General features: G+C 72.5%; 52 protein-coding genes and 1 pseudogene (1 of these 53 only partly in view). 34 read left to right on the top strand and 19 right to left on the bottom strand.

Features of this window, described 5'->3' with window-relative positions; genetic code table 11:
- Together ACWC94_RS38555 and ACWC94_RS38550 are read left to right on the top strand one after the other, a co-directional pair.
- On the top strand, positions 1-1639 hold part of the coding region annotated (locus ACWC94_RS38555) for an RHS repeat-associated core domain-containing protein (RefSeq protein ID WP_450801967.1) (this coding region is incomplete at its 5' end). Its footprint begins 1552 nt before the window's first position; 1639 of 3191 annotated nt are visible.
- A 22-nt stretch (positions 1640-1661) separates the two neighbouring features.
- The gene (locus ACWC94_RS38550) at positions 1662-2093 is read left to right on the top strand and encodes a hypothetical protein (RefSeq protein WP_450801966.1); all 432 of its coding nucleotides are present in this window, start codon (positions 1662-1664) and stop codon (positions 2091-2093) included.
- An 85-nt stretch (positions 2094-2178) separates the two neighbouring features.
- Here the strand turns inward: ACWC94_RS38550 and ACWC94_RS38545 are convergent, their stop codons facing one another.
- Entirely contained in the window at positions 2179-2673 is a 495-nt protein-coding gene (locus ACWC94_RS38545; protein WP_450801964.1) for an NUDIX domain-containing protein, read from the bottom strand.
- Between the two features lie 28 nt (positions 2674-2701).
- Positions 2702-3778: an ADP-ribosylglycohydrolase family protein gene (locus tag ACWC94_RS38540; protein ID WP_450801963.1), complete on the bottom strand. Its 1077-nt coding sequence runs from the start codon at positions 3776-3778 to the stop codon at positions 2702-2704.
- 165 nt (positions 3779-3943) lie between these two features.
- Between ACWC94_RS38540 and ACWC94_RS38535 the strand changes: the two genes are divergently transcribed.
- Positions 3944-5080, top strand: a complete 1137-nt coding sequence (locus tag ACWC94_RS38535; protein WP_450801962.1) for a glycerate kinase — start codon at positions 3944-3946, stop codon at positions 5078-5080.
- A 119-nt stretch (positions 5081-5199) separates the two neighbouring features.
- Positions 5200-5595 (top strand): tetratricopeptide repeat protein, encoded by a 396-nt coding sequence (locus ACWC94_RS38530; protein ID WP_450801961.1) that lies wholly within the window; start codon positions 5200-5202, stop codon positions 5593-5595.
- Here the strand turns inward: ACWC94_RS38530 and pssA are convergent.
- The 9 genes from pssA to ACWC94_RS38485 form a co-directional block, all read right to left on the bottom strand.
- Positions 5501-6322 carry a CDP-diacylglycerol--serine O-phosphatidyltransferase gene (gene pssA / locus ACWC94_RS38525; RefSeq protein ID WP_450801970.1) on the bottom strand — a complete coding sequence of 274 codons (822 nt, stop codon included), beginning with the start codon at positions 6320-6322 and terminating at the stop codon, positions 5501-5503. The two genes, ACWC94_RS38530 and pssA, sit on opposite strands and share 95 nt — an antisense overlap.
- A gap of 22 nt (positions 6323-6344) precedes the next feature.
- The gene (locus ACWC94_RS38520) at positions 6345-7001 is read right to left on the bottom strand and encodes a phosphatidylserine decarboxylase (protein ID WP_363217069.1); all 657 of its coding nucleotides are present in this window, start codon (positions 6999-7001) and stop codon (positions 6345-6347) included.
- Between the two features lie 169 nt (positions 7002-7170).
- Positions 7171-8376, bottom strand: a complete 1206-nt coding sequence (locus ACWC94_RS38515) for an acyl-CoA dehydrogenase family protein (RefSeq protein ID WP_450801960.1) — start codon at positions 8374-8376, stop codon at positions 7171-7173.
- Positions 8376-8903 carry a MaoC family dehydratase gene (locus tag ACWC94_RS38510; protein WP_067303517.1) on the bottom strand — a complete coding sequence of 176 codons (528 nt, stop codon included), beginning with the start codon at positions 8901-8903 and terminating at the stop codon, positions 8376-8378. The genes ACWC94_RS38515 and ACWC94_RS38510 overlap by 1 nt, the downstream gene beginning before the upstream one ends.
- 15 nt (positions 8904-8918) lie before the next feature.
- The gene (locus tag ACWC94_RS38505; protein WP_450801958.1) at positions 8919-9881 is read right to left on the bottom strand and encodes an HpcH/HpaI aldolase/citrate lyase family protein; all 963 of its coding nucleotides are present in this window, start codon (positions 9879-9881) and stop codon (positions 8919-8921) included.
- A complete protein-coding gene (locus tag ACWC94_RS38500) occupies positions 9878-11905 on the bottom strand; it encodes a protein meaA (protein WP_450801957.1) in 2028 nt (675 codons plus the stop codon). The genes ACWC94_RS38505 and ACWC94_RS38500 overlap by 4 nt, the downstream gene beginning before the upstream one ends.
- Positions 11906-11914: 9 nt before the next feature.
- Complete coding sequence (ccrA, locus tag ACWC94_RS38495) at positions 11915-13252, bottom strand: crotonyl-CoA carboxylase/reductase (protein ID WP_450801969.1); 1338 nt, start codon at positions 13250-13252, stop codon at positions 11915-11917.
- A 450-nt stretch (positions 13253-13702) separates the two neighbouring features.
- Positions 13703-14521 (bottom strand): TetR family transcriptional regulator, encoded by an 819-nt coding sequence (locus ACWC94_RS38490; protein WP_450801955.1) that lies wholly within the window; start codon positions 14519-14521, stop codon positions 13703-13705.
- 154 nt (positions 14522-14675) lie between these two features.
- Positions 14676-16490: a 3-hydroxyacyl-CoA dehydrogenase family protein gene (locus ACWC94_RS38485; RefSeq protein ID WP_450801953.1), complete on the bottom strand. Its 1815-nt coding sequence runs from the start codon at positions 16488-16490 to the stop codon at positions 14676-14678.
- Between the two features lie 424 nt (positions 16491-16914).
- Between ACWC94_RS38485 and ACWC94_RS38480 the strand changes: the two genes are divergently transcribed.
- Positions 16915-17499: an adenylosuccinate lyase gene (locus ACWC94_RS38480; protein ID WP_450801951.1), complete on the top strand. Its 585-nt coding sequence runs from the start codon at positions 16915-16917 to the stop codon at positions 17497-17499.
- 105 nt (positions 17500-17604) lie between these two features.
- Here the strand turns inward: ACWC94_RS38480 and ACWC94_RS38475 are convergent, their stop codons facing one another.
- The 3 genes from ACWC94_RS38475 to ACWC94_RS38465 form a co-directional block, all read right to left on the bottom strand.
- Positions 17605-18003: a RidA family protein gene (locus ACWC94_RS38475; RefSeq protein WP_450801950.1), complete on the bottom strand. Its 399-nt coding sequence runs from the start codon at positions 18001-18003 to the stop codon at positions 17605-17607.
- A gap of 105 nt (positions 18004-18108) precedes the next feature.
- On the bottom strand, positions 18109-19668 hold the full coding sequence (locus tag ACWC94_RS38470) for an alpha/beta hydrolase (protein ID WP_450801948.1): 1560 nt from the start codon (positions 19666-19668) through the stop codon (positions 18109-18111).
- 174 nt (positions 19669-19842) lie between these two features.
- Positions 19843-20874, bottom strand: coding sequence for an Rv2578c family radical SAM protein (locus tag ACWC94_RS38465; RefSeq protein WP_450801946.1), 1032 nt, complete (start codon positions 20872-20874; stop codon positions 19843-19845).
- A gap of 136 nt (positions 20875-21010) precedes the next feature.
- Between ACWC94_RS38465 and ACWC94_RS38460 the strand changes: the two genes are divergently transcribed.
- The 12 genes from ACWC94_RS38460 (at position 21011) to ACWC94_RS38405 (ending at position 38176) form a co-directional block, all read left to right on the top strand.
- Positions 21011-21454 carry an SRPBCC family protein gene (locus ACWC94_RS38460; protein WP_450801945.1) on the top strand — a complete coding sequence of 148 codons (444 nt, stop codon included), beginning with the start codon at positions 21011-21013 and terminating at the stop codon, positions 21452-21454.
- 187 nt (positions 21455-21641) lie between these two features.
- Complete coding sequence (locus tag ACWC94_RS38455; protein WP_450801944.1) at positions 21642-24047, top strand: MFS transporter; 2406 nt, start codon at positions 21642-21644, stop codon at positions 24045-24047.
- 154 nt (positions 24048-24201) lie between these two features.
- Positions 24202-26661: a SpoIIE family protein phosphatase gene (locus tag ACWC94_RS38450; protein WP_450801942.1), complete on the top strand. Its 2460-nt coding sequence runs from the start codon at positions 24202-24204 to the stop codon at positions 26659-26661.
- A gap of 143 nt (positions 26662-26804) precedes the next feature.
- On the top strand, positions 26805-27518 hold the full coding sequence (locus ACWC94_RS38445) for a class I SAM-dependent methyltransferase (RefSeq protein ID WP_450801941.1): 714 nt from the start codon (positions 26805-26807) through the stop codon (positions 27516-27518).
- Between the two features lie 83 nt (positions 27519-27601).
- Positions 27602-28435, top strand: coding sequence for a M55 family metallopeptidase (locus tag ACWC94_RS38440; RefSeq protein ID WP_450801940.1), 834 nt, complete (start codon positions 27602-27604; stop codon positions 28433-28435).
- Complete coding sequence (locus tag ACWC94_RS38435) at positions 28428-29744, top strand: M20/M25/M40 family metallo-hydrolase (RefSeq protein ID WP_450801939.1); 1317 nt, start codon at positions 28428-28430, stop codon at positions 29742-29744. The genes ACWC94_RS38440 and ACWC94_RS38435 overlap by 8 nt, the downstream gene beginning before the upstream one ends.
- 16 nt (positions 29745-29760) lie before the next feature.
- On the top strand, positions 29761-31713 hold the full coding sequence (locus ACWC94_RS38430; RefSeq protein WP_450801938.1) for a prolyl oligopeptidase family serine peptidase: 1953 nt from the start codon (positions 29761-29763) through the stop codon (positions 31711-31713).
- Entirely contained in the window at positions 31710-32633 is a 924-nt protein-coding gene (locus ACWC94_RS38425; protein WP_450801937.1) for a S66 peptidase family protein, read from the top strand. The genes ACWC94_RS38430 and ACWC94_RS38425 overlap by 4 nt, the downstream gene beginning before the upstream one ends.
- Positions 32634-32703: 70 nt before the next feature.
- A complete protein-coding gene (locus tag ACWC94_RS38420) occupies positions 32704-34584 on the top strand; it encodes a CocE/NonD family hydrolase (RefSeq protein ID WP_450801936.1) in 1881 nt (626 codons plus the stop codon).
- A 73-nt stretch (positions 34585-34657) separates the two neighbouring features.
- Entirely contained in the window at positions 34658-35209 is a 552-nt protein-coding gene (locus ACWC94_RS38415) for a GNAT family N-acetyltransferase (protein ID WP_450801935.1), read from the top strand.
- A gap of 41 nt (positions 35210-35250) precedes the next feature.
- Positions 35251-36150 (top strand): arginase family protein, encoded by a 900-nt coding sequence (locus ACWC94_RS38410; protein WP_450801934.1) that lies wholly within the window; start codon positions 35251-35253, stop codon positions 36148-36150.
- 40 nt (positions 36151-36190) lie between these two features.
- Positions 36191-38176 (top strand): DUF5107 domain-containing protein, encoded by a 1986-nt coding sequence (locus ACWC94_RS38405; protein WP_450801933.1) that lies wholly within the window; start codon positions 36191-36193, stop codon positions 38174-38176.
- A gap of 22 nt (positions 38177-38198) precedes the next feature.
- Here ACWC94_RS38405 and ACWC94_RS38400 read toward each other — a convergent pair whose 3' ends face one another.
- Positions 38199-38546 carry a VOC family protein gene (locus tag ACWC94_RS38400; RefSeq protein WP_450801932.1) on the bottom strand — a complete coding sequence of 116 codons (348 nt, stop codon included), beginning with the start codon at positions 38544-38546 and terminating at the stop codon, positions 38199-38201.
- Positions 38547-38626: 80 nt separating this feature from the next.
- Between ACWC94_RS38400 and ACWC94_RS38395 the strand changes: the two genes are divergently transcribed.
- Complete coding sequence (locus tag ACWC94_RS38395) at positions 38627-39049, top strand: phage holin family protein (RefSeq protein ID WP_450801931.1); 423 nt, start codon at positions 38627-38629, stop codon at positions 39047-39049.
- A gap of 83 nt (positions 39050-39132) precedes the next feature.
- On the opposite strand, the gene ACWC94_RS38390 is transcribed toward ACWC94_RS38395, so the two are convergent.
- Complete coding sequence (locus ACWC94_RS38390) at positions 39133-40089, bottom strand: LLM class F420-dependent oxidoreductase (protein WP_450801930.1); 957 nt, start codon at positions 40087-40089, stop codon at positions 39133-39135.
- 196 nt (positions 40090-40285) lie between these two features.
- On the opposite strand from ACWC94_RS38390, the gene ACWC94_RS38385 reads away from it, so the two are divergent.
- The 13 genes and pseudogenes from ACWC94_RS38385 (at position 40286) to ACWC94_RS38325 (ending at position 50413) form a co-directional block, all read left to right on the top strand.
- The gene (locus ACWC94_RS38385; protein WP_450801929.1) at positions 40286-42223 is read left to right on the top strand and encodes an FAD-dependent oxidoreductase; all 1938 of its coding nucleotides are present in this window, start codon (positions 40286-40288) and stop codon (positions 42221-42223) included.
- A gap of 81 nt (positions 42224-42304) precedes the next feature.
- A complete protein-coding gene (locus ACWC94_RS38380) occupies positions 42305-44152 on the top strand; it encodes a transketolase (RefSeq protein ID WP_450801928.1) in 1848 nt (615 codons plus the stop codon).
- Positions 44149-45085 (top strand): annotated as a pseudogene (gene ligD, locus ACWC94_RS38375) (non-homologous end-joining DNA ligase). Before ACWC94_RS38380 ends, ligD begins: the two are co-directional and overlap by 4 nt.
- Positions 45086-45129: 44 nt before the next feature.
- On the top strand, positions 45130-45501 hold the full coding sequence (locus ACWC94_RS38370; protein ID WP_450801927.1) for a gas vesicle protein GvpO: 372 nt from the start codon (positions 45130-45132) through the stop codon (positions 45499-45501).
- A gap of 65 nt (positions 45502-45566) precedes the next feature.
- On the top strand, positions 45567-45986 hold the full coding sequence (locus ACWC94_RS38365; RefSeq protein ID WP_450801926.1) for a gas vesicle structural protein GvpA: 420 nt from the start codon (positions 45567-45569) through the stop codon (positions 45984-45986).
- Positions 45983-46750, top strand: coding sequence for a GvpL/GvpF family gas vesicle protein (locus ACWC94_RS38360; RefSeq protein WP_450801925.1), 768 nt, complete (start codon positions 45983-45985; stop codon positions 46748-46750). Before ACWC94_RS38365 ends, ACWC94_RS38360 begins: the two co-directional genes overlap by 4 nt.
- A 33-nt stretch (positions 46751-46783) precedes the next feature.
- Positions 46784-47041: a gas vesicle protein GvpG gene (locus tag ACWC94_RS38355; protein ID WP_450801924.1), complete on the top strand. Its 258-nt coding sequence runs from the start codon at positions 46784-46786 to the stop codon at positions 47039-47041.
- Positions 47042-47043: 2 nt separating this feature from the next.
- On the top strand, positions 47044-47658 hold the full coding sequence (locus ACWC94_RS38350) for a DNA primase (protein WP_450801923.1): 615 nt from the start codon (positions 47044-47046) through the stop codon (positions 47656-47658).
- Positions 47655-48821 carry an SRPBCC family protein gene (locus ACWC94_RS38345; RefSeq protein WP_450801922.1) on the top strand — a complete coding sequence of 389 codons (1167 nt, stop codon included), beginning with the start codon at positions 47655-47657 and terminating at the stop codon, positions 48819-48821. Before ACWC94_RS38350 ends, ACWC94_RS38345 begins: the two co-directional genes overlap by 4 nt.
- A complete protein-coding gene (locus ACWC94_RS38340) occupies positions 48818-49153 on the top strand; it encodes a gas vesicle protein (protein ID WP_351244477.1) in 336 nt (111 codons plus the stop codon). Before ACWC94_RS38345 ends, ACWC94_RS38340 begins: the two co-directional genes overlap by 4 nt.
- Complete coding sequence (locus ACWC94_RS38335; protein WP_450801921.1) at positions 49150-49929, top strand: GvpL/GvpF family gas vesicle protein; 780 nt, start codon at positions 49150-49152, stop codon at positions 49927-49929. Before ACWC94_RS38340 ends, ACWC94_RS38335 begins: the two co-directional genes overlap by 4 nt.
- Entirely contained in the window at positions 49926-50135 is a 210-nt protein-coding gene (locus tag ACWC94_RS38330) for a gas vesicle protein (RefSeq protein ID WP_450801920.1), read from the top strand. The genes ACWC94_RS38335 and ACWC94_RS38330 overlap by 4 nt, the downstream gene beginning before the upstream one ends.
- Positions 50132-50413: a gas vesicle protein K gene (locus tag ACWC94_RS38325; RefSeq protein ID WP_450801919.1), complete on the top strand. Its 282-nt coding sequence runs from the start codon at positions 50132-50134 to the stop codon at positions 50411-50413. Before ACWC94_RS38330 ends, ACWC94_RS38325 begins: the two co-directional genes overlap by 4 nt.
- 7 nt (positions 50414-50420) lie before the next feature.
- On the opposite strand, the gene ACWC94_RS38320 is transcribed toward ACWC94_RS38325, so the two are convergent.
- The 3 genes from ACWC94_RS38320 to ACWC94_RS38310 form a co-directional block, all read right to left on the bottom strand.
- Complete coding sequence (locus ACWC94_RS38320) at positions 50421-50591, bottom strand: hydrophobic protein (RefSeq protein WP_450801918.1); 171 nt, start codon at positions 50589-50591, stop codon at positions 50421-50423.
- A gap of 41 nt (positions 50592-50632) precedes the next feature.
- Positions 50633-51454, bottom strand: a complete 822-nt coding sequence (locus tag ACWC94_RS38315; protein WP_450801917.1) for a class I SAM-dependent methyltransferase — start codon at positions 51452-51454, stop codon at positions 50633-50635.
- A 148-nt stretch (positions 51455-51602) separates the two neighbouring features.
- Positions 51603-53096 carry a phosphatase PAP2 family protein gene (locus ACWC94_RS38310; RefSeq protein WP_450801916.1) on the bottom strand — a complete coding sequence of 498 codons (1494 nt, stop codon included), beginning with the start codon at positions 53094-53096 and terminating at the stop codon, positions 51603-51605.
- Positions 53097-53176: 80 nt separating this feature from the next.
- On the opposite strand from ACWC94_RS38310, the gene ACWC94_RS38305 reads away from it, so the two are divergent.
- The 3 genes from ACWC94_RS38305 (at position 53177) to ACWC94_RS38295 (ending at position 56674) form a co-directional block, all read left to right on the top strand.
- Positions 53177-53833: a histidine phosphatase family protein gene (locus tag ACWC94_RS38305; protein WP_450801915.1), complete on the top strand. Its 657-nt coding sequence runs from the start codon at positions 53177-53179 to the stop codon at positions 53831-53833.
- A gap of 556 nt (positions 53834-54389) precedes the next feature.
- Positions 54390-56009 carry an ABC-F family ATP-binding cassette domain-containing protein gene (locus tag ACWC94_RS38300; protein WP_450801914.1) on the top strand — a complete coding sequence of 540 codons (1620 nt, stop codon included), beginning with the start codon at positions 54390-54392 and terminating at the stop codon, positions 56007-56009.
- 377 nt (positions 56010-56386) lie between these two features.
- The gene (locus tag ACWC94_RS38295; RefSeq protein ID WP_450801913.1) at positions 56387-56674 is read left to right on the top strand and encodes a DUF6158 family protein; all 288 of its coding nucleotides are present in this window, start codon (positions 56387-56389) and stop codon (positions 56672-56674) included.
- Positions 56675-56764 lie beyond the last annotated feature (90 nt).

Raw genomic sequence — 56764 nt, 5'->3', positions numbered from 1 at the left:
CGTGGACGGCCGTGAACTCACGTACCACTACGACGAGTTGGGGCGTCGCGTCGGGCGGACGACCCCCACCGGCGCGACCACCACATGGTCGTACGACGCTGCGGGCCGCCGTACCGGCCTGGTCGCCTCCGGCCGCTGCGTCGACATCTCCTACGACGCCGCGGGCCGCGAACTCACCCGGCACGTCGGTAACTTCCTCACGCTGCACCACACGTACGACACGCTGGGCCGACTCGCCACCCAGTCGGCCGTCGGCCGCGACGACCGCACCCTCCAGCGCCGGGCCTACACCTACCGCGGTGACGGTCTTCTCGCCGCCCTCGACGACCGGTTGAACGGCTCGCGCCGCTTCGACCTCGACCCGGCCGGCCGCGTCACCGCCGTCCACGCCGAGAACTGGACCGAGAGCTACGCCTACGACGCCGCCGGCAACCAGACGCAGGCCTCCTGGCCCGCCCCGCACCCCGGCCAGGAGGCCAACGGCGAGCGCGTGTACACCGGCACCCGCATCACCCGCGCCGGCAACGTCCGCTATGAGCACGACGCGCTGGGGCGGATCACCCTGCGCCAGAAGACCCGGCTGTCGCACAAGCCGGAGACCTGGCGCTACCGGTGGGACGCGGAGGACCGGCTCGTCCAGGTGACCACCCCGGACGGTGCCCGCTGGCGCTACACCTACGACCCGCTCGGCCGTCGCACCGCGAAGCTCCGCCTCGGCGCCGACGGCGACACGGTGGTCGAACGCGTCGACTTCACCTGGGACGGCACGACGCTGTGCGAGCAGACCACGCGCGCCCCCGACCTGCCGCACCCCGTCACCCTCACCTGGGACCACCAGGGCCTGAGGCCGATCGCCCAGACCGAGCGCATCACCGCGGCCGACGCCCCGCAGCAGGAGATCGACTCCCGTTTCTTCGCGATCGTCACCGACCTCGTCGGCGCGCCGCGCGAGCTCGTCGACGAACACGGTGACATCGCCTGGCGCACCCGCACCACCCTGTGGGGCACCACCACCTGGAACAAGGACGCCACCGCCTACACGCCCCTGCGCTTCCCCGGCCAGTACAGCGACCCCGAGACGGGCCTGCATTACAACTACTTCCGCCACTACGACCCGGAGACCGCCCGCTACCTCACCGCCGATCCCCTGGGCCTCGCCCCCGCACCGAACCCGCAGACGTACGTGCCGAACCCCCAGCACTGGGCGGATCCACTGGGCCTCGCGCCCGAGTGCGGGGAGAGGGAGTTCTACACGGTCCAGGACCGCGAGAACGCGGCCCGGCTGCGGGCGGACGGAACCCCGTGGCCCACCGACGAGCACCGGGCTCACCTGGGCCCCGGAGTGTACTCGTGGGGTTCACGGGAAGAGGCGGAACGCTACGCGGAGCTCCTGCGGAACAGGCGCGGGGCCGACGTGGAGATCATGCCGTTCCGCGTCAGCGAGTCGGACCTGGCCGCCATGAACCAGGCCCACGTGGGCACCATGAGCGACACCGAGATGGACGAGTTCATCGATCGGCACAGCATCATGTACGGGCGTGGCGAACCCCATGACCACGACTACATCTCCCGTCCCACCAACATGGGAACAGAGCACTATTTCCACTCCCGGGTCTTCGGTCGGCTGAGATTCCTCTGAGGACGGAGAAGAGAGACCAGACGTGGCATTCACCTACATCTACAAGAGGCGTATCGGCTCGTGGGGGCTCGTCGCCCGCGTCACCCTCGACGTCCAGCTCATGGACGAGCCGCCGCTCGCGGGGCGCAGAATCGACGACTCACGCGTCTGGTGGCTGCCGCCGCGGGGCATCCCCTCGACGGACGAGAAGTGGATGGCGTTCGGCCTCGGACTGGTGGCCGGGCAGCTGGACGCTTGGAGAGACGGCGCCGATGCCCTCTTGGTACGCGTGGACGACTGGGACGTACCCATGCTCACGGACTACCAGGACGAAGTCGCCGCCGCGGCTGTCATCGAGTGCCTGCGGGAGAACTGCGGCATCGACGGCGTCGACATCGGCCTGACCTTCGACCGGGAGAGGAATCGCTACCGGTTCACCTGGGACGGCGCGTCGGCGGAGCCGGGCCCGGGCTGATCAAGAACGCGGGTCGATGTCTTCGCGTTCGCGTTCATCTCGGTGGCGGTCGGTATCCGGTCGTCGTCGGTCCGGCCGGGGGCGGTCATGCCACCCGGTGGCCGTTCTCCAGCTCCGCCGTGCCGGAGCCGGCCGTGAGGACGTCCAGGGCGGTCAGGACGCGGCGGCCGGGGGCGCCGGGCAGGTGGGCGGTGATCTCCTCGCGCGGGACCAGGCGCCAGGAGAGCAGTTCCGCCTCCTGCAGGCGGATGGCCTTGAGGTCGGCGTCGGCGAGGACACCGCCGTCGTACAGGTACGCCACCAGCGGAGGCCGGCCCTCGCCGTGCACCCAGTCCACGGTCAGCAGCCGGCCGAGCCGCCGGTCGAGCCCGATCTCCTCCAGCGTCTCCCGGCGGGCGCCCTCACGCGGTGTCTCCCCGTCGTCCGACTCGATCGTGCCGCCCGGAAGCGCCCAGCCGTCGCGGTAGTTCGGCTCGACCAGCAGCACACGCCCCTCGGCGTCCCGGAAGAGCGCGGCGGCACCGGCGAGGACACGGGGCAGGCTCGCGATGTACGTGGCGAAGTCACCAGTCGTGGTCATTGGGGAAGGGTAACCAGCCCCCGTACGGCTACGGTGCGGCCGTCGCCAGGCGCACGGTGCGTTCCGCCAGCGCACTGATCCGTACGCCGTCGAAGCCGAACACCGCGCTCCGTACCGTGTCCTCGAGCGGATCCGTCCACTGGGCGGGGATCGCGTCCGCGCCGGTGCGGACACCCGCCACCGAGCCGGCCGTCGCGCCGTTGGAGTCCGTGTCCAGGCCGCCGCGCACGGTCAGCGCGATGGTCCGGGTGAAGTCGCCGTCGCCGTACAGCAGCCCGGCGGTGAGGACGGCGGCGTTCGGGACGGTGTGGATCCAGCCGAGCCCGGCGGTCTCCGCGGACACCGTGGCCAGGGTCTCCTCCCAGGGCAGCCGGGTCTCGTGCAGGCTCATGACCCGCCGTACGGTACGGGCCAGGCGGCTGCCCGCCGGGACGACGGCGAGCGCGCTGTCCAGCGCGTCCCGCACGGTCGGCGCGGTGAACGCCGCCGCGATCAGCGCGGCCGCCCACATCGCGCCGTAGACGCCGTTGCCGGTGTGCGAGAGCACCGCGTCCCGGCGGGCCAGGGCGGCGGCGCCGGCCGGGTCCCCGGGGCGGGTCCAGCCGTGGACGTCGGCGCGGATCAGTGCGCCGATCCACTCCTGGTACGGGTTGTCGTACGTCGCCGTCAGCGGCGGCTTCAGCCCGTTGGCGAGGTTGCGGTACGCCGCCCGTTCCGCGGTGAAGGTCTGCAGGTACGGCAGCCTGAGCAGCCACAGGTCGCCGACCTGCTCGGTGCTGAAACCGAAGCCGTGCGTCTCCAGCAGGTGCAGGCCGAGGATCGCGTAGTCGACGTCGTCGTCCCGGCAGCTGCCGTGGATCCGGCCGCGCACGCAGCCACGCCACTCCGGGCGCAGGACGGCGGTCTCGGCCGGGTCGGCGGGCTCGGGCAGGTAGTCGGTGAGCGGCAGGGCCTCGGCCTTGCGCAGGTAACGGTCGATGCGCTCGCGCGTCCACACCTCGCCCTGCTCGACCGGCTTGCCGAGCATGTTGCCCGCGATCCGGCCGAGCCAGCCGCCGTGGATGCGGTCGGCGAGGGCGGCGGGCCCGGAGCGCTGGCTGGTCATGGCTGGGGTCTACCCGTTTTCCCCCGGTTGTTCCCAGGCCCTTCCCAGCCTTCGGTCGGGGCATGACGGCGAGGGTGTCCTCCGGTTAAGGTCGCAGCGGCGCGACTGGCCCTGACGTGCGCGGGGCCCGGAGAGCAAGGGGAAAGCAAGGTGGCGGACGCTGCAGTGAACGAGACCCGTCGGGTGCTCATCGCCGCGGACAAGTTCAAGGGCTCGCTGACGGCCGTGCAGGTCGCCGAGCGGGTGACGGCCGGGCTGCGCCGGGTCGTGCCGGATCTCCGCGTCGAGGCGCTGCCCGTGGCCGACGGCGGCGACGGGACCGTGGACGCGGCGGTCGCGGCCGGTTTCGAGCGGCGGGAGGTCCGGGTCGCCGGACCACTGGGCCAGGAGGTGCCGGCCGCGTTCGCGCTGCGCGGCGACACCGCGGTGGTGGAGATGGCCGAGGCGAGCGGCCTGCAGCGCCTGCCTGCCGGTGTCTTCGCGCCCCTGACGGCCTCGACGTACGGCTCCGGCGAGCTGCTGCGGGCCGCGCTCGACGCGGGCGCGCGGACGATCGTGTTCGGCGTCGGCGGCAGCGCCACGACGGACGGCGGCGCGGGCATGCTGGCGGCGCTGGGCGCCCGGTTCCTGGACGAGGACGGGGAACCGGTGCCGCCGGGCGGCGGTGGCCTCGCCGACCTGGCGCGGGCGGATCTGTCCGGTCTGGACGCGCGGCTGTCGTCCGTGGAGCTGGTGCTCGCCAGCGACGTCGACAATCCGCTGACCGGGCCGAAGGGCGCGCCGGCGGTGTACGGCCCGCAGAAGGGCGCCTCCCCGGACGACGTGGAGACCCTGGACGCGGCGCTGGCCCACTTCGCCAAGGTGCTGGAGGCGGCCGTCGGGCCGCGTGCCGCCGAGCACGCGGCGGCACCGGGCGCGGGCGCGGCGGGAGGCATCGGCTACGGCGCGCTGCTGCTGGGGGCCCGGTTCCGGCCGGGCATCGAGGTCATGCTGGACGTCCTCGGCTTCGCGCCCGCGCTGGAGCGGGCCTCCGTGGTGATCACCGGTGAGGGGTCGCTGGACGAGCAGACGCTGCACGGCAAGGCACCGGCGGGGGTCGCCGCGGCGGCCAGGGCCGCCGGCAAGGAGGTCGTGGCGGTGTGCGGGCGGCTGGCGCTGTCGCCGGAGGCGCTGCGGGGGGCGGGGATCTCCCAGGCGTACCCGTTGACGTCCGTCGAGCCGGACGTCGCCACGTGCATCGCGGACGCGGGGCCGATTCTCGAGCGGGTCGCCGCCCGTATCGCCGAGGACCACCTGCGCTGAGGTCGCCGGGGGCTGTGCCCCTCGGCCGCGAAGGCCCCGCCTCCCGGCGAACGCCCGCTCCCGGGAGCGGGCGGCCGGGACGGCGCCTTCTCCGCCTGCCGGGTCGGGTGGTGGCGGGCATGGGACGGGGCTCGGGGGGGGCATGCCCGGGGCGGCCGGCGGAGCCGGGCAATCTGGCGAACGTCCTGATCGACGCCCGGCAACGGCAGGAGGCGGCCCGTCTGCTGAGAAGCTGCCTCGACGGCTACCGCCGCGTGTTCGGCCCCGGCCACCCCCTGGTCCGCTCGGCCACCGAGCGCCTCGACTGGCTGCGCGACCACCCGGCCCAGCGGCTGCCCCGGTCCCGTCTCGGAAAGACCGGCAAAGGCGAAGGGCCCCGGACCAACCCGGTCCGGGGCCCTTTCGGCTTGCGGCCCGCGGCTACGGCACCTGCGCCGCGCGAGCCTCGCGGCGGTTGTCGCGGAAGTTGTTCACCCGGCGAGCCGTGGCGAACAACGGAATCACGGCGCCCATGACCAGCTGCAGCGCACAGCCCGTCTGCAGCAGGAGCTGGCCGCTCGGCGCGTCGAAGGCCCACGCCGCCAGCAGGCCCATGGACAGCACGATCCAGGACAGCATGGCCCCCGCCAGGCGCCCCCTCGGCTTCGGGTACTCCACCCGGCTCACCATCAGCCAGGCCGTACCGAGAATCGCCAGCAGCGTCGCCACGAAGGGCAGCTCCAGCAGGACGATGGAGACCACCGTCAGCGCTCCGAACGGGCTGGGCATGCCCTGGAACATGCCGTCCTTCATCGTCACGCAGGAGAACCGGGCCAGACGGAGCACGACCGCCAGGAGCACCACGATCGCCCCGACCGCCGCCACCCGCTGGTGCGCGTCGTCCGCGACCATGCCGTAGACGAGCACGAAGTACGCGGGCGCCAGCCCGAAGCTGATCAGGTCGGAGAGGTTGTCCAGCTCCGCGCCCATGGGGGACGAGCGCAGCTTGCGGGCCACCAGTCCGTCGAACAGGTCGAAGACGGCGGCGCACAGCATCAGGATGACGGCCGTGGCGGCGCTGTGCCGGGCCATGCCCGCGGACTCGTCATTGCCGGTCAGATGCGGGATCAGGATGCCGGTGGTGGTGAAGTACACCGCCATGAAGCCGCACGTGGCGTTCCCCAGGGTGAGGGTGTCCGCTATCGACAGGCGGAGCGAGAGGGGCATCTCCTCCTCTTCGTCCACCTCGTCGGCCTCGGGCACCCAGCCCGCCTGGGTCTCCGGATCAATCACGGTCAATGCGAGTCACCCCAGCCACGGTCTTCTGTCCGACCTCGACCGCGACCTCCACGCCCTCGGGCAGGTAGAGGTCGACACGCGAGCCGAAGCGGATCAGACCGATACGGTCGCCCTGCTCGACCTTCGTGCCCTCGGGGATGTAGGGCACGATGCGGCGGGCCACCGCGCCGGCGATCTGGATCATCTCGATGTCGCCGAGTTCGGTGTCGAAATGCCAGACTACGCGCTCGTTGTTCTCGCTCTCCTTGTTGAAAGCCGGAACAAAGCCGCCGGGGATGTGCTCGACGGACGTCACCGTGCCCGCGAGGGGCGCGCGGTTGACGTGGACGTTCAGCGGGCTCATGAAGATCGCGACGCGGGTGCGCCCGTCCTTCCACGGCATGATGCTCTGCACCACACCGTCGGCGGGCGAGATGACCCGGCCCGGGGCGATCTCGCGCTCGGGGTCGCGGAAGAACCACAGCATGCCCGCCGCGAGCGCGGTGGCGGGCACGGCCACGGCCCGGGCCGCGCCGGAGCGTCGGGCGCGGGCCAGGCTGAGGGCTGCGGTGGCGACGGTCGGGAGAAGCCACGGCGATGCTCCGCGCGCGAGGCGTACGCCGGCTCGGCTGTCGCGAGGTGCAGAGGTTTGGCTGTGGGGCATGGATGACCTTCGTAGCGGATGATGCCGCGCTGGACGGGGGACGGCGGCTTTCCGGGGATCGTACCGGTCGCGGGCTGCAACTGGGCAAGCCAGGCTGCCGAGTCGACGGCCGAAGTACGTCTACGGGGTGTGATCTTCTTCTCGAAGAAAACACCCCGTACCCGGACATTCAGCCCTGGAACCGATACTCTTCGAGCAGTCGGCGGCCGATGATCATTTTCTGGATCTCGGCGGTGCCTTCACCGATGAGCAGCATCGGGGCCTCCCGGTAGAGGCGCTCGATCTCGTACTCCTTGGAGAAGCCGTACCCGCCGTGGATGCGGAAGGCGTCCTCCACGACCTCCTTGCAGTACTCGGAGGCCAGGTACTTCGCCATGCCCGCCTCGAGATCGTTTCGCTCTCCCGAGTCCTTTTTGCGTGCGGCGTTGACCATCATCGCATGCGCGGCCTCGACCTTGGTGGCCATCTCCGCCAGCTTGAACTGGATGGCCTGGTGCTGGGCGATCGGCTTGCCGAAGGTGTGCCGCTGCTGGGCGTACTGCACACCCAGCTCGAAGGCGCGCTGGGCGACGCCGCAGCCGCGTGCCGCCACGTTGACCCGGCCGACCTCGACGCCGTCCATCATTTGGTAAAAACCTCGGCCGGTGACCCCGCCGAGCACCCGATCGGCCGGAACGCGCAGACCGTCCATGATGAGCTCGGTCGTGTCGACGCCCTTGTAGCCCATCTTCTCGATCTTGCCGGGAATGGTCAGGCCCGCGCGGACCTCGCCGAAGCCCGGCTCCTTCTCGATCAGGAAGGTCGTCATGGACTTGTGGGGCGCGGTGCCCTCGGCGTGTCCTTCGTCACTCCGGACGAGCACGGCCACGAGCGACGACGTACCGCCGTTCGTCAGCCACATCTTCTGGCCGTTCAGGACGTACTCGTCGCCGTCCTTCACCGCCTTCGAGGTGATCGCCGACACATCGGAGCCCAGGCCCGGTTCCGACATCGAGAAGGCGCCCCGGATGTCGCCGGCCGCCATGCGCGGCAGGAAGTGGTCCTTCTGCTCCTGCGTGCCGTGCTGCTTGAGCATGTACGCGACGATGAAGTGCGTGTTGATGATGCCGGACACCGACATCCAGCCCCGGGCGATCTCCTCCACGCACAGCGCGTAGGTGAGGAGCGACTCGCCCAGACCCCCGTACTCCTCGGGGATCATCAGGCCGAAGAGGCCGAGCTCCTTCAGGCCGTCGACGATCTGCTGCGGGTACTCGTCGCGGTGCTCCAGCTCGGTCGCGACCGGGATGATCTCCTTGTCGACAAAGTCACGGACCGTCGAGAGGATCTCCTGCTGGACGTCGGTCAGACCGGCGGTCTGGGCGAGGCGCGCCATTACTTCTCCGTGTTCTTTTCCGCAGGTGCGGTCAGCTCCGGGCGGCCGGGCTGCTCGCCGCCGCGCTCCTTGATGTACGTCTCGGTGGGCACCATGACCTTGCGGCGGAAGACGCACACCAGGGTGCCGTCCTGCTTGTAGCCCTTGGTCTCGACGTAGACGATGCCGCGGTCGTTCTTCGACTTCGACGGCCACTTGTCGAGCACGGTCGTCTCGCCGTAGATCGTGTCGCCGTGGAAGGTCGGCGCCACGTGCTTGAGGGACTCGATCTCCAGGTTGGCGATCGCCTTGCCGGAGATGTCCGGCACGGACATACCGAGCAGCAGGGAGTAGATGTAGTTCCCGACGACGACGTTCTTGCCGAAGTCCGTCGTCTTCTCCGCATAGTTCGTGTCCATGTGGAGCGGGTGGTGGTTCATGGTGAGGAGACAGAACAGGTGGTCGTCGTACTCCGTGACCGTCTTGCCCGGCCAGTGCTTGTACGTCGCCCCGACCTCGAACTCCTCGTAGGTGCGTCCGAACTGCATCGCGCTCAGGGCTCCTTAGCTGGCGGGGATCTCGAACTTCGACGTGCGCTGCATGCCGGCGGCCCGGCCCTTGCCCGAGATGACCAGGGCCATCTTGCGGCTGGCCTCGTCGATCATCTCGTCGCCGAGCATCGCGGAGCCCTTCTTGCCGCCCGCCTCGGACGTGTAGTAGTCGTACGCGTCCAGGATCAGCTCGGCGTGGTCGAAGTCCTCCTGGGAGGGCGAGAAGATCTCGTTGGCCGCCTCGACCTGGCCCGGGTGCAGCACCCACTTGCCGTCGAAGCCCAGGGCCGCGGCGCGCTGGGCGACCTCGCGGTAGCCTTCGACGTTGCGGATCTGCAGGTAGGGGCCGTCGATCGCCTGGAGGTTGTTGGCGCGGGCGGCCATCAGGATCTTCATCAGGATGTAGTGGTAGGCGTCCGCCGGGTAGCCGGGCGGCTGCTCGCCCACGACGAGGGACTTCATGTTGATGGAGGCCATGAAGTCGGCCGGGCCGAAGATGATCGTCTCGACGCGCGGGGAGGCCTGCGCGATCGCGTTGACGTTGTTCAGGCCCTGCGCGTTCTCGATCTGCGCCTCGATGCCGATCTTGCCGATCTCGAAGCCCATCGTCTTCTCGATCTGGGTCAGCAGGAGGTCCAGCGCGACGACCTGCTCGGCCGTCTGCACCTTCGGCAGCATGATGCAGTCCAGGTTCTGGCCCGCGCCCTCGACGACCGTGACGACGTCCCGGTACGTCCACTCGGTCGTCCAGTCGTTGACGCGCACGACCCGCGTCTTGCCCGTCCAGTCGCCCTCGTTGAGGAACTTGACGATGGTGTGCCGCGCCTCGGGCTTGGCGAGCGGCGCGCACGCGTCCTCCAGGTCCAGGAAGACCTGGTCCGCCGGGAGACCCTGCGCCTTCTCCAGGAAGCGCGGGTTGCTGCCCGGTACGGCCAGGCAGGAGCGCCGCGGGCGAAGGCGGTTGACGGTCGTCATGCGGGGACCTCCAGGGGGTCGAGCTTGTTCGCTTTCCGGATCTCGTCGACGATCGCGCCGATGATTCCGGTGATGTCGAAGTCCTTCGGGGTGAAGACGGCGGCCACTCCGGCGGCCCTGAGCTGGTCGGCGTCACCGTTGGGGATGATGCCACCTGCGATCACGGGTATATCTGTGGCGCCGGCCACACGCAGCCGTTGGAGCACGTCCGGCACCAGCTGGGCGTGCGAACCGGAGAGGATCGACAGGCCCACCGCGTGCACGTCCTCGGCGAGGGCCGCGTCCACGATCTGCTCCGGGGTGAGCCGGATGCCCTGGTAGACCACCTCGAAGCCGGCGTCACGCGCGCGTACGGCGATCTGCTCGGCGCCGTTGGAGTGCCCGTCCAGGCCCGGCTTGCCGACCAGGAAGCGGAGCTTGCCGACGCCCAGGTCACGGGCGGTGGCGTCCACCTTGGCGCGGACCTCGGCGAGCGCGGAGCCCGGCTCGGCGGCGACGGCGACCGGCGCGGAGGAGACCCCGGTGGGCGCCCGGAACTCGCCGAACACCTCGCGCAGGGCACCGGCCCACTCGCCGGTCGTGACCCCGGCGCGGGCGCACTCCAGCGTCGCCTCCATCAGGTTGTCCGTGCCCTTGGCGGCCTCCTTCAGCCGTTCCAGCGCCTTGCAGGGGCGCGGGTGGTTGAAGGGTGGCTGGTAGCGCGTGTCGCGCCAGTTCTGCAGCGAGGCGATGACCCGGGCCTCGACCGCCGGGTCGACCGTCATGATCGCGGTGTCCAGGTCGGCCGTGAGCGGGTTCGGCTCGGTGCCCTCGAAGGCGTTGACACCGATGATCTTCTCCTCGCCGGACTCGATCCGGGCCCGGCGCTCGGCGTGCGAGGAGACCAGCTGGGACTTCAGGTAGCCGGACTCCACGGCGGCCATCGCGCCGCCCATCTCCTGGATGCGGTCGATCTCGGCGAGGGACTCCTCGACCAGGGCGTTCACCTTCGCCTCGATGACGTGCGAGCCCTCGAAGATGTCCTCGTACTCCAGCAGATCGCTCTCGTAGGCCAGCACCTGCTGGATGCGCAGCGACCACTGCTGGTCCCAGGGCCGGGGCAGGCCGAGCGCCTCGTTCCAGGCGGGCAGCTGCACGGCACGCGCGCGTGCGTCCTTCGACAGGGTGACGGCCAGCATCTCCAGCACGATCCGCTGGACGTTGTTCTCCGGCTGCGCCTCGGTCAGGCCGAGGGAGTTGACCTGGACGCCGTAGCGGAAGCGGCGCTGCTTGGGGTTCTCGATGCCGTACCGCTCACGCGTGATCTTGTCCCAGATGCGGCCGAACGCCCGCATCTTGCACATCTCCTCGATGAAGCGGACGCCCGCGTTCACGAAGAAGGAGATGCGGGCGACCACGTCACCCATGCGCTCCTGCGGCACCTGGCCGGAGTCGCGGACGGCGTCGAGGACGGCGATCGCGGTGGACATCGCGTACGCGATCTCCTGCACCGGCGTGGCCCCGGCCTCCTGCAGGTGGTAGCTGCAGATGTTGATCGGGTTCCACTTCGGGATGTGGGAGACCGTGTACGCGATCATGTCCGTCGTCAGGCGGAGCGACGGCCCCGGCGGGAAGACGTGCGTCCCCCGGGACAGGTACTCCTTGACGATGTCGTTCTGGGTCGTGCCCTGGAGCTTGGTGATGTCCGCGCCCTGCTCCTCGGCGACGACCTGGTAGAGCGCCAGCAGCCACATGGCGGTGGCGTTGATCGTCATCGAGGTGTTCATCTGCTCCAGGGGGATGTCCTGGAACAGCCTGCGCATGTCACCGAGATGGGCCACGGGCACGCCCACCCGGCCGACCTCGCCGCGGGCGAGGATGTGGTCCGGGTCGTATCCGGTCTGCGTCGGCAGGTCGAACGCCACCGACAGACCGGTCTGGCCCTTGGCGAGGTTGCGCCGGTACAGCTCGTTGGACGCCTCCGCCGTCGAGTGGCCGGCGTACGTCCGCATGAGCCACGGACGGTCCTTCTGACGCTCTGTCATCTATGGCTCTCAGACGTTGCGGAAGCGGTTGATGGCGTCGATGTGCTTGGCGCGCATCTCCTCGTCACGCACACCGAGGCCTTCCTCGGGGGCGAGGCAGAGCACGCCGACCTTGCCCTGGTGCAGGTTGCGGTGGACGTCGTAGGCCGCCTGGCCGGTGTCCTGCAGGGCGTACGTCTTCGAGAGGGTCGGGTGGATCTTGCCCTTGGCGATGAGGCGGTTGGCCTCCCAGGCCTCGCGGTAGTTGGCGAAGTGCGAGCCGATGATCCGCTTCAGCGACATCCACAGGTAGCGGTTGTCGTACTCGTGCATGTAGCCCGAGGTCGACGCGCACGTGGTGATGGTGCCGCCCTTGCGGGTGACGAAGACCGAGGCGCCGAAGGTCTCGCGGCCGGGGTGCTCGAAGACGATGTCGATGTCCTCGCCGCCGGTGAGTTCGCGGATGCGCTTGCCGAAGCGCTTCCACTCCTTCGGGTCCTGGGTCCGCTCGTCCTTCCAGAACTTGTAGCCCTCGGCGTTGCGGTCGATGATCGCCTCGGCGCCCATGGACCGGCAGATGTCCGCCTTCTGGTCGCTGGAGACGACGCAGATCGGGTTGGCGCCGCCCGCCAGCGCGAACTGGGTCGCGTAGGAGCCGAGTCCGCCGCTCGCACCCCAGATCAGGACGTTGTCGCCCTGCTTCATCGCCGCGCCGTTGCGGGAGACCAGCTGCCGGTAGGCGGTGGAGTTGACCAGGCCCGGGGCCGCGGCCTCCTCCCAGCTGAGGTGGCCCGGCTTCGGCATCAGCTGGTTGGACTTGACGAGCGCGATCTCGGCGAGGCCGCCGAAGTTGGTCTCGAAGCCCCAGATGCGCTGCTCGGGGTCGAGCATCGTGTCGTTGTGGCCGTCGGAGGACTCCAGCTCGACGGACAGGCAGTGGGCCACGACCTCGTCGCCGGGCTTCCAGGCGTTGACGCCCGGGCCGGTGCGCAGGACGACGCCCGCGAGGTCGGAGCCGATGATGTGGTACGGCAGGTCGTGCCGCTTGGTCAGCTCGCTGACCTTGCCGTAGCGCTCCAGGAATCCGAACGTGGACAGCGGCTCGAAGATCGAGGTCCACACCGAGTTGTAGTTGACCGAGGAGGCCATGACGGCCACCAGGGCCTCGCCCGGGCCGAGTTCGGGCACGGGCACCTCGTCGAGGTGGATCGACTTGCGCGGGTCCTTGTCGCGGGTCTCAAGGCCCGCGAACATCTCCGTCTCGTCCTTGTGCACGGTGATCGCGCGGTACGAGTCGGGGAGCGGCAGGGCGGCGAAGTCGGCGGACGTGGCGTCCTTCGACTGGATCGCGTCCAGGATGTCCTTCACGGTCACGGTGTTGCCTCCGGCGGTGAGCGCCCTGAGGGAGGGGCGCTGGGGGTTCGTCGGTGCTGCGATGAGTGCTGCTGAGGGTTTTTCGTGTGTGCCGTCGGTTCGGCTCGGTGGTGCTTCGGCAGCGCTTTGTGGCGCGGGAGGTTGCCTGTGACGCAGGCGTCCGGGCGCGCAAGGCCATGGCTTGCGGGGACAGCCGGCGAGCGGGCTTTCTCTGCTCGCCGGCCGCCCGGACACCTTCAACGTATGACACCGCGTGTCAGGTGACAAGGCACTGAGTGCCAGAACTTGCCCTCAGATGAAATCTTTACGTAACAAATGAGCGATGATCGATCGAACGGCCCCTGAAATCTGCTGGAAAACGGCCCCTGACATGGCAAAACGGCCACCCGGAAGGGTGGCCGTCATCACAGCCGGCCGAGCGGCCGGAGCAGCGGGGGAGCGGGCTCAGTGCTCCTTCAGCGCCTCCTCGATGGTCCGCATGACCTCGTCCAGCGGGGCGTCGGTGCGGGCGACCGTGACGAGGACCTCGCCGTGCGCGGACACCGCCGCCGGGACCGTCGCCGCCGGCCTGGGTGCCGTGCTGCGGCCGGCGCCGATGCCCGTGCCGAACGTCTTGCGCACGATCGCGAAGGCGTGGTCCAGCTGTGACTCCACGTCCCCCTGGCCGCCCGCCCGCAGCCAGCGCCTGAGGACGTGGTTGTGGGCGGTGACGACCGCGGAGGCGGCGACCTCGGCCAGCAGCGGGTCGTCGTTGGCGTCGTCGGCGTGCGCGTGCTCGTCGAAGTGGCCGAGGAGGTAGCGGGTGAACAGGCGCTCGTAGCGGGCGACGGAGGCGATCTCGGCCTCGCGCAGGGTGGGCACCTCACGGGTGAGCTTGTAGCGGGCGACCGAGATCTCCGGCCGGGCCGCGTACATCTTCATGACTTCCTTGATGCCGCGGCACACGGTGTCGAGCGGATGCTCGTGCGCGGGAGCGGCGTTGAGGACCGCCTCGGCGCGGATCAGCGTGTCGTCGTGGTCCGGGAAGATCGCCTCTTCCTTGGAACGGAAGTGGCGGAAGAAGGTACGGCGGGCGACCCCGGCGGCGGCCGCGATCTCGTCGACGGTGGTCGCCTCGTACCCCTTGGTCGCGAACAGCTCCATGGCTGCGGCCGCCAGTTCTCGGCGCATCTTGAGCCGCTGGGCGGCGGCGCGACTGCCTGCGGCACTTTCCGGCGCGTCGGGCGTAGCTGGTGTACGGGAGGACTTGGCGGGCTGGGACATGACCCGAACGTACTGCATGTGCGCAGTTCGGTGTGCGGGTGAGGGGTTTCTCCCGCCCCGGGGGCCGCCCCCGCCCCAGGAGGGCGGGGGCACGTCCGCGGGGCCGAGCAGTCCGCCCCAGTCCGTTTCCGTGTGCGACCAGTCGCCGGCGCCGTCAGCGGCGGGCATACTCGCGGAAGCCGCGGCCGGTCTTGCGGCCGAGGCAGCCCGCGGCCACCAGGTGCTCCAGCAGCGGGGCCGGGGCGAGGCCGGGGTCGCGGAACTCGCGGTGCAGGACCTTCTCGATGGCCAGCGACACATCCAGACCGACCACGTCCAGCAGCTCGAAGGGGCCCATCGGGTAACCGCCGCCGAGCTTCATCGCCGCGTCGATGTCGTCCAGGGACGCGTAGTGCTCCTCGACCATCTTGATCGCGTTGTTCAGGTACGGGAACAGCAGCGCGTTCACGATGAAACCGGCCCGGTCGCCGCAGTCCACCGCGTGCTTCTTGATCCTCGCGCACACCTCGCGGACGGTCGCGTGGACGTCGTCGGCCGTCAGCACGGTCCGCACGACCTCCACCAGCTTCATCGCCGGCGCCGGGTTGAAGAAGTGCATGCCGGTCACGTCCTGCGGGCGCGAGGTGGCGCGGGCGCAGGCCACGACGGGCAGCGAGGAGGTGGTGGTGGCGAGGACCGCGCCGGGCTTGCAGATCTTGTCCAGCGTGGCGAACAGCTGCTGCTTGATCTGAAGGTCCTCGGCGATCGCCTCGACGGCCAGGTCGACGTCGGCGAAGGCGTCGTACGAGCCTGCCGGGGCGATCCGGTCCAGGATCTGGGCGGCGGCCTCGGCGGTCAGCCGGCCCTTGTCGACAGAGCGCGAAAGCGACTTGCCGATCCGGTCCTTGGCGGCCCGGGCCTTCTCCTCGCTGCGGGCGGCCAGGACGACGTCGTAGCCCGCCTTGGCGAACACCTCGGCGATGCCGGAGGCCATGGTGCCGGAGCCGGCGACGCCCACCGAGCGGACTTCGCGGCCCTGGGCCGTCGCGCCGTCGGTGACCGGGGTCAGCGCGTCCGGCACGACCGTGGCGCTGCCCGGCGCCGCGTAGCTGTAGAAGCCCCGCCCGGACTTGCGGCCGGTCAGACCCGCCTCGCTGAGCTGCTTCAGGATCGGGGCCGGGGCGTGCAGCCGGTCGTGGGACTCGGCGTACATGGCCTCCAGGACCGTACGCGCGGTGTCGATGCCGATCAGGTCCAGCAGTGCGAGCGGGCCCATCGGCAGGCCGCAGCCGAGCCGCATCGCCGCGTCGATGTCCTCGCGGGAGGCGTACCGCGCCTCGTACATCGCGGCGGCCTGGTTGAGGTAGCCGAAGAGCAGGCCGTCCGCGACGAAACCGGGACGGTCGCCGACCGCGACCGGCTCCTTGCCCAGTTCGAACGCGAGGTCCGTGACCGCGGCGACGGCCTGCGGCGCGGTCAGCACCGAGGACACCACCTCGACCAGCCTCATCGCCGGGGCCGGGTTGAAGAAGTGCAGGCCGAGCACCCGCTCGGGGCGGGCCGAGTCGGCCGCGAGCCGGGTGACGGACAGCGCGTTGGTGCCGGTCGCGAGGATCGTCTCCGGGCGGACGACGCCGTCCAGTTCGCGGATGATCTGCTGCTTGATCTCGTACGACTCCGGGGCCACCTCGATGACGAGGTCGGCGTCGGCCGCCGCGGTGAGGTCGGTGCCGGTGCGGACCCGGGCGAGGGCCTCGGCGCGCTCCTGCTCGGTGAGCCTGCCGCGCTCGACGCAGCGGGCGGTGGAGGCCTCCAGGGCGGCGAGCGACTTCGCGGCCTGGGCCTCGCTGACGTCGATGCCGATCACCTCGCGGCCTGCCTTCGCGAGGACCTCGGTGATGCCGGTGCCCATGGTGCCGAGGCCGACGACGGCGATCGTCTTGAACGGGGACACGGGGGTGCCGGACTGGGGGGACAGGGGAGTGGCCATCGCGGGACTCCAGGAATGAGGGTGACGACGAGGAACGCGCCGGGTGCGCCGAGGGGCGCACCGCGGAGCGGAAAGGAGTGCGGGTGTTGCGGGCTGCGAGCGCACACGCCCGGTAGTGCCGGTGCCATGGACGATGCACACGCCCGTGAGCGGCACTCGGCAGGGAATCCGACCGGCCCTGTCCCGGAGCCGGGTCGTACTGCGGTACACGTACGTACCGAACCGACCTCTCCCACTGCCCGGAAGGGCGCGGGGGATGCCCCCGGCGGCGGCCGCGTCACCAGACCGTCGCCAGCGGAAGTGCGAGTGGGTAACTCGCTCGTCTGAGCTTAACCGGCCAGTAACGAGCGCGCCAGCCCTCGGCCGGCACCGGACTTTGTGATGTAGCTCCCTCCGGCCCCGCCACCCGCCTACGCTGGCCTTCGTGGACGAAGAGTTGCGATCACTCACGGAGCGCTTACGGCAGGAGTCGCACGGCTCGGCGGCGTTCGACCGGCTGCTGGCGACCGAGGACCACGCCGAACTCGCCGAGGTGCTCACCGCGCCCGGACAGCCGCTGTGGGCCAGGGAACTGGCCGCGTTCCGGCTCGGCCTCGCGGGCGACCGGCGTGCCTTCGAGTCCCTGGTGCTCCTCCTCAACCACCGCGACCCCCCGCGCTGCGCCAGTGCCGCCTACGCCCTCGCCCGCCTGGGCGACCCCCGCACGGCCCGCGCGGCGGCGGCCCTCGCGACGAACGAACTGCGTGTGGCCTACGCCCTGCACCCGGTACGGCTGCTGGCCGAACTCGCCGCGCCCGAGTCCGTGCCCGCCCTGATCACCACCCTGGAACGCCGCCTGCGCCCGCACGACCCCTACCGCCGGGTCGCCCTCGCCTGCGTGGCGGGCCTCGGCACCCTCGCGGACCCCCGCGCCCGCCGGGTCCTCACCGAGGCCCTGGCCCACCCGGCCCTGGCCGAGGCGGCGGTGCACGCACTGGCGCGGATCCCGCCGCAGGAGGAGCCGCGGTGACCGCCGGTCACACCGGGCCCCTTTCGTCCGGGAGGACGGCGGCCGGATCCCGGAGGAGTGCCACCTGACGGTGGACCCCCCGAGCCCCTCCGAGTCCTTCCCCGCTCAGTCGCCCACCACCGCGAGCGCCTCGATCTCCATCAGGAACTCCGGCGCCACCAGTGCGGCCACCTGTACCGCGGAGGACGCCGGGAGGCGGTCGTCGGGTATGTGGGCGGCGCGGGCCGCGCGGATCGCCGGGAGGTGAGCCGTGTCGGTGACGAAGTACGTCAGCTTGACGACGTGTTCGAAACCGGCGCCGGCCGCGGCCAGGCAGCGCTTCAGGTTCTCGAACACCTGGCGGGCCTGGGCCGCGGGGTCGCCCTCGCCGACCGGCTTGCCCTGCTCGTCCAGGGCGAGTTGGCCGGAGACGGCGACGAAGCGGCCGCTGGCCGAGACGACATGGCTGTACTGGGCCGCGGGGGCGACGCCGTCCGGGGCGGCGATCCTGGTCGGTTCACTCATGGCCCCATGATGGACCGGCCCACTGACAACGGCCGTTGCCGGGTTGCGGTCTGCGCTCGTCCCACGCCCCCGCGGGGGTGGAGCGCCACCTGAGCGGCCAAGCGCCTAGCGGAAGCCCAGCAAGCCGTGCAACGTCCGCCCCCGCGACACGGCCGACGCCGCCTTCGGGGCCACCGGCTTCGGGTCGGGGGACTTCGCGCACACGGCGTCGGCGACCCCCGTGCCCCGCGGGACCCGGCCGTCCGTCAGATACGCGGCCAGATACCCGTCCAGACAGTCGTTGCCGCTCAGCGTGATGCCGTGGTTGCCGCCGCCCTCCTCGACCACCAGGCTGGACCCGGCGAGCCGACGGTGGACCGTGACACCGCCCGGGTACGGCGTGGCCGCGTCGTCGGTCGCCTGGAAGAGCAGCACCGGCGGCAGCCCGTCGTTGGTGATGTCCACCGGCTCGCGCCGCGCGGTCGGCCAGAACGCGCACGGTGCGTTGTACCAGAGGTTGTTCCAGGCCATGAAGGGCGCCTTGGCGTACACCGCCCAGGCGTCCGTGCGCCACTGCCGCCAGTCGCCGGGCCAGGAGGTGTCACGGCACTGCACCGCCGAGTAGACGCTGTAGCCGTTGTCACCGGAGCCGTCCACGGCACCGAGGTCCTCGTACGCCTCCACCAGCGGCCCGGTCTCCTTGTCGCGCGCGTACGCCGCGAACGCCTCGGCGAGGTCGGGCCAGTAGCCGTTGTAGTAGCCGCCGGGGATGAACGTGTCCTCCAGCTCCGAGGCGCCCACCTCGCCGCCGGCCGGTTTCTTCGCCAGGGCCGCCCGCATCGCGTACCACTCGGCCTCGACCTTCTGGGGGTCCCTGCCGAGGTGGTACGTCCCGTCGTACCGGGCGATCCAGGCCATCAGCGCGCGGTGGCGGTCGTCGAAGGCGTAGTCCTGGCCGAGGTTGTCCGCGTACCAGACGCCGGTCGGGTCGACGATCGAGTCAAGCACCAGGCGGCGGACCCGCTGCGGGTACAGCCTCGCGTACACCGCGCCCAGGTAGGTGCCGTAGGAGTAGCCGAAGTAGCTGACCTTCGGCGCGCCGACGGCCGCGCGGATCAGGTCCATGTCGCGCACGGTGCTGACCGTGTCGATGTACGGCAGCACGTCGGCGTACTTGCGGCCGCAGGCGGCGGCGAAGGACCGGGCGCGGTCCAGGTTCGTCCGCTCCAGCGCGGCCGTGGCGGGCACGGTGTCCTGGCGGACCGTCCTGAAGTGACCGGGTGCGCAGTCCAGGTCCGGGCTGCTCGCGCCGACGCCGCGCGGGTCGAAGCCGATGACGTCGTACTGCGCCGCCACGTTCCCGGGCAGTGCCGAGGCGACGAATCCGGCGAGGTCCAGGCCGCTGCCGCCGGGCCCGCCGGGGTTGACCAGCAGCGGGCCCTGGGAGGTCCGCGCGGTGTGCGGGACGCGGGAGAGGGCGAGCGTGATCTGCCGGCCCGACGGGTCGGCGTGGTCCAGCGGCACCTTGAGGGAGGCGCACTGGAGCGTCGGGTACTCGTCGGTGCCGCACTTCGTCCACGCGAGCCGCGCGGCGGGGGCGGCCGGGGCGGCCTGCGCGGGCAGGGCGGTGACCGAGCCCGCCAGCACGGCGGCGGCTGCGCACAGCACGGCTGCGCGTGTTCTCATGCGTCCTCCCGGGACGGAGGTTCGGCGGGCCGGAGGATCACCCCTCTCGCCGGATCGTCCCGGAATCAGCGCTCTGAAGAACGCTTCATAGGCATAGTTGACCCGTTTGGGTTGCCCGAAGCCCTCGAACGCCCTGGTACGGGGCTGGGCGGGGCCGTCCCCTGGAGGCGGCCCTCACAGGAGCGTCAGCTGCGTCGGCCCGGGCACGCCGGCGGGCTCCGCCGGGCGGATCCGGCGGGCCAGGCCCGCGCGCGTGGGGCCGATCCCGTACTCCTGCGCCAGCTCGTGCACCTGACGGGTGATCCGGCGCTGGTACCACCTGGGGGCGTAGGCGCCCTCCGCGTACAGCCGCTCGTAGCGCCGCACCAGGTGCGGGTGGTGCCGGCCCAGCCAGGCCATGAACCACTCCCGCGCACCGGGGCGCAGATGCAGCGTCAGCGGCGTCACCGAGGTGGCCCCGGCCGCCGCTGTCGCCCGTACCGTGGCGCGCAGCTGGTCCGGACGGTCGCTCAGGAACGGGATCACCGGCGCCATCAGCACCCCGCAGCCGATGCCGTGGTCGCCCAGGGCGCGTACGACGTCCAGCCGGCGCTCGGGCGCGGGTGTGCCCGGCTCCACCGTGCGCCACAGCTCGGTGTCGAGGAAGCCGACGGAGACCGAGATGCCCACGTCCGTCACCTCGGCCGCCCGGACCAGCAGGTCCAGGTCGCGCAGGATCAGGGTGCCCTTGGTGAGGATCGAGAACGGGTTGGCGTGCTCGGTCAGGGCGCCGATGATGCCCGGCATCAGCCGGTAGCGGCCCTCCGCGCGCTGGTAGCAGTCGACGTTCGTGCCCATCGCCACGTGATCGCCCTGCCAGCGCCGGGAGGCCAGCTGGCGGCGCAGCACCTCGGGCGCGTTCACCTTGACGACGATCTGGGTGTCGAAGCCGATGCCGGTGTCGAGGTCAAGGTAGCCGTGCGTCTTCCTGGCGAAGCAGTACACGCACGCGTGCGTGCAGCCGCGGTAGGGATTGACGGTCCACTCGAACGGCATGCGCGAGGCGCCCGGCACCCGGTTCAGCACCGAGCGGGCCCGGACCTCGTGGAAGGTGATCCCGCGGAACTCGGGCGTGTCGAAGGTGCGGCTGACGACGGCGTCCGAGCCGAACAGCGCGGTCCCGGCCCGGCCGTGTTCGGTTTCCTCCGTGAGGTTCTCCCAGCGCATGACGCCCTCCTCGCTAGCACTGCGCACACAATAGAACATGTGTTCCCATGATCGTGCGACCCCCGATTTGGGCGGCCGGGCACCGGGGTGGTTGGCTTGCCCCCACCCCGAGAAACGCAGGTCCTGGAGGAATGCAATGGCGCAGGTCGAGGCCACTACGGAGCGGGTCGTCGCGGCGGACGCGGAGAAGGTGTTCGACGCCCTCGCCGACTACCGCGGCACGCGGCACAAGCTCCTGCCCGAGCACTTCAGCGAGTACGAGGTCCGCGAGGGCGGCGACGGCGAGGGCACCCTCGTCCACTGGAAGCTCCAGGCCACCAGCAAGCGCGTGCGCGACTGCCTCCTGGAGGTCAGCGAGCCCACCGACGGCGAGCTGGTCGAGAAGGACCGCAACTCGTCCATGGTCACCACCTGGCGCGTCACCCCCGCCGGCGAGGGCAGCTCCCGGGTCGTCGTCACCACCACCTGGACGGGCGCCGGCGGCATCGGCGGCTTCTTCGAGAGGACCTTCGCGCCCAAGGGCCTCGGCCGGATCTACGACGCGGTGCTCGCCAAGCTGGCCGCCGAGGTCGAGAAGTAGGCCGGGAGGCCGACCCCTAATTCCGGGACGGTGAAGGGGCTTTGACCTCCGGGGGGTCCCCGGGGGACCCCTTCACCGGTTCGAGTGGACCTCCCGCTCGTCCCGAACCGTGCCGTAACTCGCCGAAGTTGTTCGCAGTTGTCGCCTTACGCGGGAAATGTGACAGGTGCGACGAGGGGAGCGGTACGTGGGCGGGACGACTCTGATGCGGGACGAGCCGCGCACGGCGCCTCCCGCCGCGCCCGCGACCCCAACGGCCCAGGCCGGCGAACTCGGCGCCCGCCGCGTGCGGCTCGTGTTCTTCGGGCTGATGCTCGCCCTGCTGCTCGCGGCCCTCGACCAGATGATCGTCGCGACCGCGCTCCCGAAGATCGTCGGCGAACTGCACGGCCTGGACCGGATGTCCTGGGCGATCACCGCCTACCTGCTCACCTCCACCGTCGGCCTGCCGCTGTACGGCAAGCTCGGCGACCTCGTCGGCCGCAAGGGCGTCTTCCAGTTCGCCATCGCCGTCTTCGTCGTCGGCTCCGCGCTCGCCGGCCGGTCCCGGTCGATGGACCAGCTGATCGCCTTCCGCGCGCTCCAGGGCGTCGGCGCGGGCGGGCTCATGACCGGCGTGCAGGCGATCATCGCCGACATCGTGCCGCCCCGGCGGCGCGGCCGCTACACGGGCCTGATCGGCGCCGCCTTCGGGCTCGCCTCCGTCGCCGGGCCGCTGCTCGGCGGCTACTTCACCGACCACCTCTCCTGGCGCTGGTGCTTCTACCTCAACGTCCCCTTCGGCCTGGTCACCCTCGCCGTCATCACCCTCGTCCTGAAACTCCCCAGGCCGCTCAGCCGCGGACGCCTCGACGTGCTCGGCGCGCTGCTCCTCGCCGCCGCGTCCACCTGCCTGGTCCTGCTGACCAGTTGGGGCGGCACCGAGTACGCCTGGGACTCACGGCAGATCACCGGCCTCGGCGCCGGCGCGTCCGCCGCCGTCGTCCTCTTCCTCGTCGCCGAGCGCTTCGCCGCCGAACCCCTCATCCCGCTGCGGCTGTTCCGCGACCCCGTCTTCAACGTCAGCGGCCTGGTGGGCCTCGTGACCGGCGTCGCGCTGTTCGGCGCCGCCAGCTACCTGCCGACCTTCCTGCAGATGGCCGACGGGGCCAGCGCCACCGGGTCCGGGCTGCTGATGCTGCCCATGATGGCCGGGATCGTCGGCGCCTCCGTCGTCGTCGGACAGCTCATCAGCCACACCGGCCGCTACAGGCTCTACCCCGTCCTCGGCGGCGCCGTCTCCGCCGTGGGCATGTGGCTGCTCTCCCGCCTCGACGCGGACACGCCCCGGCTGCACTACAGCATCTGGATGGCCGTCCTCGGCGCCGGCATCGGCACGGTGATGCCTGTCCTCGTCCTCGCCGTGCAGAACTCCGTACAGCCCGCCGACCTCGGCACCGCCACCAGCGCCAACAACTACTTCCGGCAGATCGGCGGCAGCGTCGGCGCCGCGGTCTTCGGCACCCTCTTCACGAACCGGCTCACCGCCGCCCTGCGCAGGGAACTGCCGCCGCGCACCGGCGCCCGGCTGGCCGACCCCCAGTCCATCACCCCCCACGCGGTCCACGCGCTGCCCCCGGCCCTGCGCGACGGCTACATCCGCGCCTACGCCGACGCGATGCCCCGGATCTTCCTCTACCTCGTCCCGGTGCTCGTCCTCGGCGTGATCGTCGCCTTCTTCCTCAAGGAGAGACCACTGGTGTCCCACCACACCACCGAAACGGAGCCGGAGACCGAGCCTGACCCCGGGCACCCGCCGATCCCGCAGGCCCGCACGCCGTACGCCGCCGCGGTCCCCGTCCGCGGCACCGTGCGGCACCCCGACGGCACCGTGGTGCCCCGCGCGGCCCTCACCCTGATCGACGTCGCCGGAGCACAGATCGGCCGGGGCGCGAGCGGCGAGGACGGGCGGTACGCGCTCGGCACGCCCGGCCCCGGGGCGTACGTGCTCATCGCCGCCGCCGGCGGCCACCAGCCGCAGGCCGTCTCCGTCACCGTGGGCGAACGGCCCGTCGAACTCGACGTGGTCCTCGGCGGCGCCGGGCGCCTCGCCGGCAGCGTGCTCACCGCCGACGGCACCCCCGTGCGCGACGCCACCGTCACCCTGACCGATGTGCACGGCGAGGTCGTCGCCACCACCCGCAGCGGACGCGAGGGCGGCTACGTCATCACCGAGCTCGTCGCCGGCGAGTACACCCTCGCCGCGAGCGCCCCCGCCTTCCGCCCGGCCGCCCTCCCGGTCACCGTGCAGGCCTCCCGGGAGACCCGGCAGGACGTCGAACTCGCGGGCGGCGCCGTGCTGAGGGGCACCGTCCGCACGACCGGCGGACGGCCCGTCCAGGACGCGCGCGTCACCCTCCTGGACGCCACCGGGAACGTCGTCGACACCCTCACCACCACGACGGACGGAGCGTTCCGGTTCGTCGACCTCTCGTCCGGCGAGTACACCGTCATCGCCGCCGGTTACCCGCCGGTCGCCACCGTCCTCCAGGTCGCGGGCGGGGGCCGTATCGAACGGGACCTCCAGCTGGGCCACGAGGACCGAGCGGGCTGAACGGGGGCGCGCGCAGGGCGCTGAGCTGCGCGCCGGTGCGATCAGGTCGGACCAATTCGGGGATTGCCACACATCGCGACCAGCCGCCGCCGTACCGTAGTGGCGGGCGGCACAGATCGTTTGCGTACAGCCGTGGGGAGAGAGGGCCTGGGCCATGGACCGTGGCAGCGAGCGGGAGACGCCTCCCGGGAGCGGCGCAGACGGCGCGGCGGCGGGCCGGATTCCGCTGGCCGTGGTCGTCGTCGACCGCGACGGCCTGGTGTCCCACTGGAGCAGCGGTGCCCGGCGCCTGTTCGGCGTGGACAGGCAGGACGCCGTCGGGCGTGCCGCGGCCGACCTGCTGCCCGTCTCCGGCGCCCTGCCCGAGGACCTGCGCGGCGACGCGATGCCGGACGCCCCCGAGGAGTACGGCGCACTCGGCCCCGGTCTCGAGGCCTCGCTCGGCGGGCACACCGCCTACGCCACCGCGGGCCGCGCCCGCCTCTTCCCGCCCGCGCGGGAAGAGAACGGCGAGCGGCTGGACGTGCTGTGGTGGGCCTACCCGCTGGTCGGCCCCGGACCGTCCCGGCTGCTCGTACTCGCCGCCGACGCCACCCGGCTGCGCGACGAACGCGGCTACGACGACGAGACCGCCGAACGCATCGCGCCCGGCTTCGCCCGTCACACCGAACTGCCCGCCTCCGAGGAACTGGAACGGCGGCTGCCCGAGATCCTGCCCAACATGGGCCCCGGGCTCAGCGGCCGCATCGTCTCGCAGGTGCTCGAACTGGGCTACCCGGTCCTGGAGTTCAGCCAGTTCGACCGGGTCCCCGTCACCCCGTACTGGGGCGTGCCCCGCCGCCCCGGACGCACCCGCACCCAGCCCCTCGTACCGCAGCAGCAGCGGCGCACGGCGGTCACCGCGGTCCCGCACGGCGCCGAACAGGACCTGGAGTACGCCGCCGTCCGCGAGCGGCTGGAGTTCCTCAACGAGGTCAGCTCCGCCATCGGTTCCTCCCTCGACCTCGGCGCGACCATCCGCGAGGTCACCAGCGCCGCCGTACCCCGGTTCGCGGACTTCGCGGGCACCCACCTGCGCGCGGCCGTCCTCGCCGGCGAGGGCTTCCCGGACGGCCCGCCGGACGCCCACACGGTGATGTTCCGCGTCTGGGTCGAGCACAACGACGAACCCGGCCGCTGGGACGACACCGTGCCGGTCGGCGAATCCTTCGCCTTCCCCGAACACACCCCGTTCTACCAGTGCATGGTCACCGGCGAACCGGTCATCGTCCCGAGGGTGACCGAGGAACTGGGCGACCGTATCTCCGGCGAGTTCGAAAAACGCGACCTCAGGCCGCTCATCACCGGCCGCTCCCTGCTGATCGTCCCGCTCAAGGCCCGCAACGTCGTCCTCGGCTTCATGGTGCTGATGCGCCGCCCGGACCGCCCGGCCTTCGACGACATCGACCGCACCACCGGCGCCGAACTCGCCGCCCGCGCGGGCCTCGTACTCGACAACGCCCGTATGTACACCTACCAGGAGAACGTCGCCGACACCCTGCAGGACAGCATGCTCCCGCAGGTCAGCCCCCGGATGGCCGGCTGCGACATCGCGACCCGCTACCTTCCCGGCACCCGGCTCGGCCGGATCGGCGGCGACTGGTTCGACACCATCAAACTGCCCGGCTCGCGCACCGCCCTCGTCGTCGGCGACGTCATGGGACACGGCCTCAACTCGGCCGCGATGATGGGCCAGCTGCGCACCGCCGTACAGACCATGGCCACCATGGAGACACCGCCCGTCCAACTCCTGCGCAACCTCGACGACCTGGCCCGCAGACTCGGCGACACCTACCTCGCCACCTGCCTGTACGCCGTCTACGACCCCATCCGCGGCGACCTGCACCTCGCCAACGCCGGACACATCCCGCCCGTCCTGGTCCGCGCCGAGGACGGCAGCAGCGAACTCCTCGACCTGCCCACCGGCGCCCCCGTCGGCGTCGGCGGCGTCCCCTTCGAGGCCACCCGGATCAAGGTCTCGCCCGGCGACCGGCTGGTGCTGTGCACCGACGGCCTGGTCGAGGTGCGCGGCTGCGACATCGGCGAGGGCCTCGCCGCGCTCTGCGAGTCCGCCGCGCACCCCGCCGCCTCCATGGACGACGCCTGCGACACCATCATCCGCGCCCTGAACACGCGCGGCGGCCGCAAGGACGACGTCGCCCTGCTCATGGCCCGCCTCAACGGCATCCCCGACGACCACGTCGCCGCATGGCGGTTCGACGCCGACCCGCGCGAGGTCGCCCGGGCCCGCCGCGAGGTCCGCGCCCAACTCCTCCGGTGGGAGCTGCCACAGGCCGTACAGACCGCCGAACTGCTGGTCAGCGAGGTCGTCACCAACGCCGTCCGGCATGCCCAGAGCGAGCCGGTCGGGCTGCGCGTGGTCCGCACCGACGCACTGCTGTTCGAGGTGACCGACGACGAACCCGGACTGCCCGAGATGCTCAGCGCCGGGCCGTACGACGAGTCGGGCCGCGGCCTGCGCGTCGTCAGCCGACTGGCCCGGGAGTGGGGCGCCAGCGCCACCGGTCACCGTAAGACCGTGTGGTTCGAACAGGCCATCACAGGAAGAGGATGAGAAGAGGGGGCGTGCCACCCGTCGGTGCGCGCCCCCCGGCTCCACCGGCGTCCGTACATCCGGTGAAGGTGACCGCGCGCCCCTTGCCCGGCCGCAGGCCCCCGCGATATCCCGATCACGGAACCGAACCGTGGGGAGAGCGCATGAACGTCTCGGACAAGTACCGCAGCAACTGGGAGAGTTACTGGAGAGAGACCTCCGACGAGGCGGGCGCGGCGATCTGGGACTGCGACCCCGCCCTGTCCGCCGAACCGTACAGCGCCCTGCTGCTGTCCCACGCGGACCCGGAACGCACCATCGTCGACCTCGGCTGCGGCAACGGCACCCAGACCCGCCACCTCGCCACCCGGTTCGCGCGCGCCGTCGGCGTCGACCTCTCGCACGCCGCCGTCGAGCACGCCCGCCGCGCCACACGGGACGACGCCGTGGAGTTCCAGCAGCTCGACCTCACCGACGGCGACGCCGTACGCGCCCTGCACGAGAGGCTCGGCGACGCCAACGTCTTCATGCGGGCCGTCATCCACCAGAGCGAACCCGAGGCACGGCCCGCGGTCGCCGCCGCCGTCGCCGAGATCATCGGCACCGAGGGCCGCGCGTTCGTCGCCGAGCTCACCTCCGGCTCCCGGGACGTCCTGAAGCGCGCCGCGTCCGAGGGCCCGGGACCCAAGCTCCGGCGCGTCTTCCACCACGGGCTCAAGCCCGCCGACGCCGACGACGAGGAGATCCCGCGACTGCTCGGCGCGGCCGGCCTGAAGATCCTCGCCGAGGGCGACACGGCCCTGCCGCAGACCGAGAACCTCGCCGACGGCACCCGCATCGACCTGCCGGCCCGCTGGTTCGTCCTCGCCCGGGCGTAGCGCCCAGGAGTGTGCGGCCCGCCGTCCGGCCGGTGCGCCGGGGTCGTAGCCTGGCCGCGCCTCGGCGCGTAACGTGACGCACCATGAAGATCCTCATCAGTGCCGACATGGAGGGGGCCACGGGCGTCACCTGGCCGGCCGACGTGCTGCCGGGGACGCCGCAGTGGGAGCGGTGCCGGTCGATGTTCACCTCGGACGTGAACGCCGCCGTGGAGGGCTTCTTCGACGGCGGCGCCGACCGGGTGCTCGTCAACGAGGCCCACTGGACCATGCGCAACCTGCTGCTGGAGCGGCTCGACGAGCGGGTCGAGATGCTCACCGGACGGCACAAGGCGCTGTCCATGGTCGAGGGCGTGCAGCACGGTGACGTCGACGGCATCGCGTTCGTCGGCTACCACGCGGGCGCCGGCATGGAGGGCGTCCTCGCCCACACCTACCTCGCCAACCAGATCACCGGGGTGTGGCTGAACGACGTCCGCGCCAGCGAGGGCCTGCTCAACGCGCACGTCGTCGCCGAGTACGGCGTCCCCGTCGTCCTCGTCACCGGTGACGACCTCGCCTGCGAGGACGCGCTCGGCTACGCGCCGGAGGCACTGAAGGTGGCGGTGAAGGACCATGTGTCGCGGTACGCGGCGGTGTGCCGCACCCCGGCCCGCACCGCCGCCGACATCCGCGCCGCCGCCAAGGAGGCCGCACAGCTGGCGGTGCGCCACACGCCCGTCCAGGCCGGGCCGTTCACGGTCGCCGTGGAGTTCGACGCCGAGCACCTGGCGATGGCCGCGACCGTCGTGCCCGGGGTCGCGCGGACCGGGGAGCGGAAGGTGGCGTACACCAGCCCCACCATGTACGAGGGGATCAGGACGTTCAAGGCGGTCACCACGATCGTCTCCGCCGCCGTGGAGGAGCAGTATGGCTGACCAGCAGGCCGATGAGCTCGCCCTGGCCGAGGTCGTGGAGTTCACCTCCGGCCTGATCCGCATCGACACCACCAACCGGGGCGGCGGGGACTGCCGGGAGCGGCCCGCCGCCGAGTACGCGGCCGAGCGGCTGGCCGGTGCCGGGGTGGAGCCGCTGCTGCTGGAGCGCACGCCGGGCCGCACCAACGTCGTCGCCCGGATCGAGGGCACCGACCCGTCCGCCGACGCGCTGCTGGTGCACGGTCACCTCGACGTGGTGCCCGCCGAGGCCGCCGACTGGAGCGTCGACCCGTTCTCCGGCGAGATCCGCGACGGGGTGGTGTGGGGGCGGGGCGCCGTCGACATGAAGAACATGGACGCGATGATCCTCGCGGTCGTCCGCGGCTGGGCCCGGGCCGGCCTGCGGCCCCGCCGGGACCTGGTCATCGCGTTCACCGCCGACGAGGAGGCCAGCGCCGAGGACGGCTCCGGCTTCCTCGCCGACGAGCATCCCGAGCTGTTCGAGGGCTGCACCGAGGGCATCGGCGAGTCGGGGGCGTTCACCTTCCACGACGGCGCCGGCCGGCAGATCTACCCGATCGCGGCGGGGGAGCGGGGCACCGGCTGGCTGAAGCTCACCGCGCGCGGCCGGGCCGGGCACGGCTCCAAGGTGAACAAGGAGAACGCGGTGACCCGCCTCGCCGCCGCCGTCACCAGGATCGGTGAGCACACGTGGCCGCTGCGGCTGACCCCGACCGTGCGGGCCGCGCTCGCCGAACTCGCCGCGCTGTACGGCATCGACGCCGACTTCACGGACGTGGACCGGCTGCTGGAGAAGCTCGGTCCGGCGGCCAGACTGGTGGAGGCGACCGTCCGCAACAGCGCCAACCCGACCATGCTGAACGCCGGTTACAAGCTGAACGTCATCCCGGGCGAGGCGGTCGCCTACGTCGACGGCCGGTATCTGGCGGGCGCCGAGGAGGAGTTCACCGCCACCCTCGACCACCTGACCGGACCGGACGTGAGCTGGGAGTTCACACACCGGGAGGTGGCCCTGCAGACACCGGTGGACTCGCCCACGTTCGCCCGGATGCGGGCCGCGGTGCGGGAGTTCGCACCCGACGGGCACGTGGTGCCGTACTGCATGTCGGGCGGCACGGACGCCAAGCAGTTCTCCCGGCTCGGCATCACCGGCTACGGGTTCACCCCATTGAAACTGCCCGAGGACCTCGACTACCAGGCCCTGTTCCACGGCGTGGACGAGCGGGTGCCCGTCGAGGCGCTGCACTTCGGCGTCCGGGTACTCGACCGCTTCCTGCGGACGGTCTAGGGGAACGGGGGACGAGGTGCTGACGTCGCCGTACGGATCGTGGCCGTCGCCCATCGACGCGGAACTGGCCGCCGCGCACGACGGACAGCCGGAGTGGGTGGGCTTCGTCGGGGACGAGGTGTGGTGGACCGCGCCCCGGCCGGCCGAGGGCGGCCGGCGGGCACTGGTACGGCGCACGGCCGACGGCTCGCAGGAGGCGGTGCTGCCCGCGCCGTGGAACGTGCGCAACCGGGTGATGGAGTACGGCGGCCGGCCCTGGACGGGGGCGGTGGGCGACGGCGGACCGCTCGTCGTGTTCACGCACTTCGCCGACCAGCGGCTGTACCGGTACGAGCCCGGCCGTGAGCCCCGCCCGCTGACCCCCCTCTCCCCGGTCGGCGCGGGACTGCGCTGGGCGGACCCCCACCTGGACCTCGCGCGCGGCGAAGTGTGGTGTGTGCTGGAGGAGTTCACCGGCGACGGCCCCTCGGACCTGCGGCGGGTGCTGGCCGCCGTGCCGCTGGACGGCTCCGCCGCCCAGGACCGGTCCGCCGTGCGGGAACTCACCGACGACCGGCACCGGTTCGTCACCGGGCCCCGCGTCTCGCCCGACGGCCGCCGGGCGGCCTGGCTCGCCTGGGACCATCCGCGCATGCCGTGGGACGGGACGGAACTGCTCGTCGCCGAGATCGGTGCCGACGGCACACTGCATACCGTCGACACCGTCGCCGGCGGGCCCGAGGAGTCGATCGCGCAGGCCGAATGGTCGGCGGACAACCGTCTTCTGTATGCAAGCGACCGCAGCGGCTGGTGGAACCTGTACCGGGACGGCACCCCGCTGTGCCCGCGCGAGGAGGAGTTCGCCGGTCCGCTGTGGAAACCGGGCCTGCGCTGGTTCGCGCCGCTGGACGACGGCCTGGTGGCGGTCGTACACGGTCGGGGGTCGACCGTACTCGGGATACTGGATACAGAATCCGGGGAGATCGTCGACACCGCCGGACCGTGGACCGAGTTCGGCCCCACCCTCGCCGTCCACGGCGGACGCGTCGTCGGCGTCGGCGCCAGTCCGCGCACCGCGTACGAAGTGGTCGAGCTGGACACCGCCACCGGCCGGGCCCGCGTCATCGGCGCCCGGCACCGGGACGCCGTCGACCCCGCCTACTACCCCGAGCCGCGGATCCGCACCTTCACCGGCCCGGACGGCCGTGAGGTGCACGCCCACGTCCACCCGCCGCACCACCCCGAACGGAGGGCGCCCGACGGCGAGGCACCGCCCTACGTCATCTGGGCGCACGGCGGCCCGACCAGCAGGGTGCCCCTCGTGCTGGACCTGGCCATCGCCTACTTCACCTCCCGGGGCATCGGGGTCGCCGAGGTGAACTACGGCGGCTCCACCGGGTACGGGCGGGCCTACCGCGAGCGGCTGCGCGAACAGTGGGGCGTGGTCGACGTCGAGGACTGCGCGGCCGTCGCCCGCGCCCTCGCCGAGGAGGGCACCGCCGACCCGGACCGGCTCGCGATCCGCGGCGGCAGCGCGGGCGGCTGGACCAGCGCCGCCTCCCTGGCCACGACCGACGTCTACGCCTGCGGCACCATCGTCTACCCGGTCCTCGACCCGGCCACCTGGGGCCCCGGCGAGACCCACGACTTCGAGTCCCACTACCTGGAGTCGCTGATCGGGCCGCCCGCCGAGGCACCGGCCCGGTACGCCGAGCGGTCGCCGACCGCGCACGCCGACCGGCTCACCGTGCCCTTCCTGCTGCTCCAGGGCCTGGACGACGTGATCTGCCCGCCCGCCCAGTGCGAACGCCTCCTCGCCCGGATCGCGGGCCGGGGCGTGCCGCACGCCTACGTCACCTTTGCGGGGGAGGGACACGGGTTCCGGCGGGCCGATACGATGATCCGCGCCCTGGAGGCCGAAATCTCCCTGTACGCCCAGGTGTTCGGGCTGGACGTGCCCGGCGTCCCGAGACTGGAGCTGCACACGTGAAGGAACTGACACGGCCCAAGCGGCTGGCCCCGGGCGCCCGGGTGGCCGTCGTCGCCACCAGCGGGCCGGTGCCCGAGGAGCGGCTCCAGGCAGGCCTCGACGTGCTCCGCGGCTGGGACCTCGACCCGGTGGCCGGACCCCATGTCCTGGACCGGCACGCCGAGTTCGGCTACCTGGCCGGCACCGACGCCGACCGCGCCGCCGATCTGCAGAACGCCTGGTGCGACCCGAGGGTGGACGCGGTGCTGTGCGCCCGCGGCGGATACGGGGCCCAGCGCATGATCGACCTGCTGGACTGGGACGCCCTGCGGGCGGCCGGGCCGAAGGTCTTCGTCGGGTTCAGCGACGTCACCGTCCTGCACGAGGCCTTCGCCACCCGCCTCGGACTCGCCACGCTGCACGGGCCGATGGCGGCCGGCGTCGACTTCGTCAAGAACGTACAGGCGCAGGAGCACCTGCGGGCCACGCTCTTCGCCCCCGAGACCGTCCGCACCATCGCCTCCGGCGGGAGCGCCCTCGTGCCCGGCCGGGCCCGCGGTGTCACCCTCGGCGGCTGTCTGTGCCTGCTCGCCGCGGAGCTGGGCACGCCGCACGCGCGTGCCTCGGCGGCCGGCGGGCTGCTGTGCCTGGAGGACGTGGGCGAGGAGACCTACCGGCTGGACCGGTATCTCACCCAGCTCCTGCGCGCGGGCTGGCTGGAGCAGGTGCGCGGGGTGCTGCTCGGCTCCTGGCAGGACTGCTCCCGCTACGAGGAGATACGGCCGCTGCTGGCCGACCGGCTCGGCGCGCTCGGCGTACCGGTGGTGGAGGAGTTCGGCTTCGGCCACTGCGCCGGCGCGCTGACGATACCCTTCGGCGTCGCGGCCGAACTCGACGCGGAGACCGCCACGCTGACGCTCGACGAGCCCGCACTGCGCTGACCACGTTCACTGAATCCCCGTCAAGAAACCACGTGCGCGCCGATTGACCGCGTCTGACACGTGTCACAGCATGCTCCTCGGCCAGACCTGCTGGTCGGTATCCGTGTGCCTCAGTGTGGAGGACCCCGTGCCCCGACGTGTGTCCCGACCGGCGCGCCGCCGCGCGTCCCGATCCCCTGCCGCCCCAGGACCAAAGGCCCTCGCCGCGCTCCTCGGCGTGGCCCTCACCGCACCCCTCACGCTCGCCGCCGGCCCGGCCCCCGCGAGCGGTCAGTACACCGTCACGCCGCTGAAGTTCACCGTGGAGGCCGGCGGCCGCAGATGCGCGGTCGACGCCGACCTGTACCGTCCCGCCGGGGTCGACCACGCCCACCCCGCACCCGCCGTCCTCGGCACCAACGGCTTCGGCGGCAGCAAGTCGGACGGCTCCACCGACGCCATCGGCAAGGAATTCGCCGCGCGCGGCTACGTCTCCCTCGTCTACTCCGGCCTCGGCTTCGGCCAGAGCGGCTGCCTGATCTCCCTGGACGATCCCGGTATCGACGGCAGGGCCGCCTCCCGGCTGGTCGACTTCCTCGGCGGCAAGCGCGCCGCCGACGACGGCACCCGCGCCGACTTCGTCACCCTCGACGCCCCCGGCGACCCCCGCGTCGGCATGATCGGCGGCTCCTACGGTGGCGCGATCCAGCTGGCCACGGCCTCCGTCGACCACCGCGTCGACGCCCTCGTCCCGCTCGTCACCTGGAACGACCTCGCCTACTCCCTGGACCCGAACAACGCCGTCGGCGCCCCCCGCGTGCCCGGCGCCTTCAAGTGGCAGTGGACCAACGGCTTCTACCTGGCCGGCGAGAGCCAGCCGCTGACCGTCCCGAACCTCGATCCGTCCCGGATCAACGCGCTGGCCTGTCTGCACTTCGTCTCCGACGTCTGCGACACCGTGCGCACGCTCAACTCCGGCAGCTACCCGGCCGGCCGCACCGCCCGGCTGCTCGCCTACGCCCGCAGCGTCTCCCCGACGAGCTACCTCCCCCGCGTGCAGGCGCCCACCCTGCTCGTCCAGGGCCAGGCCGACAGCCTGTTCAACCTCAACGAGGCCACGGCCACTTACCACACCCTCAGGGACCAGGGAACCCCGGCCGCGCTGATCTGGCAGTCCTGGGGCCACAGCGGCGGAATGACCGCCCCCGCGCCCGGCGAACTCAACCTGGTCCAGGGCACCCTGGAGTCCAGCTATGTCGGCCGGCGCATCCTCGCCTGGTTCGACCGCTACCTGAAGAAGCACGAGGCCACCGGCACCGGCCCCGCCTTCGCCTACTACCGGGACTGGATCACCGACCCCGCCCGCACCTACGCCACCGCCGACCGGGTCCCCGCCCTCAGCCGGACCCTCTACCTCTCCGGGGACGGCACACTGGTCGACGACCGCGCCGAGGTCGCCCGCGGCAGCCGCGGTTACGTCAACGGACCCGTCCCCACGAGCCATTCGGAAAGCTCCCTGACCGGATCCGTCGGCCTGCCCGACCCGGCGCCGTACGACACCGAGGGCACCTACCTCGCCTGGACCGGCGCCCCCCTCACCAGGAACCTCGACCTCGTCGGAGCCCCCCGGGTCACCCTCAGGGTCGTCTCCCCGCAGGCCGAACACGCCCAGGACTCCGGCGACGCCGCCGACCGGCTGGTGCTGTTCGCCAAGCTGTACGACGTCGCGCCCGACGGCGCCCAGACACTGGTCCACCGGCTGGTCGCACCGGTCCGGGTGCCCGACGTCACCAAGAGCTTCACCGCCACCCTGCCGGGCATCGTGCACCGGTACGCGCCCGGGCACCGCCTGCGGTTCGTGATCGCGGCGAGCGACGACGCCTACTTCGGCAACCGGGGGATCAAGCCGGTGACCGTGGTCAGCGCACCCGGGGACACCGGGGTGCTGCGGCTGCCGGCCGTCGGCGGCTGAGCCCGCCCCGGGACGAGGCGGCGGGGTGCGAAACCGGGCGACCGGGCGGCCGACGACGCCGTAAGCTGACCCGATGCCGCACACCGCACCCCACTACCTCGCCGAGGGGCCCCGGGTGGCCATCCGTCACTTCACCCTCGAGGACGGCCCGGAGTTCACCGCACTGACCCGCGAGAGCAAGGATCTGCACCGGCCCTGGCTGTTCCCGCCGGACACCGAGGAGGCTTACGCCGCCTACGCCCGCCGGCTGATCGAGGACCCGACCAAGGCCGGCTTCCTGGTGTGCGAGAAGGACAGCGGCGACATCGCCGGGTACATCAACATCAACAACATCGTGCGCGGCGGCTTCCAGTGCGGCGCCCTCGGCTACGGGGCCTTCGCCCACGCCGCCGGGCGCGGCCTGATGCGCGAGGGCCTCGACCTGGTCATCGGGTACGCCTTCGGGCCGCTGGGACTGCACCGGCTGGAGATCAACGCGCAGCCCGGGAACACCGCCTCCCTCGCGCTCGCCCGGGGCGCCGGGTTCCGGCACGAGGGCTTCTCACCGAACATGATCTACATCGACGGTGCCTGGCGCGACCACGAACGCTGGGCGCTGACCCAGGAGATGAGGGCGTCCGGCTGATCGTCCGGTGGGCAGGGGGAGTATCGGTGAGGATGGAGAGCATGCGGACTCTCGTGGTGCTCGACGCCCCCTCCAACCTCGGCCTGCGCCCACCCGCCCCCGGCACCGTACCCGGCTGCTACAAGCTCGCCGGGGCCCTGCGGGAACAGGGCATCCTCCAGCGGCTGGGCGCCCGGGAGGGCGGCGTCGTCGTGCCCCCGCGCTACGACCGGGGCGACTGGCAGGAGGGCGACGGCGTCTTCAACGCGTCCGCGCTCGCCGCCTACACCGTCCGGCTCGCCGACCGGATCGAACACCACGTCCGCGCCGGTGACTTCCCCGTCGTCCTCGGCGGCGACTGCTCCATCCAGCTCGGTGCCTCCCTCGCCCTGCGCCGGCTGGGCCGGTACGGGCTGGCCGCGATCGACGCCTCCCCGGACTTCCGCCACCCGGGCAACTCCGACCGGATCGGCGCGGCGGGCGGCGAGGAGGTCGCGCTCGCCACCGGCCGCGGACAGCGGGACCTGACGGACCTGGAGGGGCTCGGGCCCTACCTCCGCGACGAGGACGTGCGGTTCTTCGGCATCCGCGACTGCTTCGAGGACGAGCGTGCCGAACTCGCCGCCCTGAAGGTCCCCGTGGCCACCGTCGCGGACGTCCGCGCCCGGGGCGCCGAGGCCGTCGCCCGGGCCGCCGCCCAGGACTTCGGGGCCCCGCACCTCGACGGCTTCTGGGTGCACCTGGACGCCGACGTCCTCGACCCGTCCGTCATGCCCGCCGTCGACAGCCCCGACCCGGACGGCCTGCGGCCCGACGAACTGGCCGCCCTGCTGCGCCCGTTGGTCGCCTCCCCGCACTGCGTCGGCCTCAACGTCACCATCTACGACCCCGACCTCGACCCCGGGGGAACGGCGGGCGCGCTGCTCACCGACCTGGTCGTGGACGCCTTTGCGCAATCCTGACCAGCAGGTCCCCTGGCCGACTGCCGCGCCGCCGGGTTCCATGGTGATCGTGACGAGGATCCGACGTGAGGTACTGACGCTGCCCGCCGCGCGGTTGGGCCCGGACAACCCCCTGCCCCCGCTGCGCCTCCTCGACCAGGTCCACCGCACCGAGGACCGCGACGAGGACGCCATGTCCGCGGGCATGGCTCGCCGGCCGGGGTACGAGCCCCTGCGCAGCCTGCTCCCGGTGCGCGTCCGCGACGGCTACGACAGAGTCCGCGAGCCCCGCGCCCTCGACGCCCTGGTGATCGAGAACGACCGGCTGCGCGCCACCGTCCTGCCCGGTCTCGGCGGCCGGGTCGCCTCCCTGATCCACCTGCCCACCGGCCGTGAACTCCTCTACCGCAACCCGGTGTTCCAGCCGGCCGGCTTCGCCCTCAACGGCGCCTGGTACTCCGGCGGCATCGAATGGAACATCGGCGCCACCGGCCACACCACCCTCTCCTGCGCCCCCCTGCACGCCGCCCGCGTCCCCGCCCCCGACGGGGGAGAGATGCTGCGTCTGTGGGAGTGGGAGCGGCTGCGGGACCTGCCCTTCCAGGTGGACCTGTGGCTGCCCGACGGCTCCGACTTCCTCTACGCAGGCGTCCGCATCCGCAACCCGCACGAGCGGCCGGTGCCGGCCTACTGGTGGTCCAACACCGCGGTGCCGGAGGAGGTCCGGGTCCTCGTCCCCGCCGACGAGGCGTGGCTCCCCCACTGCGCGGAAGGTGCCCCCATCGGCCACGAGCGCCGCCTGCGCAGGGTCCCCGTCCCGTCGTACGACGGCATCGACCGCACCCGCCCCCTCAACAGCCCCTACGCCGCCGACTACTTCTACGACGTGCCGGACGGCCGCCGCCGCTGGATCGCCGCCCTGGCCGCCGACGGGCACGGGCTCGTGCAGACCTCCACCGACACCCTGCGCGGCCGCAAGCTCTTCGTGTGGGGCCACCGGCCCGGCGGACGGCGCTGGCAGGAGTGGCTGACGGAACCCGGCACCGGCGGCTACTGCGAGATCCAGGCCGGCCTCGCCCGCACCCAGCTGGAACACGTCCGGCTGGACGCCGAGAGCGAGGTGTCCTGGCTGGAGGCGTACGGCCCGCTCGCCGCGTCCCTGGACGGTGAGTGGACGCAGGCCGTCCAAGGGGCCCGGGAACAGCTGGAGTCGGTCCTGCCCCGCACCCGCGTCGAGGAGGCGTACGCGGCCTGGAAACCGTACGCCGACACCGAGCCCGCCGAGACGCTGGCCACCGGGTCCGGCTGGGGCGCCCTCGAAGTGCTGCGCGCCGACTGGAAACTGCCCGGCACCCCGTTCCCCGCGTCCACCCTCGGCGCGCCCCAGGCCCCCTGGCGGGAACTGCTGCGCACCGGCGCGCTGCCCGAGCCGCGCCGGGTACGGCCGCCCGGCGAGACGCTCGTCGCCCCGCACTGGCGGGACATGCTGGAGACCGCGCCCGCCACCCCGCACACCGAGTACCACCTCGGGATCGCCCAGTGGCACGCCGGCGACCGCGCCCAGGCCGTCCGCAGCTGGGAACGCGCCCTCGAACTCGCGCCCTCACTCTGGCCGTTGCTGCGCTGCCTGGCCGTCGCCGACCAGGAGTCCGGGCACCACGAGCGGGCCGCCGAACGCTACGCCGACGCCTTCGACGACCTGTGCCGCGAGCGGCGCGACGACGGCGAGGCATGGACCGCCGCCGTCGCCGCGCTCGGCCGGGAAACCCTTGAGGCGCTGCTTCGGGTGCGGCGGACGGCGGACGCCCGCGCCGTCTGGGACCGGCTGCTGCCCGCCGTCCGCCGGCGTGGCCGGTTCCGGCTCCTGGAAGCCGAACTGCTCCTCACCGAGGGACGGCCCGAGGACGCCCGGGCCGTCTTCGACGCGGGCTTCGAGGTCGCCGACCTGCGGGAGGCGGAGGAGACGATCGGCCGGCTGTGGGCCCGCCTCACCGACGAGCCGCTGCCCGCCCGCCACGACTTCCGGATGCGGCCCGAGACGGCCTGAGCAACTGCCGGGGCCGGACGGCTCAGGCCCGCTGGTCGACGTACTCGAAGACCGACCCGTCCGGGTGCACCGCCAGCAGATTCCGGCCCACCGGCGTCGCCACCGGCCCCGCGACGATCCGGGCACCGAGGTCGGTCAGCAGCCGGTGCGCCTCGTCCACGTCCTTGACCGCGATGGTCGCCGCCACCCGGCGCAGGATCTCCAGCTCCGCCTCCGGGCCGCTCATCAGGAGAAACGAGCCGATCGCGGCGACCTGGACCCCGCCGCGCTCGAAACGCAGGGCTCTGCCGCCCGCCAGCCGCTCGTAGAAGGGGATCGCGGTCTCGAGGTCGTCGACGCAGATGCGCAGCGAGGCGCCCAGAATCTCCATGCGTCCGAGCGTAGTTGGGGCGGCCCGGGCCGTGCAGGGCGCCCGCGTTACCGGCCGTGTCCGCCGGGTACCCGCAGGGTATGGACCCTTCGGATCACCTGGAGCACCTGGACCGGCACCTTGTCGAGGAGCTGGCACAGGTGGCACGCGAGACGGTACGCGACGAGCTGCGCGAGCAGAGCCGCAAGCAGCGCCGTACCGCCCTGCTCTACGCCGCGTCCGGCGCCGCCGCCCTGTACGCGGGCGCCGCCGTGGCCCTGGCCGTCGGCCTCGCCCTGGCGATGGGGCTGCCCGGCTGGGCCGCCGCCCTGATCACGGCGGCGATCCTGGGCGCGGCGGCCTACGCGCTGCGGGGGGCCGCCGCCCACCCGAAGCACGGCCATCCGTCCCCGCCGGGCCGTGTCGTCGGCGGCACCGCCCCGGGCGCCCCACCGAGCGGCCTGGGCACGCCGTACCCGCCGATGCCGGCGGAGCCCCCGGACACGGGCCACCACAGGGCCTGAGGCCACCGGGCCCCAGGTCGGGAGGCCACCCGGGCCCGAGGCCCGGGTGGAGGACACCCCCGTGAAGACATCCCCGTCCGGCCTCATCCGGCGAGCCGGGGCAGCACCTTCGTCCGGTAGAAGTCGAAGAACCCCTTCTGATCCGGCCCGATCTGGTTCACGTACACCCGGTCGAACCCGGCGTCGGCGAACGCCCTCAGCGTGGACACGTGCTGCTCGACGTCGTCCCCGCACACCACCTTCTCGCGGACCATGTCCGCGGTGACCAGTTCGCGCAGCTGCTCGAAGTGCCGCGGCGACGGCAGGACCTGCCCCATCTCGCCGGGCAGCAGCTCGTTGTACCAGAGCGAGTGCACCGTACGGACGCACTGCTCGCGATCGGTGCCGTAGCACACCTTCGTGCCGCCGCTGACCGGCTTCGCCCCGCCCCCGCCCTTGCGGAACCGCGTGACCATCTCATCCTGGGGCGCCATCGTGATGTAGCCGTCGCCCACTCGTGCGGCCAGCGACGTCGCCTTGGGACCGAAGCCGGAGATGTCGATGGGGACGGGCTCGTCGGGCACCGTGTAGAGGCGCGCGTTCTCCACGGTGTAGTGCGGGCCGTGGTGGTTGACCTCCTCGCCGCTGAACAGCCGGCGCATCACCTGGATCGCCTCCTCCAGCATCTCCAGGCGGACGTGCAGCGGGGGCCAGCGGTCGCCGAGGATGTGCTCGTTGAGTGCCTCACCCGTGCCGACGCCGAGCCGGAAACGTCCCTCGGTCATCACCGCGCTCGTCGCCGCGGCCTGCGCCGTCACCGCCGGATGCATCCGCACGGTCGGACAGGTCACCGCCGTCTCGATCGGCAGCGACACCGCCTCCGACAGGGCACCGATGACCGACCACACGAACGCGCTCTGTCCCTGCGCGTCGTTCCACGGGTGGAAGTGGTCGGAGATCCACAGCGCCCGGAAGCCGGCCTGCTCGGCCATCCGGGCCTGCTCGACGAGCACGGCGGGGTCGTGCTCCTCGCTCGCGAGGAAATAGCCGTACTCGGGCATGGAACGCACCTCCGTGTCGGCCGGTCCCGGTGTGATCCGGCCCGGGCCCGGGTAACCGGGGGCCCCGCCGCGAAACGCGGGGCGGTGCCGCGTTCGGGTGCCGTGACCGGCGGACGGGTGACCCGCCCGGCGTTTGGGTGCCCCGGCCCCGGTTACGCGGAAAGCCTCGGACGAGCCACACCGCCGGAGGCGCACCGTGAGCCGACCTCACGTCGTGATCGTCGGCGCCGGTTTCGCCGGGTACCGGGCTGCCCGCACCCTGGCCCGCGTGACCCGCGACCGGGCCGACATCACGCTGCTGAACCCGACCGACTACTTCCTGTACCTGCCGCTGCTGCCCCAGGTCGCCGCCGGCATCCTGGAGGCCCGCAGGGTCACCGTGTCGCTGCCGGGCACCCTGCACGGGGTGCGGCTGGTCCTCGGCGAGGCGGACGGCGTCGACCTGGACGGGCGCACCGTGCACTACACCGGCCCCGAGGGCGGCACCGGCACCCTCGGATACGACCGGCTGGTGCTCAGCGTCGGCAGCGTCAACAAGCTGCTGCCGATCCCGGGGGTCGCCGAGCACGCGCACGGGTTCCGCGGGTTGCCGGAGGCGCTGTACCTGCGCGACCACGTGACGCGGCAGGTCGAGCTCGCCGCCGCGGAGGAGGACGCCCGGGTCTGTGCCGCACGGTGCACGTTCGTGGTGGTCGGGGCCGGCTACACCGGAACCGAGGTCGCCGCCCACATGCAGTTGCTCACCGACCGGCTGGCGCGCCGCAGCCCTCTGCCCGGCGGGATCCGGCCCCGCTGGCTGCTGCTGGACGTGGCGGAGCGTGTGCTGCCGGAGATGGCGGCGCGGCTGTCCCGCACCGCCGACCGGGTGCTGCGGGCGCGGGGTGTGGACGTACGGATGGGTACGTCGGTGAAGGAGGCCACCCATGACGGGGTGCTGCTCACCGACGGGGAGTTCGTGCCGACCCGGACTCTGGTGTGGTGCGTGGGGGTACGCCCGGATCCGCTGGTGGAGTCCGTCGGAGAGCCGCTGGAGCGGGGCCGGCTGATCGTCGACCCGCATCTGCGGGTACCGGGCCGGCCCGAGGTGTCCGGCTGCGGGGACGCGGCCGCCGTACCCGATCTGGAGCGCCCTGGGTCGTTCACGCCGATGACCGCCCAGCACGCGTGGCGGCAGGGCCGGGTGGCGGGGGAGAACGTGGCCGCCTCGCTCGGCCTCGGCCGGCGCCGGCGGCCCTACCGCCACCGTGACCTGGGTTTCGCGGTCGACCTCGGCGGGGCCCGGGCCGCCGCCAACCCGTTCGGCATCCCGCTGTCCGGCCCGGCGGCCGGCGCGGTCACCCGCGGATACCACCTGGCCGCGCTGCCCGGCAACCGTGTCCGGGTGGCCGCCGACTGGCTGCTGGACGCCGTGCTGCCGCGCCAGGGCGTCCAGTTGGGCCTCGTACGCTCCTGGTCGGTCCCCCTGGACACGGCCACCCCGGAACTGGCACGCGTCCCGGGCGGCCCCGGCGGACCGGTCCGGGCGGGCGAGCAGGGACGCGCGGGCGGATCGGAACCCGGGGAAGAGCCGGAGCGTACGGGCGGGCCGGGGCAGGGGGAGGAGCAGGTACGGCCGGCAGGGCCGCAACGGCCGGATGCCCGGGAGCGCGCCCGCGGCCCTGCACCGGCGGACGCCCCGACGGCCGCCGAGCACGGTGACCATCCCGCCCCTGGCCCGGTCCGGCGTACCGACGTCCCGGACCACCCCGCTCCCGGGCCGGTGAGGCGTACGGATCCGCCGGATCATCCCGCCCCTGGCCCCGTCAGGCGTGCGGATCCGCCGGATCATCCCGCCCCTGGCCCGGTCCGGCGTACGGACCGGCCGGATCATCCTGCTCCCGGGCCGGTGAGGCGTACGGATCCGCCGGATCATCCCGCCCCTGGCCCCGTCAGGCGTGCGGATCCGCCGGATCATCCCGCCCCTGGCCCCGTCAGGCGTGCGGATCCGCCGGATCATGCTGCCCCTGGCCCGGTGAGGCGTGCGGACCGGCCGGATCATCCTGCCCCTGGCCCGGTCCGGCGTACCGACGTCCCGGACCACCCCGCTCCCGGGCCCGTGAAGCGGGCCGGCCCTTCGGGCTCCGCTGGTCGGTGACCTGGCGGTCGGGATCGCCGGTCGGCGTTCTCCGGGCCGTGCCGCCCCTCGGACCCCACTCGACTCTGTGCAAGGAGACTCATGAACACCGCCGAACTCGTCGAACTGGGACAGCAGTTGCGCGTGGACAGCGTGCGGGCGTCCGCCGCCGCGGGATCCGGGCACCCCACCTCCTCGATGTCCGCCGCCGACCTGATGGCCGTCCTCCTCGCGAACCATCTGCGCTACGACTTCGAACGCCCCGACCACCCCGCCAACGACCGTTTCGTGCTGTCCAAGGGACACGCCTCTCCGCTGCTGTACGCCGCGTACAAGGCGGCCGGTGCCATCGAGGACGGCGAGCTGCTCACCTTCCGCCGGATCGGCAGCCGGCTCGAAGGGCATCCGACACCCCGGCGGCTGCCCTGGGTGGAGACGGCCACCGGATCCCTCGGCCAGGGCCTGCCGGTCGGCGTCGGCATCGCCCTCGCCGGCAAGCGCCTGGAGCGCACCGGCTACCGGGTGTGGGTGCTGTGCGGCGACAGCGAGCTGGCGGAGGGCTCGGTGTGGGAGGCCGCCGAACACGCCGGACACGAACACCTGGACAACCTGATCACGATCGTGGACGTCAACCGGCTCGGCCAGCGCGGCCCCACCCGGCACGGCCACGACCTGGACGCCTACGCCCGCCGCTTCCAGGCCTTCGGCTGGCACACCGTCGAGATCGACGGCCACGACGTCGACAAGATCGACCGGGCCTACGGTGAGGCGCTGTCCACGGCCGGGCAGCCCGTCGTGATCCTCGCCCGCACCCTCAAGGGCAAGGGCGTCGCCGCCGTCGAGGACCTGGAGGGCCACCACGGCAAACCGCTGCCGGACGCCGAGGAGGCCATCGCCGAACTGGGCGGACCGCGCGAGCTGCACGTCCGGGTCAGCGAGCCGCCGGCCGCCGCCGCGCTGCGCGACCTGACCACCGAGGTGCTCCAGCTCCCGCGCTACGACGAAGGGGACGAGGTGGCGACCCGGGACGCCTTCGGCGCGGCCCTCGCCGCGCTCGGCACCGCCCGCGGCGACGTCGTCGCCCTGGACGGCGAGGTCGGCGACTCCACCCGCACCGAGGAGTTCGCCAAGGCCCACCCCGAGCGGTTCTTCGAGTGCTACATCGCCGAGCAGCAGCTGGTCGCCGCGGCCGTCGGCATGGCCACGCGGGGCCTGCTGCCCTACGCCTCCACGTTCGCCGCGTTCCTCACCCGCGCCCACGACTTCGTGCGGATGGCGTCCATCAGCGGCACCGGCATCAACCTGGTCGGCTCGCACGCCGGCGTCGCGATCGGGCAGGACGGGCCCTCGCAGATGGGCCTGGAGGACCTGGCGATGTTCCGTGCCGTCCACGGCTCGACCGTGCTGTACCCGTGCGACGCCAACCAGACCGCCCGGCTGGTCGCGGCCATGGCCGGCCTCGACGGCATCCGCTATCTGCGCACCTCGCGCGGCAGGACACCGGTGATCTACGGCCCCGACGAGGAGTTCCCGGTGGGCGGCAGCAAGACGCTCGTCACCAGCGAGGAGGACCGGCTGACGGTCGTCGCGGCCGGGGTCACCGTGCCGGAGGCGCTGGCCGCGGCCGACCGGCTCGCCGAGGACGGCATCCGGGTACGGGTGATCGACCTGTACTCGGTCAAGCCCGTCGACGTGGACACCGTGCGCCGGGCCGCCGAGGAGACCGGCTGTCTGCTCACCGTGGAGGACCACCATGCCGAGGGCGGCCTCGGCGACGCCGTCGCGGAGGCCTTCGGGGACGGCCGGCCCGTGCCCCGGCTGGTCCGGCTCGCGGTGCGGACCATGCCCGGCTCGGCGGCCCCCGACGAGCAGCTGCACGCGGCCGGGATCGACGCCGTGGGCATCGCGGCGGCCGCCAAGCTGCTGGTGGAGGAGGCGGTCGTGCGATGAGCGACGCCGACGCGCGGACCGTGCGGGCGGGCCGCCGTTCGGTGGTGATCCAGCGGCCCGGGAAGGTCCTCCTCCCCGGCCGCGGGGGCGCGAAGGAGTACACTCAAGGGCGACCTCGCCGACTACTACCGGTCCGTCGCGCCCTCCATGCTGCCGCATCTGCGGGGCCGTCCGCTGATGCTGGAGCGGTATCCGGACGGGGTCGACGGGCAGCGGTTCATGCAGAAGAACACCCCGGACCACTATCCGGACTGGATCCGGCGGGCCGAGGTCGCCAAGGAGGGCGGCACGGTCACGCACGTCGTCTGCGACGACACCGCCACCCTGCTCTACCTCGCCGACCAGGCCTGTCTCACCCTGCACCGCTGGCTCTCGCGCACCGACCGGGCCGCCGGCGCCGACCACCCCGACCGGCTGGTCTTCGACCTCGATCCCCCCGGCGACGACTTCGCCCGGGTCCGTGCGGCGGCCGGATGGCTGCGGGAGCTGCTGGAGGAGCTGGGGCTGGCCGCCGCGCCCATGACCACCGGCTCGCGCGGACTCCACCTCGTCGTCCCCCTCAACGGCCGCCACGACTTCGACGAGGTGCGCGGATTCGCCCGTGACGTGGCCGATCTGGCCGCCTCCCGGCATCCGGACCTGCTCACCACCGCCGCCCGCAAGCAGGACCGCGGCGACCGTCTCTACCTCGACGTGCAGCGCAACGCCTACGCGCAGACCGCCGTCGCCCCCTACTCCGTCCGGGCCCGCCCCGGCGCCCCCGTCGCCGTGCCCCTCGCCTGGGAGCAGCTGGACGACCCCGGGCTCGACGCCCGCCACTGGACGATCGCCGACGCCCTCGACCAGGCCCGCTCCGACCCGTGGGCCGGCCTGCCGAACCGCGGGCGCGGCCTGGGCCCGGCCCGGCGGCGTCTCGCGGACATCCGCTCCTGAGGTTTGGCCATGGGATGACGGGCCACCCGCAGGGGGAGGTGGCCATGTCGAACACAAAAGACACATCCCAGTCGCAGGGTTCACGGGAAACCCGGAACTCACAGGAGTCACGCAACGACGCGCGGAGCAAGGCGGACGAGCGACGGCCGGCCCCCATGGAGGTGCTGCGCCAGGCCCGGGCCCAGCTCGCCGAGCTCACCGGGCTCGCCCCTGAGTCGGTGACCTCCTTCGAGCAGACCGAGGACGGATGGGTGCTCGAGATGGAGGTCCTCGAACTCGCGAGGGTTCCGGACACGATGAGCCTGATGGCGAGCTACCAGGTCGATCTCGACGGCGACGGGCAGCTCACCGGCTACCGGCGCGTGCGCCGATACGAACGCGGGCGGTCCGACGCGCGCCGGCCCGGCGGCCGGTAGACCGCTCGCCCGCCCCGTCCGCGCAGCCACCGTGGCACCGACTACTCAGGAGGAGGAACGGCCGTATGACCGTTGTCCCGGCACAGCAGACCGGAGGCGGAGGCGGCAGCAGCGGCCTCTACGACGTACTGGAACTGGTCCTCGACAGGGGACTGGTGATCGACGCCTTCGTGCGGGTCTCCCTGGTCGGCATCGAGATCCTGAAGATCGACGTCCGGGTCGTGGTGGCCAGCGTCGACACCTACCTGCGGTTCGCCGAGGCGTGCAACCGTCTCGACCTGGAGGCCGGCCCCCGCAAGAGCCCCGGGCTGCCCGAGATCGTCGGCGAGGTCACCGAGTCCGGTGCCCGCGGCAAGTCCAAGGGCGCCCTTTCCGGAGCTGCGGAGACCATCTCCGACGCCTTCAAGCAGGCCCGGGAGGAGAGCGGCGAGGCCCGGCCCCGCCCCCGTAAGTCCACGGCCCGCCGGAAGGAGGAGCAGGAGTGAGCACCTACGTCTACGGGATCACCGCCCGCTCGCACCCCGCCCTCCCCGAGGGCATGACCGGCGTGGGCGAGCCGCCCCTGCCGGTGCGGGTCCTCACGGCGGGCGAGCTGGCCGCCGTGGTCAGCGACGCTCCCGAGGGGCTGCGGCCCAAGCGCCGTGACCTGCTCGCGCACCAGAACGTGCTCGCCGAGACCGGCGCGGCCGGCTGTGTGCTGCCGATGCGGTTCGGGAACCTGGCCCCCGACGACGACACCGTCGTCCAGGTACTCACCGAGCGCGCGGACCACTACCTGGAGCGGCTGAAAGCACTGGACGGCAAGGTCGAGTACAACGTCAAGGGCAACCACGTCGAAGAGGCCGTCCTGCACCAGGTGATGGCCGAGAACGCGGAGATCCGCGGTCTCGCCGAGGCCAACCGGAAGTCGGGCGGCGGAAGCTACGACGACAAGCTGCGCCTCGGCGAGATGGTCGCGGGCGCCGTCAAGGCCAAGGAGGCCGAGGACGCCGCCGGGGTGCAGGCCCAGCTGGAGCCGGCCGCCGCCGCGGTCAGCGCCGGCCCGCAGTCCACCGGCTGGCTGCTCAACGTCTCGTTCCTGGTGGCCCGGGACGCGGTCGAGGACTTCCTCGCCGCCGCCGAGCGGGTCCGCGCCGGCCACCCCCATCTCGAGCTGCGCATCAACGGCCCCCTGCCGCCGTACAGCTTCGTCGATCCCGGCCCCGCCCAGCCGGCGGCCGACACCGCGGGCGCGAACACCCAGGCGTAGGCCACGGGCGGGCCCGGACGGAAGGAGGAGTCCATGGGACTGATCGGTGAGGTGCTACTGCTGCCGTTCGCACCGGTGCGCGGCGGCGCGTGGGTGATCGGCCAGGTACTCCGCGAGGCGGAACGGATCTACTACGACCCCGCCACTGTACGGGCCGAACTCGCCCGCCTCGAAGAGCAGCTGGAGGCGGGTGAGATCACCGAGGAGGAGTTCGACCGGCGCGAGGACGAGCTGCTGGACCGGCTGGAGATCGCCCTGCGCTCCGGCGACACCACAGGCGACGGGACGTGAAGATGAACCGCATGGCACTGGGCCTCGCCGTAGGGGCCGGGTACTTCCTGGGACGGACGAAGAAACTGAAGATGGCCCTCGCGGTCGGATCTCTGGTGGCCGGGAAGAAGCTGAACCTCAGTCCGAAGATGCTCGCGGACGTGGTGGGCCAGCAGCTGAAGAACAACCCGCAGTTCAAGGAGATCGGGGACCAGCTGCGCCAGGACCTGCGAGGTGTCGGCAAGGCCGCGTCCGGGGCCATGGTCGAGCGGCAGATGAACGCGCTCGCCGACCGGCTGCACGGCCGTACCTCCCAGGTGCGCGACGAACTGTCGGGCGTGGTGCCCGGTCCCGAGGGCTCCGATGACGAGGACGTCGAGGAGGAGCCGCAGGACGAGGCCGACGGCGACGGCGGGCACGAGGACCGGCGGGAGGAGGAGCCTCGCAGGAAGGCGGCCAAGAAGGCGCCCGCCAAGAAGGCGGCGCACAAGGCTCCCGGCAAGACGGCCCCGGCGAAGAAGACCGCGGCCAAGAAGACAACCGCGGCCGGTAAGACGGCCGCCAAGAAGACGGCCGCCGCCGGCGGTGCCGCTCGCGGTACCGCCTCCCGGCAGCCGAAGGACGGCGATGACCGATGACCGAGGCCCTCGGATCCGCCACCTCCGCGGCCGGCAAGGCCACGGACGAGGCCAAGGACAATCCGCTGACCAGCCTCGCCCACAGCGAGGCAGCCGACCGGCTGAAGGCGGAGGCCCAGGAGTTCCTGGCCGCGCAGGCCACGAAGATGCTCACCGGCCTCGGCCGCAAGCTGGGCGAGACCACGGGCAAGCTCAATGACATAGCCGAGGGCAACAGCCCTGGCTTCGCCAAGCTCGCGCTCGACGGTGGCCGCAAGCTCGCCGAGGGCAAGGGGCCGTTGCGCTCCGCGCTGGAACTGGGCGGCTCCCGCGTCAAGGACAAGGTGATGAACGCGGTCAGAGGCCTCGGGGGCGGCAAGGGCAAGAAGGGCGGCGCGGGCAAGAAGCCCACCGTCATCATGGAGTTCATCGACGTCGGCGTACCGCTGCGGACCGCCTACGACCAGTGGACCCAGTACAAGGACTTCAGCAGCTTCGCCAAGGGCGTCAAGAGCGCGAACCGCGCCGACGACACCCACTCCGACTGGCAGGCGAAGATCTTCTGGTCCAGCCGCAGCTGGAAGGCGCAGACCACCGAGCAGATACCCGACTACCGCATCCAGTGGACGTCGGAAGGGGCCAAGGGCACCACCAAGGGCGTTGTCTCCTTCCACCGGCTGGAGGAGAACCTCACCCGCGTCCTGCTGGTCATCGAGTACTACCCGACCGGCCTGTTCGAGAAGACCGGCAACATCTGGCGCGCCCAGGGCCGCCGGGTCAGGCTGGATCTGAAGCACTTCGCCCGCTTCATCACCATCAAGGGCGAGGCGGAGGACGCCTGGCGTGGCGAGATCCGCGACGGCGAGGTGGTCCGCAGCCACGAGGACGCGGTGGCCGAAGAGGAGGAGGCCGAGAAGGCCCGGGCCGAGGAAGAGGGGGAGGAAGGGGAAGAGGGGGAGCCCGAGGAATACGAGGACGAGGAGGAGGAAGAAGGCGGGGGAGAGGAGGAGCCTGGGGAGTACGAGGACGAGGCGGAGGAGCCCTACGAGGAGGAACCCGCGGAAGAGGGCGCGGAAGAGGGTGAGGAAGAAGACGAGGACGAGTACCCGGACGAGGATGAGGACGAGGAAGAAGGCGAGGAAGCAGAGGAGCCCGAGTACGCCGGGCGCGGGAGCCGTCGATGACGACGCCCAGCCGGTTCCCCGAGCCGTACGGCCACAGCAGCGGAGCCAACCTCGCCGACATCCTCGAGCGTGTGCTCGACAAGGGCGTGGTGATCGCGGGTGACATCCGGATCAACCTGCTCGACATCGAACTGCTGACCGTCAAGCTGCGGCTCATCGTCGCCTCGGTCGACAAGGCCAAGGAGATGGGCATCGACTGGTGGGAGAGCGACCCGGCCCTCTCCTCCCGGGCCCGCCGGGACGAGCTGACCCGGGAGAACGCCGAGCTGAGAGAACGGCTGGCCCGGCTGGAGGAGCTGGAGCCGGGCCACGTCCCGAAGGAGGCCCCATGACCGGACTGCGCTACGTGTACGCCGTCTGCCGCCCCTTCGGGACGCCCCTGCAGTCCCAGCTCACGGGCGTCGCGGGCGCCCCGCCGGGGCTGCTGCACCACCACGGGCTGGTCGCGGTCGTCAGTCAGGTCCCGGAGGCCGACTTCGGCGAGGAGGCGCTCAAGGCCCACCTGGAGGACCTGGACTGGCTGGCCGCGACCGCCCGCGCGCACCAGGGCGTGATCGACGCGCTCACCACCGTCACCACGCCGCTGCCGCTCCGGCTCGGGACCGTCTTCCGCGACTGCAGCGGGGTGCGCTCGATGATCGAGGCCCGCGAGGACGACTTCCGGCGCATCCTCGACCGGCTGGAGGGCCGCGTCGAGTGGGGCGTGAAGGTGTACCTGGAGCCCGAGGCCCCCGAGCCCGCCGGGGCCGCCGGGCCCGGGTCCGGCGCCGCCGCGAAGCCGAGCAGCGGCCGGGACTATCTGCGCCGGCGGCGCGAGAGCACCCACGCCCAGGAGGAGCAGTGGCAGCGCGCCGAGGCGTTCGCCCGGTCCCTGCACGAGCGGCTGTGCCGGTACGCCGAGGATTCCCGGCTGCACCCCCCGCAGAATTCCGCGCTTTCCGCGGCGCCCGGTCGTAATGTCCTCAACGCGGCCTATCTCGTACCGCGCATGCATTCCGAGGAATTCGTGGAACTGGTCGACCGCACAAAGGACGAGGCACCCGGAATCCGGGTCGAACTCACCGGCCCCTGGGCCGCCTATTCGTTCACGGGGGAGGCGGAGTCGTGACCGTCGTGGAACGGCGCGAGATCGCACTCGTCGACCTGCTCGACAGGCTGCTGGCCGGCGGAGTCGTCATCACCGGCGACATCACCCTGAGGATCGCGGACGTCGACCTGGTCCGCATCGACCTGAACGCCCTGATCAGCTCGGTGAACGAGTCGGTCCCCTCACCGTTCGAGCTGGTCCTTCCCCCGTCCGAGGAGGTCATGTGACCCCGCGCAACCGGCTCGACCTGGAACCCGACACCGTCGAGCGGGACTTGGTGAAACTGGTGCTCACCGTCGTGGAGCTCCTGCGCCAGCTCATGGAGCGGCAGGCCGTGCGCCGCTTCGACACCGGTGGTCTGACCGAGGAGCAGGAGGAGCGCATCGGGCTCACCCTGATGCTCCTGGAGGAGCGGATGGCCGAGCTGTGCGAGCGCTACGGACTGCGGCCCGAGGACCTGAATCTGGACCTCGGGCCGCTCGGGCCGCTGCTTCCGCGCGACTGATCTCACGTCACCACCGGTACCACCGGCCCCTGCCGCCGCCGGCGGCCGTGCCGCGGGCCACGAAACCCAGCAGCCATATGACCAGCACCGCCAGGGCAATCCACCAGAGAATCTTCACCGCGAATCCGGCCCCGAAAAGAACCAGCGCCAGAAGCAGTACCAGCAGGATGGGAACCATAATATGACCTCCTGCATTCCGGGTTTCCCGAATTCGGTGAATCAGGCTTCCTTACGGCATAGAATCTCCCCGTGCAGGACCGCGAACCAGCCGTCCTCCCGTCCGCCCCAGGCGCGCCAGGCCTCGGACACGGCCCGCAGCTGTTCCCCGGTCGCGTGACCCCCCTGGGTGGCCCGGTCCGCGTAGGCGGAGGCCAGGGTGCGGTCCGCCCACAATCCGCTCCACCAGGCCCGCTCCTCGGGTGTGGCGAACGTCCAGGTGCTGGAGGTGGCCGTGATGTCCCGCATCCCGGCGGCCAGCGCCCACCCCTTCAGCCGGCGCCCGGCGTCGGGTTCGCCGCCGTTGGCGCGGGCCACCCGCTCGTACAGGTCCAGCCAGTCCGCCAGGCCCGGCACCGCCGGATGCCAGGTCATCGCCGCGTAGTCCGCGTCGCGCACGGCGATGAACCCGCCCGGCCTCGTCACCCGGTGCATCTCGCGCAGCGCCTGCACCGGGTCGCCGACGTGCTGGAGCACCTGGTGGGCGTGGACCACGCAGAAGGTGTCGTCCGGGTAGTCCAGGGCGTGCACGTCGGCGACCGCGAAGTCCACGTTGGCCAGGCCGCGCGCGGCGGCGGTGGCCCGGGCCCGCTCCAGGATGCCCGGGGCGTGGTCGACGCCGGTGACATGGCCGTCGGGAACCCGTTCCGCCAGGCCGGCGGTGATGGTCCCGGGTCCGCAGCCGACGTCCAGGATCCTCATGTGGGGCTTCAGGGAGCCGAGCAGATAGGCCGCGGAGTTCTCGGCGGTCCGCCAGGTGTGCGACCGCAGCACCGACTCGTGGTGCCCGTGCGTGTAGACGGCGCTCTCCTGTGCTTTCGGCATGACGGTTCCCCTTCACCCTCGTCGCCGCTGTCGCGGCGGGCCGGTACACGCCACCGTACGCGCGTCCACCGAATAGTGAGATGCGCGTTTCACCATATGGACTGGGTGTGTCGGGTGCGGGCCGGTCCTGACGGGATGTGTCGGCATGTCAAAGGCCGCTCCGCAGCGGGCGGTAGACCGTCAGGGCCTCCGGCAGCTTCTCCAGGGTGAGCTCGCCCGACACCGCCGTCACCTCGCCGTCGTACGCCAACGGGGTCCCGGGTGCGATGCCGGTGAGCCGGAGCCGGTTCATCTGCACCGCGGCATGCGCGGGGGACCGGGTCAGCGGGCCCGCCGCGGCTGCGGCCAGCAGCCGCAGCGCCGGCCGGCGGCCGCCGTGCACCACCCGCACGTCCAGCAGCCCGTCCGCGAGATCGGTACGCCGGCCGGGCCCGAGCCCCATCCGGTGGTAGACGCCGTTGCCGACGAACAGCAGCCACAGCGGCCGCCGTTCACCGCCCACCTCCAGCTCCAGCGGATGCCGGTCCGCGCGCAGCACCCGCAGCGCGCCCAGCACCCCGGCCGGCCAGCCGCCGATCCGGTGCGACCAGAGCGCCCGCTCGCGCACCAGCTCCGGGTAGACGCCCAGGCTCAGTGTGTTCAGGAACAGGCCCTCGCCGTCGCCGCTCCGGTACCGGGCCGCGTCCACCCGCACCGCCTCGCCGTGCCGGACCGCACGGGCCAGATCGCGTTCGTCCTCCACCCCGAGGTCGTAGGCGAAGTGGTTGAGGGTGCCGCCGGGCAGCACCGCGAGCGGCAGACCGTGCCGCAGGGCGATACCGGCGGCCGTGTTCACCGTCCCGTCGCCGCCGCACACGCCCAGCACCCGGGCGCGGGCCGCCGCCTTCGCCAGCGCGTCCCCGATCTCCTGCGGCGCACACTCGACGATCTCCGCCCTCGGCAGCGCGCCCTGCAGCGCGCGGACCCGGTCGGCGGTGCCCGAGGAACGGTTGGCGACCATCACCAGACCGTCGCCCTCCGGCAGCGCGGGCGCCTCGGCACGCCGCCGGGCCGGCCCCCGCACCTGGGAGCGGGTCGGCACCAGCCGCCGTACCAGGAAGGCCGCGCCCGCGCCGAGCGCCGCCCCGGCCAGTACGTCGCTCGGGAAGTGCACACCCGTGTACACCCGGGAGGCCGCCACCGAGAACGCCACCGGCGCCACCGCCGCACCCCACGCCGGGGACTCCAGCGCGACCCCGGTCGCGAAGGCGGCGGCCGACGCGGAGTGCCCGGACGGGAAGGACGTCGTGATCGGCTGCCGCTTCAGCTGCCGCACCAGCGGTACCGCGTCCAGTACCGGCCGTGCCCGGCGCACGGAACGCTTGCCGATCGTGTTGATGGCCAGCGAGGCCACACTGAGCGAGGCCAGGCCCCGCACGGCCGCCCGGCGGGCCCTCGGGGTGCGGCTCGCGGCCACCGCGGCGGCCGTCGCGAACCACAGCACCCCGTGGTTCGCGCTGCGGCTGAGACGGGGCAGCACCCGCTCGGCGCCGGGCCAGTGCCAGGCGGCGGCCGCCTCGAACAGCCGGCCGTCCAGATCCAGCAGCCGGCACAGGGGGCTGTGGCCGGTGGTACGGACAGTCAGGTCCAGGTCTGGGCTCATGGGGTGCGGTTACCCTGAAGTGCCCGGTTCTTGTTCCCGCCCGCGCCGGGGCCAGCCCGCGGCGCTAGGAGTTCCCCCGCATGCGCCTGCTCCTCGTCCGCCACGGTGAGACCCCGTCCAACGTGGATCAGCTGCTGGACACGGCCGTGCCCGGTCCGGGGCTCACCCCCCTCGGCGAGGCGCAGGCCGCCGCACTGCCCGAGGCGCTCGCCGACGAGGACATCGAGGCCGTCTACGCCTCCCCGCTGCTGCGCAGCAGGCTCACCGCCGCCCCGCTGGCCGCCGCGTCCGGCCTCGAGGTGCGCGTGCGCGACGGCATCCGCGAGGTGTCCGCCGGCGACCTGGAGGCACTGTCGGGCGAATCCGCCGAGGGCCGGGGGTACATGCGCACGGTGTTCGCCTGGGCGGCCGGCGACACCGCGCTGCGCATCCCCGGCGGGGAGAGCGGCGAGGAGGCCCTCGCCCGGTACGACGCCGTGATCGCCGAGGCCGCCGCGAGCGGTGCCCGTACCGTCGCCATGGTCAGTCACGGCGCCGCGATCCGCCTGTGGACCGCCGCCCGCGCCGCCAACGTCGACGTCCCCTTCGCCGCCGCCCGCCCCCTGAAGAACACCGGCGTGATCATCCTCGAGGGCTCCCCGTCCGGCACCTGGAACGCGGTGTCCTGGGAGGGCGCCACGGTGGAACCGGCGGGCGAGGCCGGCCCGGCGGGAGAACGGGTGGAGTCAGCGGGGTAGGCCCGGACCGGCGGCGGGAGTCCGCCGTGCGCTGGACTCGGCTCGGCGGGTTCGCGCTGGATACGGCCGGGGCGGAGCGTGCCTGCCGTGCCGCTGCCGGAGCCGGTGGAGTTCTTCGGCGAGCAGCGGGAGGAGGGGCGTACAGGCAGGCCTCTCCACTTTCCACCTGGAGCTCTCCAGCGAGGCGTGCGACCGGACGGACGCCGCCGTGCCGGTCGCGGGCGGCATCGCCGCCCTGGACGGCCTGCGGGCAGTCGCCGCGCCGGCCCCGCACGGTGTCGACGGCGCCCTCATCGGCCGCGCCCTGCACTCCGGTGCCGTCACCCTCTCCCCGGCACGGGCCCGCACGGCCCCCGGCACGCGGCAGCGGCACCGCCTCGTCGAGCGGGAGGAGCAGACCGCGCGCTGCACACGGGGGATGGATCGCCGAGCACGGAGAGGCCCTCCGGCGCGGACTCGGAACACCGGCTCCGGCCGGCGGGCGGTGCCGGTCACCGGTGTCCGCCGGCCGATATCCGTTTGCCGATATCCCGGCCGCCCCGGAGAATGCCTGGCCATGGGACATCTGGAAGCCGCGCACCTCGAGTACCAGCTCCCCGACGGGAGGACCCTGCTCGGGGACGTGTCCTTCCGGGTCGGCGAAGGCGCCGCCGTCGCGCTCGTCGGACCGAACGGCGCCGGCAAGACCACCCTGCTCCGGCTGATCTCCGGCGAGCTGAAGCCGCACGGCGGCACGGTCACCGTCAGCGGCGGCCTCGGTGTGATGCGCCAGTTCGTGGGCTCCGTCCGCGACGAGACGACCGTACGCGACCTCCTCGTCTCCGTCGCCCCGCCCCGTATCCGCCAGGCGGCGAAGGCCGTCGACGACGCCGAGCACGCCCTCGTGACCGCCGACGACGAAGCCGCCCAGCTGGCGTACGCGCAGGCCCTCGCCGACTGGGCCGAGGCCCGCGGCTACGAGGCCGAGACCCTGTGGGACATGTGCACCACCGCCGCCCTCGGCGTGCCGTACGAGAAGGCGCAGTGGCGCCTGGTGCGCACCCTGTCCGGCGGCGAGCAGAAACGCCTCGTGCTGGAGGCGCTGCTGCGCGGCACCGACGAGGTGCTGCTGCTGGACGAGCCGGACAACTACCTCGACGTACCCGGCAAGCGGTGGCTGGAGGAGCAGCTCAAGGAGACCCGCAAGACGGTCCTGTTCGTCTCCCACGACCGGGAACTGCTCGCCCGCGCCGCCGAGAAGATCGTCTCCGTGGAACCGGGCCCGGCCGGCGCCGACGCCTGGGTGCACGGCGGGGGCTTCGCCACCTACCACGAGGCCCGCCGCGAGCGCTTCGCCCGCTTCGAGGAGCTGCGCCGCCGCTGGGACGAGAAACACGCCCAGCTGAAGAAGCTGGTCGTGAACCTGCGGCAGGCCGCCGCCGTCAGCCACGAGATGGCCTCCCGGTACGCGGCCGCCCAGACCCGTCTGCGCAAGTTCGAGGAGGCCGGCCCGCCGCCGGAGCCGCCGCGCGAGCAGGACATCACCATGCGCCTGAAGGGCGGCCGTACCGGCGTCAGGGCCGTCACCTGCGAGCGACTCGAACTGACCGGCCTGATGAAACCGTTCGACCTGGAGGTCTTCTACGGCGAACGGGTCGCCGTCCTCGGCTCCAACGGCTCCGGCAAGTCCCACTTCCTGCGCCTGCTGGCCGGCGAGGACGTCACGCACACGGGCGGCTGGAAGCTCGGCGCACGCGTTGTGCCCGGCCACTTCGCGCAGACCCACGCGCACCCCGAACTCCAGGGCCGTACCCTCCTCGACATCCTGTGGAAGGAGCACGCCCAGGACCGCGGGGCCGCCATGTCGAGGCTGCGCCGCTACGAGCTGACCCAGCAGGCGGAGCAGACCTTCGACCGGCTCTCCGGCGGCCAGCAGGCCCGCTTCCAGATCCTGCTGCTGGAACTGGCGGGCGTCACCGCGCTGCTGCTGGACGAGCCGACCGACAACCTCGACCTGGAGTCCGCCGAGGCCCTCCAGGAGGGCCTGGAGGCCTTCGAGGGCACGGTCCTCGCCGTCACCCACGACCGCTGGTTCGCCCGCTCCTTCGACCGCTACCTGGTCTTCGGCAGCGACGGCCGTGTCCGCGAGACGCCGGAACCGGTCTGGGACGAGCGCCGCGTGTCCCGCGTCCGCTAGCGGCAGCCGGCGCCTCTCGCCGAGGGGGCGCGGCGCGGCCGCATGCCGATACGGCCCCGCACCCCTCTGTCCGTCCGTGCCCGGGCCCGGAACGGCACCGCACCGGTCACTTCCAGCGCAGCACTGCCCCAGGCCGCCCGCCGCGATCTCGTCGCCGGTGTCCTCCAGGACCGGGCCACACCTCGCGGTGCGTGTCGGGCGCCTCCGGGCGGATCAGCAGCTCGGCTGCTCCATGTCCTCGTCGTGCCGGGACAGGTCGACGTATGCGGAGGCCCACGACCCCGGATGTTCGTACAGTGGACTCAGGAACGCGAGCTCCATGGATTCCTCCCGGAAACCGCTCGGGGCAGTGCACGCCGGGCGGGTACCCGTAGCCCATGAACGAACACGACGAGCGGGGCCCCACGATGACCGGAGTCGACGCCAGCCGGCTGGACGACCAGCAGCTCATGAAGGAGCTGGAGACGATCCACCGCACGCGCCACGACACTCTGCTGTACGGCTCGAACGACGCGCTGCGGGCCCACAACGAGCGCATGGCGCAGCTGGAGGGCGAGTACCTGCGCCGCAACCCGCGCCGCCTGGTCAGTGCCGGACGCACCCGTGAGGGTGCCCGCGAGCGTGGCTGCGGCGAGACGGCGAGCCCCGGCGTGCCGGGCACCTGAGCGGCACGCACGCGGTGGGGGGGGGGGGGGCGGGGGGGCGGCCCGCGGCCCCCGAGCGCCCGGGGCGGCGGGGGGCCCCGGGGAGACCGG

The sequence above is a fragment of the Streptomyces sp. NPDC001135 genome (genome assembly GCF_053598395.1).
Note: the sequence above shows the minus strand (reverse complement) of the source record. Positions and strands in the feature narration are given on the sequence as shown.

Excerpts from the sequence above, each read along its gene's own strand:
- ACWC94_RS38475 (WP_450801950.1), bottom strand. The coding sequence starts at position 18,003 with ATGAGTGAACCGACCAGGATCGCCGCCCCGGACGGCGTCGCCCCCGCG.
- ACWC94_RS38485 (WP_450801953.1), bottom strand. The coding sequence starts at position 16,490 with ATGGCCACTCCCCTGTCCCCCCAGTCCGGCACCCCCGTGTCCCCGTTC.
- ACWC94_RS38460 (WP_450801945.1), top strand. The coding sequence starts at position 21,011 with ATGGCGCAGGTCGAGGCCACTACGGAGCGGGTCGTCGCGGCGGACGCG.
- ACWC94_RS38540 (WP_450801963.1), bottom strand. The coding sequence starts at position 3,778 with ATGACCAGCCAGCGCTCCGGGCCCGCCGCCCTCGCCGACCGCATCCAC.
- ACWC94_RS38365 (WP_450801926.1), top strand. The coding sequence starts at position 45,567 with ATGACCGTTGTCCCGGCACAGCAGACCGGAGGCGGAGGCGGCAGCAGC.
- ACWC94_RS38450 (WP_450801942.1), top strand. The coding sequence starts at position 24,202 with ATGGACCGTGGCAGCGAGCGGGAGACGCCTCCCGGGAGCGGCGCAGAC.
- ACWC94_RS38465 (WP_450801946.1), bottom strand. The coding sequence starts at position 20,874 with ATGCGCTGGGAGAACCTCACGGAGGAAACCGAACACGGCCGGGCCGGG.
- ACWC94_RS38355 (WP_450801924.1), top strand. The coding sequence starts at position 46,784 with ATGGGACTGATCGGTGAGGTGCTACTGCTGCCGTTCGCACCGGTGCGC.
- ACWC94_RS38410 (WP_450801934.1), top strand. The coding sequence starts at position 35,251 with ATGCGGACTCTCGTGGTGCTCGACGCCCCCTCCAACCTCGGCCTGCGC.
- ACWC94_RS38300 (WP_450801914.1), top strand. The coding sequence starts at position 54,390 with ATGGGACATCTGGAAGCCGCGCACCTCGAGTACCAGCTCCCCGACGGG.
- ACWC94_RS38305 (WP_450801915.1), top strand. The coding sequence starts at position 53,177 with ATGCGCCTGCTCCTCGTCCGCCACGGTGAGACCCCGTCCAACGTGGAT.
- ACWC94_RS38310 (WP_450801916.1), bottom strand. The coding sequence starts at position 53,096 with ATGAGCCCAGACCTGGACCTGACTGTCCGTACCACCGGCCACAGCCCC.
- ACWC94_RS38345 (WP_450801922.1), top strand. The coding sequence starts at position 47,655 with ATGACCGAGGCCCTCGGATCCGCCACCTCCGCGGCCGGCAAGGCCACG.
- ACWC94_RS38350 (WP_450801923.1), top strand. The coding sequence starts at position 47,044 with ATGAACCGCATGGCACTGGGCCTCGCCGTAGGGGCCGGGTACTTCCTG.
- ACWC94_RS38405 (WP_450801933.1), top strand. The coding sequence starts at position 36,191 with ATGGTGATCGTGACGAGGATCCGACGTGAGGTACTGACGCTGCCCGCC.
- ACWC94_RS38420 (WP_450801936.1), top strand. The coding sequence starts at position 32,704 with ATGCTCCTCGGCCAGACCTGCTGGTCGGTATCCGTGTGCCTCAGTGTG.
- ACWC94_RS38470 (WP_450801948.1), bottom strand. The coding sequence starts at position 19,668 with ATGAGAACACGCGCAGCCGTGCTGTGCGCAGCCGCCGCCGTGCTGGCG.
- ACWC94_RS38295 (WP_450801913.1), top strand. The coding sequence starts at position 56,387 with ATGAACGAACACGACGAGCGGGGCCCCACGATGACCGGAGTCGACGCC.
- ACWC94_RS38390 (WP_450801930.1), bottom strand. The coding sequence starts at position 40,089 with ATGCCCGAGTACGGCTATTTCCTCGCGAGCGAGGAGCACGACCCCGCC.
- ACWC94_RS38545 (WP_450801964.1), bottom strand. The coding sequence starts at position 2,673 with ATGACCACGACTGGTGACTTCGCCACGTACATCGCGAGCCTGCCCCGT.
- ACWC94_RS38520 (WP_363217069.1), bottom strand. The coding sequence starts at position 7,001 with ATGCCCCACAGCCAAACCTCTGCACCTCGCGACAGCCGAGCCGGCGTA.
- ACWC94_RS38440 (WP_450801940.1), top strand. The coding sequence starts at position 27,602 with ATGAAGATCCTCATCAGTGCCGACATGGAGGGGGCCACGGGCGTCACC.
- ACWC94_RS38500 (WP_450801957.1), bottom strand. The coding sequence starts at position 11,905 with ATGACAGAGCGTCAGAAGGACCGTCCGTGGCTCATGCGGACGTACGCC.
- ACWC94_RS38435 (WP_450801939.1), top strand. The coding sequence starts at position 28,428 with ATGGCTGACCAGCAGGCCGATGAGCTCGCCCTGGCCGAGGTCGTGGAG.
- ACWC94_RS38445 (WP_450801941.1), top strand. The coding sequence starts at position 26,805 with ATGAACGTCTCGGACAAGTACCGCAGCAACTGGGAGAGTTACTGGAGA.
- ACWC94_RS38505 (WP_450801958.1), bottom strand. The coding sequence starts at position 9,881 with ATGACGACCGTCAACCGCCTTCGCCCGCGGCGCTCCTGCCTGGCCGTA.
- ACWC94_RS38490 (WP_450801955.1), bottom strand. The coding sequence starts at position 14,521 with ATGTCCCAGCCCGCCAAGTCCTCCCGTACACCAGCTACGCCCGACGCG.
- ACWC94_RS38320 (WP_450801918.1), bottom strand. The coding sequence starts at position 50,591 with ATGGTTCCCATCCTGCTGGTACTGCTTCTGGCGCTGGTTCTTTTCGGG.
- ACWC94_RS38340 (WP_351244477.1), top strand. The coding sequence starts at position 48,818 with ATGACGACGCCCAGCCGGTTCCCCGAGCCGTACGGCCACAGCAGCGGA.
- ACWC94_RS38400 (WP_450801932.1), bottom strand. The coding sequence starts at position 38,546 with ATGGAGATTCTGGGCGCCTCGCTGCGCATCTGCGTCGACGACCTCGAG.
- ACWC94_RS38315 (WP_450801917.1), bottom strand. The coding sequence starts at position 51,454 with ATGCCGAAAGCACAGGAGAGCGCCGTCTACACGCACGGGCACCACGAG.
- ACWC94_RS38515 (WP_450801960.1), bottom strand. The coding sequence starts at position 8,376 with ATGGCGCGCCTCGCCCAGACCGCCGGTCTGACCGACGTCCAGCAGGAG.
- ACWC94_RS38510 (WP_067303517.1), bottom strand. The coding sequence starts at position 8,903 with ATGCAGTTCGGACGCACCTACGAGGAGTTCGAGGTCGGGGCGACGTAC.
- ACWC94_RS38415 (WP_450801935.1), top strand. The coding sequence starts at position 34,658 with ATGCCGCACACCGCACCCCACTACCTCGCCGAGGGGCCCCGGGTGGCC.
- ACWC94_RS38395 (WP_450801931.1), top strand. The coding sequence starts at position 38,627 with ATGGACCCTTCGGATCACCTGGAGCACCTGGACCGGCACCTTGTCGAG.
- ACWC94_RS38370 (WP_450801927.1), top strand. The coding sequence starts at position 45,130 with ATGTCGAACACAAAAGACACATCCCAGTCGCAGGGTTCACGGGAAACC.
- ACWC94_RS38530 (WP_450801961.1), top strand. The coding sequence starts at position 5,200 with ATGGGACGGGGCTCGGGGGGGGCATGCCCGGGGCGGCCGGCGGAGCCG.
- ACWC94_RS38335 (WP_450801921.1), top strand. The coding sequence starts at position 49,150 with ATGACCGGACTGCGCTACGTGTACGCCGTCTGCCGCCCCTTCGGGACG.
- ACWC94_RS38380 (WP_450801928.1), top strand. The coding sequence starts at position 42,305 with ATGAACACCGCCGAACTCGTCGAACTGGGACAGCAGTTGCGCGTGGAC.